The following is a 54,313-nucleotide window of genomic DNA, read 5'->3' on the forward strand; positions in this document are numbered from 1 at the left end:
CTCGAAGCGGGGGAAGACGTCTTTGGCGTAGCCGGTGAGGAGGTGCCCGTAGTGCGGCAGGCCGTTGGCGAACGGCGGGCCGTCGTAGAAGACCCACTCCGGCGCTCCCTCGCGCTGCCGGATCGACTCCTTAAAGGTGTCGTCCGCCTTCCAGTACGCGAGCACGCGCTCCTCGATCTCGGGGAAGCGCGGCGACGGGGACACGCCCCGGCCGAACGCGGAGCCCTCGGCGGGCTCGGCTCCGTGCGGGGTGGGCGGGGTCAGGGGGTAGGTCACGTGCGGTCTCCTGGCAGTGCTGCTGGTCTGCACGAGGACGGCCCGCCCGGATCTCAGACCCCGGGCCGGGTCGCGGTACCACCTCGCTTGGACCGGTCGGCCGGTCGCTCCCGGAGGAGTGCCCGCTGACGCGTTCCCACTCGATCGGCTGTCACGGGCCGCACCCGTCCGGGTCTACTGGGCGCAGGCCGGAGCCGGCGCCGTTCTTCCGGAGACTCACCGGTGATGGCCGGGTCGAAGTCGTCCGGCGCTATCCTAGCGCGTCGGGGGAAGCGGAGCAGGAGCGGGTCATGGTGCGAGGAGTGCAGCGCGGTCGGCCCCGCGCGTCGTCGCGGTCCATGCTCGAGGACGCCGCTCTGGACCTCTTCGTCGAGCAGAGCTACGCGGGCACGACGATCGAGCAGATCGCCCAGCGCGCGGGCGTCTCGCGCAACACCTTCTTCAACTACTTCGAGTCCAAGAGCGACGTCTTCTGGGTCCTGGTCGACGACCGGCTGGCCGAGCTCCCGGAGGCGCTGGCCGAGACGGCGGCCGGGGCGCCGGTGATGGACGCGCTCGGCGACGCGCTGCTCGCGATCGGCTCCGGCTTCGGACCCGCGACGGTGCCGTGGGTGCTCACCCAGTCCGAGATGATCGGCAGCGTCCACGAGCTGCAGGCGTCGGCCCTCGGCCGCCTCGCTCGGCAGGCGGCCGTGATCGCCCGCTTCGTGGAGGAGCGGAGCGCGCGCCCGCTGCCGTCGCACCTCTCCCGCGCCATCGCCTACGCGAGCGTCGGAGCCGCGGTGGCGGCCGTGCAGGCCTGGGCCGCGGCGGGCCCCACCCGCGGCGAGCTCGTGCCCTACCTCGACGAGGCGCTCGCGCCCGTCCGCGCCGGCTTCGCCCCCGTCGTCGACTGACCCGGCTCCCGCCGCTCCGGTAGAATCGTCGCGGCCGGCGGGCGACTCGCCCCGGAGCCCCCATCCAGGCACCATCACCACCGACACGGTGCCGCCCATAGCGAACCGGAGCATCATGACCCTCGCCGACCGCCTCCCCGCGAAGCCCGCCCTCGAGGGCCTGGAGGGCACGTGGGGCCTCCGCTGGCAGACCGACGGGACCTACCGGTTCGACCGCACCGGCCTCACCCGCGCCGACGTCTACTCGATCGACACCCCGCCGCCCACCGCGTCCGGGTCGCTGCACATCGGGCACGTCTTCTCCTACACGCACACCGACGTCGTCGCGCGGTTCCAGCGGATGCGCGGCAAGAGCGTCTTCTACCCGATGGGCTGGGACGACAACGGCCTGCCCACCGAGCGCCGCGTGCAGAACTACTACGGTGTGCGCTGCGACCCGACGCTCCCCTACGAGCCCGGCTTCACGCCTCCGTTCGAGGGCGGCGACAACAAGAGCAGCAAGGCCGCCGACCAGAAGCCGATCTCGCGCCGCAACTTCGTCGAGCTGTGCGAGCGCCTCACCGTCGAGGACGAGAAGCAGTTCGAGGACGTCTGGCGGGCCCTCGGCCTGTCCGTCGACTGGTCGCAGAGCTACCGGACCATCGGCGACGAGTCGCAGGCCGCCTCGCAGCGCGCCTTCCTCCGCAACCTCGCCCGCGGCGAGGCCTACCAGGCGCAGGCCCCGACGCTCTGGGACATCACCTTCCGGACCGCCGTCGCCCAGGCGGAGCTCGAGGACAAGGACCAGCCCGGCGCCTACCACCGCCTCGGCTTCCACCGCGACGGCGGCGAGGACGTCTTCATCGAGACGACCCGTCCCGAGCTGCTGCCGGCCTGCGTCGCCCTCGTCGCGCACCCCGACGACGAGCGCTACCAGGCGCTGTTCGGCACCACCGTCCGCACGCCGCTCTTCGACGTCGAGGTCCCGGTTCTCGCGCACCACCTCGCGCAGAAGGACAAGGGCTCGGGCATCGCGATGATCTGCACCTTCGGCGACGTCACGGACGTGGTCTGGTGGCGCGAGCTCGACCTGCCCAACCGCGCGATCATCGGCTTCGACGGCCGCCTGATCTCGGAGGCTCCCGCCGCGATCACGAGCGACGCGGGCCGCGCCGCCTACGAGCAGCTCGCCGGCAAGACCGTCTTCTCCGCGAAGCAGGCCGTCGTGGCGCTGCTGAAGGAGTCCGGCGAGATGGTCGGCGACCCGCGCCCCATCACGCACCAGGTCAAGTTCTTCGAGAAGGGCGACAAGCCGCTCGAGATCGTGTCGACCCGCCAGTGGTACATCGGCAACGGCGCTCGCGACGCGGTGCTCAAGGAGCGCCTGCTGGAGCTCGGCCGCGACGTGCGCTTCGTGCCGGAGTTCATGCGCGTCCGCTACGAGAACTGGGTGAACGGCCTCTCCGGCGACTGGCTGATCTCGCGCCAGCGCTTCTTCGGCGTGCCGATCCCGGTGTGGTACCCGCTCGACGGCGACGGCAACCCCGTCTTCGACTCCCCGATCGTGCCGGACGAGGCGGCGCTGCCGGTGGATCCCTCCAGCGACCCGGCCCCCGGCTACACGGAGGACCAGCGCGGAGCGGCGGGCGGCTTCCAGGGCGAGCTCGACGTGATGGACACCTGGGCGACCTCCTCGCTGACCCCGCAGCTCGCGGGCGGCTGGGAGCGGGACGACGAGCTCTGGCAGCTGGTCGCTCCCTACGACCTGCGCCCGCAGGGCCAGGACATCATCCGCACCTGGCTCTTCTCGACCCTCCTGCGCTCGCAGCTCGAGGACGGCCGCGCCCCGTGGAGCACGGCGACCGTCTCCGGCTTCATCGTCGACCCCGACCGCAAGAAGATGTCGAAGTCGAAGGGCAACGTGGTCACTCCCGCCGCGATGCTCGAGCAGCACGGCTCGGACGCGGTCCGCTACTGGGCCGCCTCCTCGCGCCTGGGCACTGACGCGGCCTTCGACCCGCAGAACCCGACGCAGATCAAGATCGGCCGCCGACTGGCGATCAAGATCCTCAACGCGGCGAAGTTCATCCACGGCTTCCCTCTCGCCGAGGGCGCCGAGGTCACCGACCCTCTCGACCTCAGCATGCTGGCCACCCTCGACGCCGTGGTCGCCGACGCGACGACGGCGCTCGAGAACTACGACCACGCCCGCGCCCTCGAGACGACGGAGGCGTTCTTCTGGACGTTCTGCGACGACTACCTGGAGCTGGTGAAGGAGCGCGCGTACAGCGAGGACGGCGCGTCCGCCGCGGCCGCCCTGCACCGGGCGCTCGACGTCCTCCAGCGCCTCTTCGCGCCGTTCCTGCCGTTCGCGACGGAGGAGACCTGGTCATGGTCGCACGACGACTCGGTGCACCTGCGCCCCTGGCCGGCCGTCGAGGGCCTGGCCGGCGACCCCGCCGTCCTGGCCGCGGCGAGCTCCGTCCTCACGGCCATCCGGCGCGCGAAGACCGATGCGAAGGCCTCGCAGAAGACGCCGGTCCGCTCCGCCCTGGTGACGGCGCCCACCGAGCTCGTCGCGTCTCTCCGACTCGCCGCGGGAGACCTCGCGGCCGTCGGCAGGATCGCGACGCTCGACTTCGCCGAGGGCGACGCCCTCGCGGTCGGCATCGAGCTCGAGACCGAGGCGTAGCGCCGCTCCCGGGGGGCGGGAACCGTCCCGCCTCCCTCCCCACCGTCGAGAGGACCCCTCCCATGCAGCTCGGAACCCGCTGGTCGGTCGGCCAGGTGCCGCCGCAGACCCTCCCCGAGATCGTCGTCACCGCCATCGGCGACGTCGAGGGCGAGCTCGCCGCGGCCGGCACGGCGACCGCCGACTGGCGCTGGACGCTCACCTGGCTCGAGGGCAGGCCCGTCCTCGAACTCGACGACGGCACGACGATCACCTACCGTCCCGACGAGGACGCTGCCCACATCACGCAGCCGCAGGGCCGCGTGGAGGGCGAGGACGACGACGACTGGGGCTGACGCCCCTTCGCGGCGCGGTCCCCGATCCCGGTGAGCGCGCGCGTCCTGCGATCCTGAGCGGAGCCCTCTCCTGCGCTCGAGCTCTAGGCTCGCAGGATGAGCGCTCCCGATCCAGTCGCCGTCCTGCTCGAGCCGAGCGGACTCCCCCACGGGCTCCCCGACTTCGCCGCCGTCGACCCCGAGGCCTACCGCCCGGCGTTCCTCGAGGCCCTCCGCCGGCACCGCGCCGAGATCGACGCGATCGCCGGCGCCTCCGAGCCGCCGACCGTCGAGAACACCCTCGTCGCCCTCGAGCGGGCGGGCCGCGAGCTGCGCCGGGTGAGCGCCGTCTTCTTCACCGTCGCCGCCTCCGACCGCACTCCGCTCACCGACGCTCTGGAGGCCGAGCTCGCTCCGCTGCTCTCGGCCCACAGCGATGCGATCAGCCTCCACCCGCGCCTGTTCGCCCGGCTCCGCGCTCTCGCCGAGCAGTCGACGAACCTCGACCTCGACGCCGAGACGGCCTACCTCCTCGAACGGAGGATCACCGGGTTCGAGCGCTCCGGTGCGCTCCTCGACGACGCGGGGAAGGCACGGCTCGGCGAGCTGAACGAGCAGCTGTCGACCCTGACCACGCGCTTCGAGAAGGACCTGCTCGCCGAGTCGAACGACCGGGCCGTCCTCCTCGACGACGTCGCCGGCCTCGACGGGCTCGACGAGTCCGACGTCTCGGCCGCCGCGCGCGCCGCCGCCGACCGCGGCGTCGACGGCTGGCTGATCACCCTGCCCCTCTACTCCGGCCACCCCTGGCTCGCGCGTCTGCGCGACCGCGGCGTCCGCGAGCGCGTCCTGCGCGCCTCTGTCGGCCGCGGTGCGGAAGGCGGGCCGCACGACACCACCGCGACCCTGCAGCAGATCGTCGCGCTGCGGGCCGAGCGCGCAACTCTGCTGGGCGCGGCCTCGCATGCCGAGTTCGTGATCTCGGGCCAGACCGCGGGCTCGCCGGAGCGCGTCCTGTCGCTGCTGCGCGAGCTCGCCGCTCCCGCCGCCCGGAACGCGAGGATCGAGCTCGAGCGGATGCAGGCCTCCGCCGACGCCGAGCACGACGCCGCCGGAGCGCCGCGCTTCACGATCGAGGCGTGGGATCGCGCCTACTACGAGGAGCGCGTGCGGTCGGAGAGCTACTCCGTCGACTCCAGCGCACTGCGTCCCTTCTTCGAGCTGGAGCGGGTGCTCCGGCACGGCGTGTTCGCCGCCGCCACCGGTCTCTACGGCGTCCGCTTCTCGGAGCGGAGCGACCTGGCCGGCTACAGCGAGCACGTCCGCGTGTTCGAGGTGCACGAGGAGGACGGGACGCCGCTGGGCCTGTTCCTGCTCGATCCCTTCACCCGCGACTCGAAGCGCGGCGGGGCGTGGATGAACTCCCTGTCCAGCCGAACCTCGCTGCTCGGCGACTCCGCCGTCGTCGTGAACAACCTGAACCTGTCGGCTCCGGGCGCGGGCGAGCCCGCCCTTCTCAGCCTCGACGAGGTGGAGACGCTCTTCCACGAGTTCGGGCACGCCCTGCACGGCCTGTTCGCGAGCACGCGGTATCCGCGCTTCGCCGGTACCGCGGTGTTCCGGGACTTCGTCGAGTTCCCGAGCCAGGTGAACGAGACGTGGGTGCGCCGCCCCGGGCTCCTCGCCGAGTACGCCCGCCACGTCGAGACCGGCGAGGCCCTGCCCGCGGGGACCGTCGAGCGCCTCGAGGCGTCCGCGCTGTGGGGCGAGGGCTTCGCGACGAGCGAGTACCTGGCGTCCGCCCTGCTCGACCTCGCCTGGCACTCCCTGCCGGCCCCGGTCGAGCCGCGCGACGCGGCCGCCTTCGAGCGCGACGTGCTCGACGGCGCGGGCCTCCTCCTTCCCGCCGTGCCGCCCCGCTACCGCAGCACGTACTTCGCGCACGTCTTCTCCGGCGGCTACTCCGCGGGCTACTACTCCTACATCTGGAGCGAGATCCTTGACGCGGACACGGTCGAGTGGTTCGAGGAGAACGGCGGCCTCGACCGCTCGGCGGGCGAGCGCTTCCGCCGCGGGGTGCTCGAGCTCGGCGGCTCCCGCGATCCGCTCGAGGCGTTCCGCGCATTCCGCGGGCGGGATGCGCGGACCGAGCCGCTGCTCGCGCGCCGCGGCCTCCTCTAGCGGCGCCGGGGGACGAGCCAGGCGAGGAGGACGAGTCCCACGACCAGGCCCCAGAACGCCGAGCCGATCCCCGCGATGGTCGTGCCGGAGGCGGTGACCAGGAGCGTCGCCGCCGCCGGCAGCCGCAGCCGCGCGTCCTCCACAGCGGCCTGCACCGCCGACACGAACACCCCCAGCAGCGCCAGACCGGCGACCGCCTCAATCAGCAGCGGGCTCGCGGAGGACACCAGCGCGGCGGCCGCTCCGGCGAACACGCCCAGCACGAGGTAGGAGACGCCCGCCGAGACCGAGGCGACCCAGCGCTGCTCCGGCCGCGGCGAGGCTTCGGGACCCGCGGTCAGCGCGGCGCTGAGCGCAGCGTAATTGATCGGCACTCCGCCGAAGACCGCCGAGACCCCGGAGAGAGCGCCGGTCGAGACGATCCCGGGACGCGAGTGGGCCGCGAAGCCGAAGCTCGACAGCACCGCGATGCCCGGGATGTTCTGTCCCGCCATGGTGACCACGTAGAGCGGCAGGCCGATCCCGACCATCGCTCCGATCTCGAACACCGGCGCGACGAACTGCGGCACGGGGAGCAGCGGTGCACCGGCGAGTGCCGCGCCGTCCGTCACGACCAGCAGCACGATCGCCAGAGCGATCGCGGCCGGCACCGCCCAGCGGGGCAGGAGCCGCAGGAGCAGCAGCCAGAGCAGGATCACCGGCAGCGCGAGCGCGGGGATCTCGACCGCCGCGCGCACCGGCGCCAGGACGAGCGGGAACAGGATGCCCGCGAGCATGGCGTTCGCGAGCGGCCGCGGGATGCGCGCGACGAGCCTCCCGAGCGCCGGCCACAGCCCGGTGACCACCAGCAGAGCGGAGGCGACCAGGAACGCTCCGACCGCGCGGTCGAAGCCGCCGGGGAGCGTCGCGGTCGCGGCCAGCAGGGCGGCGCCCGGCGTGCTCCAGGCGAAGGTCATCGGCACGCGGTAGCGGATGCTCAGCGCGATGCAGAGGACTCCCTGCAGCACGCAGACGGCGAGGAGGCCCGAGGCCGCCTGTGCGTCCGTCGCGCCCACCGCGACCACCCCGGCGAGCACGATCGCGAACGAGCTCGAGAAGCCGGTCAGGGCGGCGACGATCCCGGCGAGCAGCGGCTGGACGATGGCGGAGCCTCCCGGGGGATCGACCGGCACCGAGGCGACCGGACGCGCCGTCGGCACGCTCCGCCAGGTTAGGGAAGCGGCAGCGCCTCGCCCGACGATCCGCCGGGCCAATCGCGGTGAACTGGCAGAGCGGGGCGGGGAGCGACTAGGCGCTCTTCTCCTGGCGACGGGGAGCGTGGGGGACGATCGTCGGAGCCGCGTTGTCGAGCACCGCGGCGCGGGTGACGACGACGCGCGCCACCTCGTCCGAGGAGGGCACCTCGAACATGATCGGGCCGAGCACCTCCTCGAGGATCGCGCGCAGCCCGCGGGCGCCGGTCTGACGGAGGACCGCCAGGTCCGCGATGGCCTCGAGAGCGCCCCGGTCGAACTCGAGCTCGACGCCGTCGATCTCGAACATCCGCTGGTACTGCTTCACGAGCGCGTTGCGCGGCTCGGTGAGGATCTGCATGAGCGCGACCTGGTCGAGCTGCGTGACCGTCGTGACGACGGGGAGGCGCCCGATGAACTCGGGGATCAGCCCGAACTTGTGCAGGTCCTCCGGGAGGACCTCGCTGAAGATGTTGATCTCGTCTTCCTTGTTGTGCAGCGGGGCGCCGAAGCCGATGCCGCGCTTGCCCGCCCGCGACGAGATGATGTCCTCCAGTCCGGCGAAGGCGCCGGCGACGATGAAGAGGACGTTCGTCGTGTCGATCTGGATGAACTCCTGGTGCGGGTGCTTCCGCCCGCCCTGCGGGGGCACGGAGGCGACGGTGCCCTCGAGGATCTTGAGCAGCGCCTGCTGCACTCCCTCGCCCGAGACGTCGCGCGTGATCGAGGGGTTCTCGGCCTTCCGCGCGATCTTGTCGACCTCGTCGATGTAGATGATGCCGGTCTCGGCGCGCTTGACGTCGTAGTCGGCGGCCTGGATGAGCTTGAGGAGGATGTTCTCGACGTCCTCGCCGACGTAGCCCGCCTCGGTGAGGGCCGTGGCGTCCGCGACGGCGAAGGGCACGTTGAGGCGCTTCGCGAGGGTCTGGGCGAGGTAGGTCTTCCCGCAGCCCGTGGGGCCGATGAGCAGGATGTTGCTCTTGGCGATCTCGACCTCGTCGTGGATCGCGTCGGCGGCGGTGATGGTGTTGCGGGCGCGCACGCGCTTGTAGTGGTTGTACACGGCGACGGCGAGGGCCTTCTTGGCCTGCTCCTGCCCGATCACGTACTCCTCGAGGAAGCCGAAGATCTCCTTCGGCTTCGGGAGGTCGAACTCGTGGCTCGTCTCCTCGCTCGACTCGGAGAGGCGCTCCTCGATGATCTCGTTGCAGAGCTCGACGCACTCGTCGCAGATGTAGACGCCCGGTCCCGCGATGAGCTGCTGGACCTGCTTCTGGCTCTTGCCGCAGAAGGAGCACTTCAGCAGGTCGGCGCTTTCGCCAATACGTGCCACGGGGATGCCCCACTTCCTTGTCGTGCGTCTGTCGTGCGTCGGTCGGTCGTGCAACGGAGCGCGGAGCTCCGGCCGGTGCGAGCGGGACGAGCCCCCTGACACTGCTCCGAGCCTAGCCGCTGAGCCGCGAGGGCTCGGCAGGCGGGCCGGATTCGCCGTGCCTTGCGCCTCGTGTGGCGCTTTGCTACGGCGACGGAGGACGCAGAGAGGGGCCGGGCGGCGGATCACTCCGCCACCCGGCCCCTCCTGGACGCCCTACGCCGTGAGAGCCGGGAGGCTCTTGCGGCTGGTGAGCACCTGGTCGATCAGCCCGTACTCGAGCGCGTCGCTCGCACCGAGGATCTTGTCGCGGTCGATGTCCTTCTTGACCTGCTCGATCGAGCGGTTCGAGTGGTGCGACAGCGTCTCCTCGAGCCACTCGCGCATGCGCATGATCTCGGCGGCCTGGATCTCGATGTCCGAGGCCTGGCCCCCGCCCTGCTGCACGGCGGGCTGGTGGATAAGGATGCGCGCGTTCGGCAGTGCGAGGCGCTTGCCGGGCGTTCCCGCGGCGGTGAGCACGGCGGCGGCCGAGGCGGCCTGGCCGAGCACGACCGTCTGGATGTGCGGGCGGATGTACTGCATCGTGTCGTAGATCGCCGTCATCGCGGTGAAGGATCCACCGGGCGAGTTGATGTACATGACGATGTCGCGGTCCGGGTCCTGGCTCTCGAGCACGAGGAGCTGGGCCATGATGTCGTCCGCGGAGGCGTCGTCGACCTGGACGCCGAGGAAGATGATGCGGTCCTCGAAGAGCTTGGCGTACGGGTCCTGGCGCTTGTAGCCGTAGGCCGTGCGCTCCTCGAACGTGGGGAGGATGTAGCGCGAGGACGGTGCGGCTCCGGAGCCGAACGCCGTTCCGCCGAAGGTGGGTGTGGTCATTGTCTGTTCCTGATCTCTCGGCGCGTTCGCTGGACTACTCGTCGATGGCGGTTCCGCCACCGCCGGCCACGTCGGTCGCCGACGAGCGGATGTGGTCGACGAAGCCGTAGGCGAGGGCCTCCTCGGCGCTGAACCAGCGGTCGCGGTCGCCGTCCTCGTTGACCTGCTCGACGGTCTTGCCGGTCGCCTTGGCGGTGATCTCGGCGAGGCGCTTCTTCATGTCGAGGATGAGCTGCGCCTGGGTCTGGATGTCGGAGGCCGTGCCGCCGAAGCCGCCGTGCGGCTGGTGGAGGAGCACCCGCGCGTTCGGGGTGATGTAGCGCTTGCCCTGGGTTCCGGCGGTGAGGAGCAGCTGGCCCATGGAGGCCGCCATCCCGATGCCCACGGTCACGATGTCGTTCGGGACGAACTGCATCGTGTCGTAGATCGCCATGCCCGCGGTGATGGAGCCGCCGGGCGAGTTGATGTAGAGGTAGATGTCCCGCTCGGAGTCCTCGGCTGCCAGGAGCAGGAGCTTCGCGGCGATCTCGTTCGCGTTCTCGTCGCGCACCTCGGAACCGAGCCAGATGATCCGGTCCTTGAGCAGGCGGTCGAAAACACTGTTGGGCATAACCATGTCGGCCATGTATTGCTCCGTTTCAGTTGTCGCTTCGGAGGCGAATCTATCGGACGCCGCCAGGCCGATCCGGCCGTGTTCGCCCGGGGCGGAGCGGGAGTCGCCCGTGTTCGCCCGGGGCGGACCGGAGCCCCGCAACGAGAGGAGCCGCCCTCCGACGGATCGGGGGGCGGCTCCTGACGTGCTCGCGGGGACTACTCCGCGGCCGGGGTCTCCTCGGCGGGAGCGGCGGCCTTCTTCTTGGCCGGCGCGCGCTTCTTCTTGGGGGCCGGGGCGGGCTCCTCCTCGGCGGCGGGCTCCTCGGCGGCGGGCTCCTCAGCGACGGGCTCGGCGGGGACCTCGGCGTCGGCGGCGGCCTGAGCCTCCTCCGCGACCTCGGTCTCGTCCGAGGCGACGGCCTCGTCGGAGGCCTCGACGGCCTCGTCGTCACCGGGGACCGCGGTGAACGCGGTCAGGTCGACGGCGTTGCCCTCGGTGTCGGTGACCTTCGCCTTGCCGAGGACGATCGCGAGCGCCTTGTTGCGGGCGACCTCGCCGACCATCTGGCCGATCTGGTTGTTCTCGGACAGGATCTTGATGAACTCGTTCGGCTCCATGCCGTACTGCGCCGCACCCTGGATGAGGTACTGCGTGAGCTCGTCCTGGCTGACCTGGACCTTCTCCTGCTCGACGACGTGGTCGAGGAGGATCTGGGTCTTGAAGGTCTTCTCGCTGGCCTCCTTGACCTCGGCGCGGTGCTCGTCGTCCTCGAGGCGGTTCTCGCCCTCGAGGTGGCGGTGCACCTCGTCCTCGACGAGACCGGCGGGCACGGGGACCTCGACGAGGGCGAGCAGCGCCTCGACGAGCTTCTCGCGGGCCTCGCCGCCCTGGCCGAAGGTCTTCTGCTGAGCGGCCTGCTCCTTGAGCGACTCGCGCAGCTCGGCGATGGTGTCGAACTCGCTGGCGATCTGCGCGAATTCGTCGTCGGCCTCGGGGAGCTCGCGCTCCTTGACGGCGGTGAGCGCGACGGCGATCTCGGCCTGCTCGCCGGCGTGGTCGCCGCCGAGCAGCGGAGCGGTGAACGTGGTGCTCTCGCCCGCGGTGAGCGAGTCGAGCGCCTCGTCGATGCCCTCGATCAGCTCGCCCGAGCCGAGCTCGTAGGAGATGGCGTTGGCGGTGTCGACCTCGACGCCGTCGATGGAGGCGACCAGGTCGATCTGCGCGAAGTCGCCGGTCTTCGCCGGGCGGTCCACGGTGACCAGGGTGCCGAAGCGGCTGCGGAGCTTGTCCAGCTCGGCGTCGACGTCGGCGTCGGTGACCTCGGCCGCCTCGACGGTGAGCTCGATGCCGTCGTAGTCCGGGACGGTGATCTCGGGGCGCACGTCGACCTCGATGGCGAGCTCGAGGTCGCCGGTGAAGTCCTTGTCGCTCGGCCAGGCGACGATGTCGGCCTGCGGGCGGCCCAGGGGGCGGACCTCGGTCTCGCGGACGGCCTCGCGGTAGAAGCCGTCGAGGCCCTCGTTGACCGCGTGCTCGAGCACTGCGGCCTTGCCGACGCGCTGGTCGACGATGGCGGGCGGGACCTTGCCCTTGCGGAAGCCGGGGACGTTGATCTGCTCGGCGATGTGGCCGTAGGCGTGCGTGATGCTGGGGCCGAGCTCGTCCGGGGTGACCGAAATCGCGAGCTTCACGCGGGTCGGGCTCAGCTGTTCTACCGTGGTCTTCACGTGAGGGGATCTCCTGTGCTGGTTGGTGTCGGCGCCGGATGACGGTCGTCACGGGTCGATGTCGTCACGATGAGTACTCGTGGTCGGGGCGACAGGATTCGAACCTGCGACCTCCCGCTCCCAAAGCGGGCGCTCTAGCCAAGCTGAGCTACGCCCCGGATGCGCGGGCCTGGGCACCGTGCGTGAGACTCTCGTCGAGCCGTCCCCGCACGTGCGCTTGCGCGACACGCCGAAATGGCCTTCGCAAGTGTACTGCACCGCGGCAGCGGCGACCGGAACCGCGCGGCGGAGGAGGACCGGGGTGTCCACGGTGCACGCGCGATGTACTACGCTGTCCTGGTGCCCGGTCGAGAGACCCGGTCGCACCGGTTCGCGGACGTCAGACCGGCGATCCGGGGCTGTAGCTTAGTGGTAAAGCCTCTGTCTTCCAAACAGATGATGCGAGTTCGATTCTCGTCAGCCCCTCTCCTCTCGAAGAGCCCCGGATGTCCGGGGCTCTTCGTCGTTCCGAGGCGTTCCGGGCGTGCTCAGCCGACCGCGCCGCGGTGCTCCTCCGTCAGGGCGAGGTACGAGGCGGCGTTCCGGCGGATGCCCTCGCGCTCCTCCTCCGTCAGCTCCCGCCGGACCCTCCCGGGGACGCCCGCCACCAGCGAGCCCGGCGGGACGACCGTCCCCTCGAGGACGACGGCGCCCGCGGCGACCAGCGAGCCGGTGCCGACGACGGCCCCGTTCAGGACGGTCGCGCTCATGCCGACCAGCACGTCGTCCTCGAGGGTGCAGCCGTGCAGCACGGCGTTGTGCCCGACCGAGACTCCGGCGCCGATGACCGCGTCGTAGTCGGCGTCGACGTGGACGACGACGCCGTCCTGGAGGTTGCTGCCGGCTCCGAGCTCGATCCGCGCGTGCTCGGCGCGCAGGACGGCGCCGTACCAGACGCTCGCCCGCTCCCCCAGGCGCACGGAGCCGATCACGGTGGCGCCCGGAGCGACCCACGCGGTGTCGGCGATCTCCGGGGCGCGTCCCCCGGTCAGGGCGAGGACGCGGGCGCCCTCCGCAGGACTCGACGGCATCGGGTTCTCCTCTTCTCCGGTGGTCAGCGCCCGGCGCGCAGGAAGGCGAGGACCGCCAGCACCCGCCGGTGGTCGGAGCCCGAGTCCTCGAGCCCGAGCTTCTGGAAGATCGCGGTCACGTTCTTCTCCACGGCGCCCACGCCGACGAAGAGAGCGGAGGCGATGCCCGCGTTCGTGCGCCCCTGGGCCATCTGCTCCAGCACCTCCCGCTCCCGCGGGGTCAGCGAGGCGAGCGGGTCGCGGTTGCGCTGCAGGAGCGAGGCGACGACCTGCGGGTCGAGGACGGTTCCGCCCGCCGCGACGCGCTCGACGGCGTCGCGCAGCTCCTCCACGGAGGCGACCCGGTCCTTCAAGAGGTAGCCGAGTCCGCCGTCGCCGGAGCCGAGCAGCTCCTGCGCGTAGGTGACCTCGACGTACTGGCTGAGCAGGAGGACCGACACCTGCGGGTAGCGCCGGCGGATCTCCAGCGCCGCGCGGACGCCCTCGTCGCGGAAGGTCGGCGGCATCCGGACGTCGAGCACGGCGACGTCGACGCCGACCGGGTCCCGCGCCAGATCGGCGAGCAGGGCGTCCGCGTCCCCGAAGGCGCCGACGGTGGCGAACCCCGCGTCCTCGAAGAGGCGGACCAGGCCCTCGCGCAGGAGGACCGAGTCCTCGGCGATGGCGACGCGGATCACGGGCACGCCCTCAGGATAGGGCGGCCGGGCGGTAGGGGACGTGCACCCCGACCGTGGTCGGCCCGCCGACCGGCGACTCCACGCTCAGGATCCCGCGCAGGCCCCGGACGCGCCCGCCGACCCCCTCGAGACCGTGACCGGCGACCGGCGACGCCCCGCCGACTCCGTCGTCGACCACCCAGGCGTCGAGCCAGCGCTCCCCCGGAGTGCCGGAGTCGCGGGTGTCGAGATGCACCCGCACCGATCGGGCACCGGAGTGCTTAGAGACGTTGGCGAGCAGCTCGGCGACGACGAAGTAGACGCTGCGCTCGACCTCGGGCGGCACGTCCGCCACGGGGTGCTCGGTGAGGACCTCGACCGGCACCGGGCTGAGCTCGGCGAGCGAGTGCACCGCCGCCTCGAAGCCCCGGTCCTGCAGGATCGGCGGCGCCACTCCGCGGGAGAGGGCGCGCAGCTCGTCGAGCGCGGCGCGCACGTGCTCGCGAGCCTCGTCGACCAGGCGGGCGGCAGACTCCGGGTCGGCGGCGAGTCGGTTGCGGGCCGAGGCCAGGTCCATCTGGACCCGGATCAGGCGCTGCTGCGGGCCGTCGTGGATGTCGCGCTCGAGCCGGCGCAGCGCGCGGTCCTCGGCGGCGACGGCTGCGCCGCGGGAGGCGCTCAGCTCGGCGACCTCGCGCTGGAGCGCCTCCGACTCCCACGGGCCGAGTAGGAGACGGTCGACCAGCCAGTGCAGGAGGGAGAGACCGCGGGTGGCGAACGGCAGGGTCGAGACGAAGAGGACGGTCGTGGCGACTGTCGCCGCGGCGACCAGTCCCGCCGGAGGCTGCGGGGCGCCCAGCAGAGCAGCTCCGTTCTCCGCCAGCAGGCGGGCCGGACCGGGGGCCCCCGTGAGCGCGGCGGCCACCGTGCCCGGGCCCGCCCAGGTCCACAGCGCCAGGAGCAATCCTGACAGCAGCGCGAGCACCGGAGCCACGACGAGCGTGTGCAGGAGAGCGAGCCAGTAGTGCCCGTCGATCACCGGACCGTAGAGGGCGAAGGTCGACGGAGTGACGGAGGAAGGCGGTCGCCGCCACTGCGGCCGGGGGACGGCGGGCCGTCCGGCCAGCACGTCGAGGCCGACGGCGGCCCGCGAGAAGAAGCGCGCCGTGTAGAGGGCGGCGGGCAGGAACACCAGGCCGATCAGGACTCCGACGAGCCCGAGCGCGACGGCCAGCGCGACGCCGGCGCAGAAGGCGCCGAGGAGCGCGACCGGGATCGCGGCCACCAGCGCGAGCACCTCCCGAGGCAGTCCGCGCCAGAGCCGGAGGTAGGCGCGCGAGGCCTCGCCGAGGGCCGTCGATGCTCCGCTCATCCGCGCCTCCTGTCCGCTCCCGCCGCCGCCGCGACCCGGTCGAGCGTACCGGCGGCACGGCTCCGGGCACCCGGGGGGAAGCCCCCGTGACGCCCCTCGGCGACAGAGGTGAGCCTGTCCTTCACCGGACTGAGCCGAGCCTGCGCTTCCTTGCAGCGCCGAGGGATCTGCGTACTGTTGACGATCAGTCACCCCCTCTCGAAAGGACCAGACGATGTCCACCACGTCCGTCACGTCGCTCACCTCGTCGAACCCGGATGTCGCATCCGGAGTCGCCCAGTTCCTCAGCCCCGTCGTCGTCGAGATGACCGCGCTCGCCGTCAACGGCAAGCAGGCGCACTGGCACGTCCGCGGCGCCAACTTCATCGGCGTCCACGAGCTGCTCGACGCGATCGTCGGCCGCGCCATCGAGTGGGCCGACCTCGCCGCGGAGCGCGTCGTCGCCCTCGGCCTCCCGGTCGACGCCCGCATCCAGACCGTCGCCTCGGCGACGCAGTCCGAACCCCTCACCCCCGGCTTCCAGCGCTCCGAGAACGCGATCGTCGAGATCATCCGCCAGATGGACGTCGCCATCGCGACCGTCAACACGGCGATCGCCGAGCTCGCCGAGATCGACGCGAGCAGCCAGGACGTCGCGATCGAGATCGGCCGCGGCCTCGAGAAGGACCGCTGGTTCCTCTTCGCCCACGTCAGCGAGAGCTGAGCACCACGCCTCGACCGGCCCGCCGATCCTCGGATCCCGCGGGCCGTCGTCGTTCCCGGGCCCGTCCGCGCGATCCGGAGCGGCCGGTGTCGCGACGGGCGCGGGTCAGCCGCCGTGCGTGAAGCGGCCCGCCAGGAGGGTCGCGGCGACCGGCATGGATCGGAGGGCTCCCGCGTCGGCGGCGAGCGGATCGCGGTCGACCACCACGAGATCGGCGGGATCGCCGGCCGCGGGCGTGAGCCGGCGCACCCGGGTCGAGGCGACGATCGCCTCCTCGACGCTCACCCGCTGCTCCGGATGCCAGGGCTCGTCGCCGGGCATCGCCCGCGCGACCGCGGCGGAGATCGCGACCCACGGGTCGAGCGGAGCGACCGGAGCGTCCGAGCCGAGCACCACGCGGGCCCCGGAGTCGAGCAGCGAGCGCAGCGGGAACGCCCGGCCGGTGCGTCCCGGCCAGTACCGCTCCGCCACCTCGCGGTCGTCGAGCGCGTGCGCGGGCTGCACTCCGGCCTCCACGCCGAGCGCGGCGAACCGCGGAAGGTCGGTCTCCGCGAGCAGCTGAGCGTGCTCGATGCGGCCCCCGCCGACCCGGCCGAGCGCGTCCAGAGCCAGCGTCGCCGCGGCGTCTCCGATCGCGTGCACGGTGGAGCGGATGCCCCCGGCGGCCGCGCGGCCGAGCAGCTCGTCCAGCTCAGCGGGCTCCACGGTGAGGACGCCGTAGCCGTCGTGGTCGGCGTAGGGGTGGGCGCAGTAGGCGGTCCTCGTGTTGAGGGAGCCGTCGATCAGGACCTTGAGCGGGCCCATCCGCAGCAGGCCGTCACCGCCGTCGAGCTCGTCGCCCGTGCGCAGTCCTTCCGCGAGGGCGCGTTGGAGGTGGTCGCGGTAGACGCCGGTGTCGACGCGGAGAGAGCGTGTTCCGCCGTCGACGCGACGGGGCCAGTCCCCCGCGTTCCAGCGCATCTCGAGGTCGACGACGCCGACCACCCCGCGAGCCGCAGCCCGCCGGGCCGCCGCGTCGGCGAGCGCGTCGAGCTCGTCGTCGCCGAGGGCTCCGAGTGCGGTGACGAGCTCGAAGCAGGCGTCCTCGCGCAGCAGCTCGGGCTCGGGAGCGACGGCGTAGCGCCGGTACGCGGCGGAGTTCAGCCAGGCGCAGTGCAGGTCGCCGCTGATCAGCACGACGGGCCGTTCCGGAGAGACCTCGTCCAGGAGCGCGGTCGTGGGCGGCTCCGGCCAGAGGCCGTCGCGGAAGCCGAAGCCGATCAGCGTGCCGGTACCGGACTCCTCCGCCAGGCGACGTCGGACCGCGTCCGCCGTCCCGCGGGCCGAGTCCGCCGACGAGACGTCCAGGCGCGGGGCCGTCATCGCCCACTGGGAGAAGTGGACGTGCTCGTCCCAGAGGCCGGGGAGCACCCAGCGCCCGTCGAGGTCGCGCACCTCGTCGCCCGGGGCGGCGGCGGCGTCCGGTCCGACCGCTTCCACGCGGCCGTCGCGCAGGAGCACGGCACCGGGTCGGGACGAGCCGAGGAGGCGGGCGCCCCGGAGCAGGAGACCGCCGGTCATCGGGCGGCCTCGCGGAGCGCGGGGCGGACGGCTCGGCGGGCGCGGGACCGGGCAGGCGTCTCTCCACCGGCGCTCACGACTGGCACACCGGGCACCAGTAGAGCTTGCGCGCGCCGATCTCCTCGAGCAGCACGTTCGTGCCGCAGACCCGGCAGGGCAGGCCCTCGCGCTTGTAGACGTAGTTGCGCTCGGCGCGGCTGCGGACGGCTTTCGAGCGCTCGGTCTTCGTCAGGCCGCGGCGCGTGATCATCATCCCGGTCCGGATGCCGTCCTCGAGCAGGTCCGCCCAGTCCCGCCACAGCTCCTGTGCGAGCTCCAGCGGCACCTGCTTGCCGGGAGTGTGCGGGTCGAGGCCGGCGCGGTAGAGCAGCTCCGCCCGGTAGATGTTGCCGATGCCGCTGACCACGGACTGGTCCATCAGCACCAGCCCGACCGGCGTCGCCGTCCTGCGGAGCCGGTTCACGAAGCGGTCGCGCGCCTCGCCGGAGTCGTCGTCGGCCGGATCCGGACCGAGGCGGGCGAGGAGGGCCTCCACCTGGGCGGGGTCCATCACCTCGCAGGCGGTGGGGCCGCGCAGGTCGGCGACCGTCTCCTCCGTCATGATGCGCACGCGCACCGCGCCCACGGGCGGCGGCGGGAACTCGTCGAGATCGGAGTCGGTCTCGTGCTCCGTCTCGGAGAGGCGCACGGCGCGGCGGCGCCGGGGAGCGCCGATGCTGCTGCCGGCCTTCCCGTCCGGGAACAGCGGCGAGACGTGCCCGAGGAAGTCCCACGCGCCGTAGAGGCCGAGGTGGACGTGCAGCGTCAGGTCGCCCTCGAAGCGCAGCAGCAGGTGCTTGCCGACGGCCGTGGACTCGAGGACCTCGCGCCCGTCGAGGAGCGCGGCTCCCTCGGTGAAGCGGCCCTGGGGGCTGCTGGTCGCGACGCGGTGCCCGACGACGTCGCGCTCGAACTGCAGGGCGATCCGGTGGACGGAGTGCCCCTCGGGCACTCAGCGCTCCTTCGCGGCGGAGTCGACGACCCAGCCGGCGATGTCGCCGGTGGCCTCGTACTCGGCGAGCTGCGCGATGCGGCGCACGTGCCGCTCCTCGAAGGTGAAGGGCTCGGCGACGAACGCGTCGATGAAGCCGGTGGCCTCCTCGACGGAGTGCTGGCGGGCCCCGATCGAGATGACGTTCGCGTCGTTGTGCTGGCGGGCCAGCACGGCGGTGCTCAGGTTCCAGACGAGCGCCGCGCGCACGCCCGCGACCTTGTTCGCCGCGATCTGCTCGCCGTTGCCCGAGCCGCCGAAGACGACGCCGAGGGCCTCGACCCCCGCCTCCTGATCGCGGACGACCGCGGCGGCGGCGTTGACGCAGAAGGACGGGTAGTCGTCCAGCGGGTCGTAGGACGTGGGGCCGTGGTCGATCACGTCGTGACCGGCGGCGCCGAGGTGCTCGATCAGGTGACGGCTGAAGTCCAGCCCTGCGTGGTCCGTGGCGATGTGGATGCGCACGAGAGAACTCCTCCGGAAGAGCCGTCTGGGGCCCGCGGTGCCCGGGCCGGGAGCCAGAGTACCGCGGGTCGGCTCAGTCGAACTGCGGGTCGCGGGTCCGCGAGCGCTTGAGCTCGAAGAAGCCGTCGAAGGAGGCGGCGGCGACGATGCCGTCCCAGAGGGTCAGCGCCTGCTCGCCCCTCGGGATCGGCGAGATGACGGGGCCGAAGAAGGCGACGTCGCCGATCGCGATGACCGGGGTGCCGACGTCCTGGCCGACCCGCTCGATCCCGTCGAAGTGGGAGGCGCGCATCGGCTCGTCGTACTCGTCCGAGTCGGCGTGGGCGGCGAGCTCCGCGGGCAGGCCGAGCTCGGCGAGCGACTCGGCGATCACCGCGTCGACGTCGGTGCGCCCGCCCGGGTGGATCCGGGTGCCGAGCGCGTCGTAGAGAGGCTTCACGTGCTCGCGGCCCTCGCGCTCGGCGACGGCGGCGACCAGGCGCGTGTAGCGCAGCGCGCGCGGGAGGAAGGCGCGGTACGAGTCGTCCACGTCCTTGTCCTCGTTGAGGACGGCGAGGCTCATGATGTGCCACTGCACGTCGAGGTCGCGCGCGGGGGTCACCTCGTCCACGAATCGCGAGGTCATCCAGGCCCACGGGCAGGAGGGGTCGAACCAGAAGTCCACAGAGGTCATGGGGACACGCTACGCCGCTCGCCGGGGCCGCGTCCGCGCTCCCCGGCGGCTCCGCAGGATCGGCGCCACGGGGCTCCACGGCGGGTCCCGGCAGCTCTAGGGTGGATCGGCGGCGCCCGCACCCCGGCGCCCGCGGCAGCGCCCGAGACGAACGGATGGAGCACCCCCGTGCCAGGAGACAACCTCACCCGGAGCGAGGCGCAGGAGCGCGCCTCGCTGATCCAGGTCCACGACTACGACATCGCCCTCGACCTGACCCGGGGAGCCGAGACCTTCCTCAGCACGACCACGGTGCGCTTCTCCGCCACCGAGGGCGCCTCGAGCTTCATCGACGCCGTCACGGGCACGGTCCACTCCGTCACCCTCAACGGCGCGGAGCTCGACCCCGCCGACGTCGCCGACGGCGTCCGCATCCGCCTCGACGCCCTGGCCGCGGACAACGAGCTCACCGTCGTCGCCGACGCGCTCTACACCAACACGGGCGAGGGCCTGCACCGCTTCGTCGACCCCGTCGACGGCGAGGTGTACCTGTACTCGCAGTTCGAGGTGCCCGACTCCCGCCGCGTCTTCGCGGTGTTCGAGCAGCCGGACCTCAAGGCCGAGTTCCGCTTCACCGTCACCGCGCCCGCGCAGTGGCAGGTCGTGTCGAACCAGCCCACTCCCGAGCCGGTCCCGGCGGGCGAGGGGATCGCGACCTGGAGCTTCGAGCCCACCCCGCGCATCTCCTCCTACATCACGGCCCTCGTCGCCGGACCCTACGTGGTCGAGACCGACTCGCTCGTCTCCTCCGACGGCCGGACCATCCCGCTGGGGGTCTTCGCCCGGGCCTCGCTCGCGCCCTTCCTCGACGCCGACTACGTGTTCGAGAAGACGAAGCAGGGCTTCGCCTTCTACGAGGAGAAGTTCGGCGTCCCGTACCCGTTCGCGAAGTACGACCAGCTGTTCGTCCCCGAGTTCAACGCCGGCGCGATGGAGAACGCGGGAGCGGTGACCTTCACCGAGACCTACGTGTTCCGCTCGAAGGTGACGGATGCGATCAAGGAGCGCCGGGTCGTCACGATCCTCCACGAGCTCGCCCACATGTGGTTCGGCGACCTGGTCACGATGAAGTGGTGGAACGACCTCTGGCTCAACGAGTCGTTCGCCGAGTACGCCTCCACCCTCGCCACCGCGGAGGCGACGGAGTGGACCGAGGCGTGGACCACCTTCGCCGCAATGGAGAAGAGCTGGGCCTACCGCCAGGACCAGCTGCCCTCGACCCACCCGATCGTCGCGACGATCAACGACCTCGAGGACGTCCAGGTCAACTTCGACGGCATCACGTACGCCAAGGGCGCCTCGGTGCTCAAGCAGCTCGTCGCGTGGGTCGGCGAGAAGGAGTTCCTCGCCGGCGTCCACGAGTACTTCGTCAAGCACGCCTTCTCGAACACGGAGCTGCGCGACCTGCTGGTCGAGCTGGAGGCCACCAGCGGGCGCGACCTCACCGAGTGGTCGGCGCAGTGGCTCGAGACGGCCGGCGTGAACACGCTCCGCCCCGAGATCGCGGTCGACGAGAGCGGAGCGATCGCGTCCTTCGCGATCCTGCAGACCGCGGTCGAGGAGTACCCGACGATCCGCCCGCACCGCCTGGCGATCGGCCTGTACGACTTCAAGGGCGAGCGCCTCGTCCGCGTCGAGCGCCTCGAGCTGGACGTCGACGGGGAGCGCACCGAGGTGCCCGAGCTGATCGGCCGCACCCGTCCGGCGCTCGTGCTGCTCAACGACGACGACCTCGCCTACGCGAAGGTCCGCCTCGACGACGCCTCGCTCGCCGTGGCCGTCGAGCACCTCGCGAGCATCGACAGCCCCCTGGCCCGCTCGCTGGTCTGGGGCTCGGTCTGGGACTCGACCCGCGACGCCGAGTCGGCGCCGCGCGACTTCGTCCGCCTCGTCCTGGGCAACGTCGCGACCGAGACCGAGTCGACGACCCTGCGGACGGTGCTCAATCAGCTCGTCGCCACCGCCACCCAGTACGTCGCTCCGGAGTACCGGGCCGAGGTCGTCGAGGAGGCGGGCGATCAGCTGTGGACGCTCGCGCAGAGCGCCGAGCCGGGCAGCGACGCGCAGTTCCAGTTCGTGAAGTTCTTCGCCGCGATCGCGTCCACCCCGGCGCACCTCGAGGCCGTGCAGGCGCTGCTCGACGGCTCCACCGCCCTCGGCGGCCTCGACATCGACACCGACCTCGGCTGGGAACTGCTGATCGCTCTCGTCGCCGGCGGGCGGGCCGGTGCGGACGACATCGACGCGGCGCTCGCCTCGGACAACACGGCGACCGGCCAGCAGTCGGCCGCGCACGCCCGTGCCGCACTGCCGACCGCGGAGGCGAAGCGCGCGGCGTGGGACTCCGTCACGGCCGACGACTCGGCACCGAACACGATCGTCCGCTCGACGGGCCTGGGCTTCCAGCGCGCCGCCGACCCGCGCCTGCTCGACGCGATGGTCCCGGTCTACTTCGACGCCCTCCGCACCCTCTGGGAGTCGAAGAGCTACAAGATCGCCGAGTACCTGGTCGTCGGCTTCTACCCGGCCGCCACGCCCTCGCAGGAGATCGTCGACGCCACCCGCGCCTGGCTCGACGCGAACCCGGAGGTCCCGGCGCTGCGCCGACTCGTGATCGAGAACCTGGCCGGCGTGGAGCGTGCGCTCCGCGCCCAGGAGCGCGACACCCGGGGCTGACAGTGAGCCGCCCGGTCCCCCGGCGCTCGGCGCTGCGGGACCGGGCGGCTCTCCCCGCTCCCGGCGCCTACCGCTGCGGGACCGAGCGGCGCTCCGGCCCGTCGTAGGCGGACAGCGGCCGGATGAGCGCGTTCGCGCCCCGCTGCTCGATCACGTGGGCCGTCCAGCCCACCACCCGCGCGGCGACGAACAGCGGAGTGAAGATCCCGGTGTCGAAGCCCATCAGCCGGTAGGCGGGGCCGGACGGGTAGTCGAGGTTCGGCAGGATGCCCGTCCGCTCGGCCATCGCCGCGGCCAGAGCGTCGTACAGCTCCATCATCTCGCCGGCCCCCTCGTGCTCGGCGAGCCGCCGGAGAGCGGCGTCCATGGTCGGCACCCGCGAGTCGCCCGACTTGTAGACCCGGTGGCCGAACCCCATGACCTTCCGGCGCTGCCCGAGAGCCTCGGCGAGCCACTCGCGGGACCGCCGGTCCGCCTCCGGTCCGGTGCCGACCTCGTCGAGCACGTGCAGCACGGCCTCGTTCGCCCCGCCGTGGAGCGGTCCCTTGAGCGCTCCCACGGCGGCGGTCACGGCGGAGTGGACGTCCGACAGCGTCGACGTCACGACGCGGGCCGTGAAGGTCGAGGCGTTGAAGGAGTGCTCGGCGTAGAGCACCAGCGAGACGCGCAACGCGTCGACGACGACCGGCTCCGGCACCTCGCCGAAGGTCGTCCAGAGGAAGTTCTCGGAGTAGTCGAGGTCGTCGCGCGGCTCGATCGGCTCGAGGCCGCGCAGGCGGCGCTGGGCGTAGGCGACGATCGCCGGCAGTGCCGCCCAGAGCCGCACGGAGCGCTCCAGCACGGCCTCGGCAGCGTCGGCGTCCGGATCCTCCTCGAGCGCGCCCAGGACGCTCACCGCCGTCCGCACCACGTCCATCGGGTGCGCCGACAGCGGCAGCAGGTCGATCACGGTCCGCACTTCGGGGGCCAGGGCGCGGTGGGCCCGCTCCACGGCGGCCAGCCCGGCCGCCTCCTCCGCAGTGGGGAGCTCGCCGTGCCAGAGCAGCCAGGCCACGTCCTCGAACGAGGTCCCCGCCGCGAGCTCCTGCACGGGGTAGCCGCGGTAGAGCAGCGAGTTCGACGCCGGGTCGACCTTCGAGACGGCCGTCGTGTCGACGACGACCCCCACGAGTCCCTTGCGGATGTCCTGATCGGTCGTGCTCATCCTTCGCTCCTTCGCGAGAGGCGGGCGGCGGCGCCGGGGAGCGCCGCCGGTTCGTGCGGGTCGGCGCGCTCAGGCGCCGTAGTGGTCGGCGAGCGAGAAGTCGAAGACGCCCTCGTCGAAGCGGCTGTACGAGGCGTAGTCGAGGAGCTCGTAGAGCTCGGCGCGCGTCTGCATGCCCGGGACCTCCGAGCGGAGCGACCCCTCCGCCTTGAGGGCGTCGAGCGCCCGCATCGCGGCGCCCATCGCGATCCGGAGCAGCGAGACCGGGTGGATCACGACGTTCACGCCGACGTCGGCGAGCTGCTGCGCGGTGAACAGCTCGCTCTTGCCGAACTCGGTCATGTTGGCGAGGATCGGCACGTCGATCGCGGCGCGCACGGCCTCGAACTCGGACAGGTCGCGCATCGCCTCGGGGAACACTGCGTCGGCTCCGGCGTCGACGAGGCGCTTGGCGCGGTCGATCGCGGCCGGCAGGCCGTCGAGGGCGCGGATGTCGGTGCGGGCCATGATCACCAGGTCGGAGTCGCGGCGCGCGTCGACGGCCGCCGCGATCCTCCGCACCGAGGTCGCCTCGTCGACGACCGCCTTGCCGTCGAGGTGCCCGCAGCGCTTGGGGTTCACCTGGTCCTCGATGTGCAGCCCCGCGACTCCGGCGTCCTCGAGCATCTGCACCGTGCGCGCGACGTTCAGCGGCTCACCGAAGCCGGTGTCCGCGTCGACGAGGACCGGCAGGTCGGTCAGGCGCGCGATCTGCTGCGAGCGGCCGGCCACCTCGCTGAGCGTGGTGAGCCCGATGTCCGGCAGCCCCAGCTCGGCCGAGAGCACGGCGCCCGAGACGTAGATCCCGTCGAAGCCCTTCGCCTCGATGAGGCGCGCGGAGAGCGGAGTGAACGCGCCGGGCAGCTGCAGCAGCTCGCCCGAGGCGAGGCGCTCGCGGAAGAGGCGGCGCTTCTCGGCGGGAGTCCGGGTGGAGTGGAGCATCGGGCGTCCTTCCCAGGGCGGTGTCCGGGTCCGAGCGGACCCGCCTCGAATCTATACGCGCGCGGGGCTCGTGCACCCGTCTCGGAGGGAGGCGTCCCGTAGCCTGGAGCGGTCATGCTGCTTCTTCAGACCTCCACCCCGGACCCTGTCGCCGCCACCGTCTCCTTCTTCGAGTCCGAGCCCTTCTGGAAGGTGGTCGCGATCCTCGGGATCGTGCTGGGCGCGCTGCTGGTGCGCGTCATCGCCCACTTCGTGATCGGCCGCGTCGTCGATCAGATCGTGTCGGGAGTGAAGCGCCGCCAGCGCGTCGAGGACACCCAGTCGATCGCCGCATCGCCGCTCGCGGCCGTGCGGGTGGTGCAGCGCACGCGCACGCTCGGGTCGATCCTCAACAACCTGAGCTCGATCCTGATCGTCGTCATCGCCCTGGTCATGGTCGTGACGACGATCGACAAGGACCTCATCGGCTCCTTCGCCCTGCTAACGGCCGCCCTCGGCGCGGGCCTCGGCTTCGGCGCGCAGAACATCGTCAAGGACGTCCTGAACGGGCTGTTCATGGTCGCGGAGGACCAGCTCGGGGTCGGCGACGTCGTCGACACCGGGCAGGCGACGGGCGTGGTCGAGTCGGTCGGCGTCCGGGTGACGCAGATCCGCGATGTCAACGGCACCCTCTGGTTCGTCCGCAACGGCGAGATCGTCCGGGTCGGGAACATGTCGCAGGGCTGGTCGCGCGTCATCGTCGATCTGGCCGTGCCTTACGAGACGGACCTCGAGCAGGTGCAGTCCACGGTCCTCGCGACCGCGAACGAGCTGGCGGCGAGCAGTCGCTGGCGGGCCCGGATCATCGACAAGCCCGAGCTCTGGGGCCTGGAGTCCATCGCCGACGACGCCCTGGTCATCCGGGTCGTGGTCAAGACCCGCACCACCGCCAAGGACGACGTCGCCCGCGAGCTGCGCCTGCGCCTGAAGAAGTCGCTCGACGCGCTCGACGTGAAGCTCCCCTCGCTGGCCACCGTCGTCCTCGAAGGCTTCGAGGGGGCGACGAGCGTCGGAGGCGCCAAGCCGCCGCGGACCACGCCCTCGCCCACGATCAGCACCGAGCACGGCAAGCCCGTGCGGCTCCCCCGCGCGCTGCGGCGCGGGAGCGGGACGCCGCCCTTGGACGGCGGCGGCACCTCCGGCCCGACGGGAGCGCGCTCGTGAGCGGCCTGCAGATCGGCGGCACGCCTCCGCTGCGCAGCTTCTGGGAGCACATCGGCGGCCGGCCGACGTTCGAGCGACTGGTCCGCCGCTTCTACGAGGGCGTCCGCGAGGACGAGGTCCTCTGGCCGATGTACCCCGAGCACGACCTCGAGGGCGCGATCCAGCGGCTGACCGGCTTCCTCGAGCAGTACTGGGGCGGGCCGGGCACCTACAGCGAGGAGCGCGGCCACCCGCGCCTGCGGATGCGGCACCAGCCCTTCCGGATCAACCCCGAGGCCCGCGACCACTGGCTCCAGCACATGCGGACGGCCGTCGACGATCTCGAGCTCGCTCCGGCCGACGACGCCCTGCTCTGGGACTACCTGGAGCGCGCCGCCCACGCGATGGTGAACACCTTCGAGGAGTAGCCGCTCAGCCCGGGGTGCGGACCAGCACGTGTCCGCGCCGTGAGGTGAGGCGGCGCCAGGCGCCGCTCTCGAGCAGGGCGACCGGGTCGTCGGCGCCGAGGAACCCGAGCGCGAAGAGGGCGAACGCCGCTCCCGCCGGGACGTCCTCGAGGCCGTCGAGCGGGCGGCCCCAGACGCTCGACCGCACGCGGCCGACGATCTGCTCGCCCGTCTCGGAGCCGACGGCCGCCGCGATCTCGTCGATCCCCTCGCGCGCGACGCGCTCCAGGAAGCCCGGGTCCACGGGCTCGCGCCGGGTCCAGCCGCCGCGGGGCGGGGAGACGCCCGCCCAGGGTCCCGCCGTCGCGTCGTCGCCGTCGGGCAGCACGACCGGCTTTCCGTCCGCTCCGCCCGGCTCCCACTGCAGGCGGGCGAGGCGGTCCGACAGCGCACGGATCGGCATGACCCGGTCGAAACCGGCGGGCTCGTCGAGCGCGAAGACGCGCAGGCCCAGCACGGTCGCGGAGCGGTCGAGCAGACCGCGGGGCTGGAGGATCGGCGTGTAGGCGGCCAGCACGTGGTCGTCGGCGAGGAGCCGGACCGCACCGTCCTCGACCCGGGCCGAACGGCCGAGGAAGACGCGCAGATCCGACAGGCTGGGCGGATCCGCCAGGGAGAAGGACGAACTCATCGCGTCGATAAACTTACCCGAGGCCGCTCGCCCCACCGCCCGACACCCCGGAGGTACCGTGCCCGATCCCCTGTCCTCGTTCCTCACCGCGCTCGACCTGACGGACACCGGCGCCCGCACCAGCGAGGACATCTCGACGGGTCCCTCGCAGTGGATGCCCGAGGGGCGGGTCTTCGGCGGCCAGGTCCTCGCGCAGTCGCTCATCGCGGCCGGTCGCACCGTCGAGGGGCGCTCCGTGCACTCGATGCACGGGTACTTCCTCCGCCCCGGGGACGTCTCCCTGCCGATCACGTTCTCGGTCGACCGGATCCACGACGGCCGCTCCTTCTGCACGCGGCGGACGCAGGCCTACCAGAACGGACGCCCCATCCTCTCGATGATCGCCTCGTTCCAGACCGAGGACGAGGGTCTCGACCACCAGGCGCCGATGCCGGAGGGGATCCCCGACCCGGAGTCGCTGCCGAGCACCGCTGAGATCCTCGCGGGGATCGACCACCCGGTCGGCAGCTTCTGGGCCACGCAGCGCCCCTTCGACGTGCGGCACGTCGAGCAGCCGGTGTACCTCCGGGCCGACCCCGAGCGGGTCGCGCACCAGAGCGTGTGGATGCGCTCGCTCGGATCGCTGCCGGACGATCCGATGCTGCACCGCGCCGCCCTCGCCTACGCGAGCGACTACACGATCCTCGAATCCACGCTCCGCCGGCACGGTGCGGCGTGGACGACGCCCGGCCTGCGGATCGCGAGCCTCGACCACGCGATGTGGTGGCACCGCCCCGCGCGCGTGGACCAGTGGCTCCTCTACGTGCAGGAGGCGCCGAGCGCGTCCGGCGGACGCGGACTCTCGCTCGGGCGCATCTACACGCAGGAGGGCGTGCTCGTGGCGAGCGTCGCCCAGGAGGGCATGGTCCGCGTCCCCCTGGGCTGAGCTCAGCCCCGCTTCGAGAAGGTGATGGGCTCCTCGACGTAGGGGCCCCACGCCTCGCGGAGCTCCTCCGGGATGCGCTGGGGCCTGCCCGTCGCGGCGGTGACCAGCACCAGAGTGGTGGCCGCCTTCGTGAAGAGCACCCGCGGGACGACGCCGGCGGGCGAGTAGAGCTCGTAGCAGACCTCGAGGCTCGCCCCGCCGATCCGCCCGATCCACAGCTCCACGTCGATCGGCGCGCGCATGTACGGGATCGGCGCGAGGTACTCGATCTCCTGCCGGGCGATGAGGCTGATCGACTCGGCACCCGGCCGTGCGTCGAGCACCGCCGTCGCCATCCCGCCGGGCTGCGGCGAGTCCGGCTTCCAGAACGCCTGAATGCGCGCCTCCTCGAGCAGGCGCAGCATCTCGGCGTTGTTCACGTGCGCGTAGGCGTCGAAGTCCGACCAGCGCAGCGGGATGGCGACGTGCAGGCGCATCAGTCGCGGGTGAGCTTGCGGTACGCGGAGCGGTGCGGCTTCGCCGCGTCCGGGCCGAGGCGCTCGATCTTGTTCTCCTCGTACGCCTCGAAGTTGCCCTCGAACCAGTACCAGTTGGCCGGATCCTCCTCGGTGCCCTCGTAGGCGAGTATGTGGGTCGCGATCCGGTCGAGGAACCACCGGTCGTGCGTGATGACCACGGCGCAGCCCGGGAACTCGAGGAGCGCGTTCTCGAGGCTGCCCAGGGTCTCGACGTCCAGGTCGTTGGTGGGCTCGTCGAGCAGGAGCAGGTTGCCGCCCTGCTTGAGCGTCAGCGCGAGGTTGAGGCGGTTCCGCTCGCCGCCGGAGAGGACGCCGGCCTTCTTCTGCTGGTCCGGGCCCTTGAAGCCGAACTGCGAGACGTAGGCGCGGGAGGGGATCTCGGTCTTCCCGACGGTGATGTAGTCGTGCCCGTCGGAGACGACCTCCCACAGGTTCTTCTGCGGATCGATGCCGCCGCGGCTCTGGTCGACGTAGGAGATGTCGACCGTCTCGCCGATCTTCAGGTCGCCCGAGTCGAGCGGCTCGAAGCCGACGATCGTCTTGAAGAGCGTGGTCTTGCCGACGCCGTTCGGGCCGATGACGCCGACGATGCCGTTGCGGGGCAGCGTGAAGCTGAGGTCGTCGATGAGGACGCGCTCGCCGAACTGCTTGTGCAGCTTCTTCGCGTCGATGACCTGGGAGCCCAGACGGGGGCCCACTGGGATGACGATCTCCTCGAAGTCGAGCACGCGCGTCTTCTCGGCCTCGGCCGCCATCTCCTCGTAGCGCGCCAGGCGCGCCTTCGACTTGGCCTGACGGCCCTTGGCGTTGCTGCGCACCCAGTCGAGCTCGGTGGTGAGCCGTTTGGCGAGCTTGGCGTCCTTCTTGCCCTGGACCTCCAGGCGGGCGCTCTTCTTCTCGAGGTACGTGGAGTAGTTGCCCTCGTAGGGGTAGAGGTGTCCGCGGTCGACCTCGGCGATCCACTCCGCGACGTTGTCGAGGAAGTACCGGTCGTGGGTGACGGCGAGCACGGCGCCGGGGTACTTCGAGAGGAACTGCTCGAGCCAGAGCACGCTCTCGGCGTCGAGGTGGTTGGTGGGCTCGTCGAGCAGCAGCAGGTCGGGCTTCTGCAGGAGGAGCTTGGTGAGCGCCACGCGGCGCTTCTCGCCACCCGAGAGGTTGGTGACGAGGGAGTCCCCCGGCGGGGTGCGCAGCGCGTCCATCGCCTGCTCCAGCTGCGAATCCAGGTCCCAGGCGTCGGCGGCGTCGATCGCCTCCTGCAGGGTCCCCATCTCGGCGAGGAGGCTGTCGAAGTCGGCGTCCGGGTCGGCCATCGCGAGGGAGATCTCGTTGAAGCGGTCGATCTTGCCCTTGATCTCGCCCACGCCCTCCTGGACGTTCTCGAGGACCGTCTTGGTCTCGTCGAGCTCGGGCTCCTGCATCAGGATGCCGACGGTGTAGCCCGGGCTGAGCCGCGCCTCGCCGTTGCTCGGCGTGTCCAGCCCCGCCATGATCTTCAGGATCGTCGACTTGCCGGCGCCGTTCGGCCCCACAACGCCGATCTTCGCTCCCGGCAGGAACGACATGGTGACGTCGTCCAGGATCAGCTTGTCGCCGACCGCCTTCCGCGCGCGCACCATCGAGTAGATGTATTCAGCCATGCCCAGTCCTCAAGTCCGTCGGTCTGCGCGGAGTCGGGTCGCCCGCCGGTCCCTGCTCCGCGCGGAGGCGCTGACGGAGGCTCGGACCGGGGCGGGACGCCGGGCCCCGGCCGACGCGGAGCGCAGGCCGCGGGACCGTCCGCACCAGTCGAGGATAACGGGAACTCGCCGGTCCGCGTCGGAGGGAGCGTCTCAACGCGGACCGCCCTCCGCTCCGGCCGGGCCGGTGGGGAGGGCGGATCGCGTCAGCGGCCGACGGTGCGGATCAGCTGCAGGGCGTCAGGCGCTCCACCGCCTCGGACAGCGTGTCCGTGCTGCCGAGCAGGATCACCTGCGTCGCCTTGGACGCGGAGATGTCGGCGAGGACCGCCCGGGGCACGCAGGTGGGCTGGACCGCGAAGAGCGGGCTCCCGGTGTAGCCCGCCGCCGTGGCTCCGGCCAGGGCGTCGGGGAACTTCTCACCGGTCGCGAGGTAGACGGTCGTCGCCGAGGTGAAGGCCGCCTTGTTCAGCTTCTCCGAGGTGTCGTACCGGTCGGTCCCGCCGATGCGGGTGATCACCGGGCCCGTGATCGAGCGCTCGATGCCGGCGCTGACCGAGAGCGAGGAGCCCGCGATGGTCAGCGTCCTGATCTTGAGGCCGCTGATGATCTGCTGGGTGAGGGGGTCCACCGTGGAGCCGGTTCCGTTGGTCAGCACCACCGGAGCGTCCTTCGCGCCGGCCGCGGCGCTGGCGCTCAGAGCGTCGGGGAACTTCTCGCCCGTCGCCAGCCAGGCCCTCGAGGAGCCGGCGGGGAAGGCGTACTGGAGGATCTTCTTCGACGTGTCGTAGCGGTCGACTCCGCCGAGGCGCGTGATGTTCCTGTTCGTCGCGTACCCGGCCAGGTCGCTGTAGACCTGGCTGCCGACGCTGAGCTCGGAGCCGACGACGACGATCTTCGCGGGCTTGAGACGCGTCAGCTCGGTGCGGACGACCTGGCTCATCGAGTCGCGGTCGACCAGGAGCAGCGGCCCGCCCGCCTTGGCCGCGGCGGGTCCGGCGCTGAGCGCGTCCGGGAAGTTCTGCCCGGTGGCGACGTAGACGACTGGGACGTTCGCCGGGAAGGTGCGCTTGGACACCTCGACCGCGGTGCCCTGACGGTCGGTGCCCGAGATGCGCGAGACGACCGGCGAGCCGGCGGGCGGGGCCGTCGGCGTGGCGGTCGGCGTGGGCGTGACCGGAGGAGTGGTCGGAGTCGGCGTGACCGGCGGGGTGGTCGCGGTGGCCGTCGGGGTCGGCGTGACCGGCGGGGTGGTGGCTCCGCCTCCCGTCACACGGACCGCGGCGTCCGACGTGATGGTCGCTCCGCGGGGCTGGTCCACCCTGCCGTTGCTGACGCCGGTGACCTGGACGAGGCTGTTGACGCGGTCCTTGTAGGCGTCGTAGGCGCTCGAGGGGATCGTGACGGTGACCTTGGACTGGTCGCTGTCCGCACTCACCTGGGCGGGGATCCGCTCGGTCCTGCTCGGACCGACGTAGGCGGCGAGACCCTGGAGGTCGTAGAAGCCGGGCTGGCTCGTCTCGAGGACGACGGTGTCGCCGCCCTTGACCTCCGGTAGTTCGGCGGCGCTGCTGTACGCGAAGTAGGCGGCGCTGCGCTGCAACGTCTGCGCGGTTCCGCTGAGATCGACCCTGCCGACGCCGCCGCTGCCGGAGGCTCCGGCGACGGAGAGGGTGGCCGATGTGGTCAGCTCGTAGCCGCTGTCGACCGGCTGGCCGATCGGCTCCCGGGGGGTCTTGACGGGCTGCTTCTGCGCCGTGATCTGGAGAGCGACGGTCCCACCGCCGAAGGAGGCGAGGGGCTGCTTCAGCTCGATGCGGAAAGAGCGGCTACCAGAGGCGAGGTTCACCGTCCCGGCGAGGTCGTAGTCGCCTATCGCCCAGTTGTAGGTCGTGAACGCCGGATACGTGCCCGTCGGCCGAGCGGAATCGGACAGCGTGACGTCGAGCCCGGTGACGTCGCCCGCGACCGGGGCGACCTGGGCTGCCGAGAACGTCTCGGTAGTCGACCAGTTGTAGGGGCTGACCAGCGCGGTCATGCGGCTCTCTGCGGCGGCGGCCGCTCCGGCTCCGGTCGTCACTCCCAGGACGACGGCCGCTGTGCTCGCGACCGCGATGGCGGTGCGCATCCACCTCGCTCGCGTCGGCGTCTGCGGACGGGATGTGGTCATGGCGAGTTCCCCCTCGTCGTGGTCCTCGTGCCGAGCGCTCCCGTCGGCACGTCCGTCCCGGTACCCCCGCTGGGGCACACGTGTCGGCCAGGGCAGCCTAACCGTGCGGAGCGGACTCCCGGGGAGGGCAGGCCGGCGTCGATCGCCCCTCCACCGACGGTCCCAGCCGGAGGAGACGGCGCCGATCCTCCTCTCCGCACCGCTCGCAGTGGTCCCCCGGCGGTGCGGGACGGTTTCCCCGCTCTCTCGCGATCGGGAGGCGTGGAGGCATGTCGAGGATCCCTTCCTCCTTCTCGACCCCGACCGGGGCACATGACGGGGCGTCTCGTCTCGAGCGTCGCCGGGTCAGCCGTCGATCGGGACGGTCCGGCCGACCAGGCAGGCGCCGGTCGCGATCGGTGCCGCGATCACCGCCCGCACCCCGCCGCTCTTCGGGCCGTACTGGCCGATGAGGCACGACTCACCGAGCTTGACGGACACCTGCACCGAGTCCGCGTCGAGTCCGACCGAGGTCTCGTCGGCCGTCAGCTGCATCGACTCGCGGGAGAACCCCGCCGCGACGAGCGCGTCGACCACACTGGAGCCGCTCACCTCCGGATCGGGCTCGGCCGCCGCGCGAAGGGTCTGCTCGAACACGGGGAGGTTCTGCTCCGTCGTCCCGCCCGGCACGAAGGCGACGGGTGCGGTGGACTCCGCCGGTGCCGGCGCCTCGGCCGCGGAGGAGGACACCACGGGGTCCGGCGCCGACGGCGACGTGCAGCCGGAGAGGCAGACGGCGAGACCGCCGAGCACGAGCGCGATGCGGGCCGCTCGGTTCCGTGTCACGCCCGGCTCCTCCCGACCGGGACGGCTCTCGCTCCGGTCCCCCGGATCAGAACGGGGTGTCCCCGGATCCTACCGAGAGACCGGGAGCGCCTCCGCCGACGCCCGCCGCTATCGGCGGCTCGGGCGCGGCATCACCGCGGTCATGGCCCGACGCGCCCCAGTCCCCCGCCGCGGCGCCCTCGCGCGGCGCCTCCTCGCTCCACGCGGGCTCGGCGGCGGGGGCGGGAGCAGAGGCGCGCCCGACGGTCTTCGTGAAGCTGCTGGTCCCCCAGGCGAGGTCGTGCCCGATGCCCTCGGCCGTGAGGACCACATCGGTGCCGGCCTTGCCTCCCGCCTCCCAGGCCCTCACCCCGAGCCGCCCGGTGACGAGGATCCGGTCGCCGCGCGACAGGGAGGACAGCGCATTGCCGGCCAGGCCGTTGAACGCGGTGACGGTGTACCAGTTGGTCGAGACGTCGACCCAGCGCTGCTCCGAGCGGTCGTAGCGCCGCTGCGTCGAGGCGAGCCGGAAGCTGGTCATCGCGGTGCCGCTGGAGGTGTCGATGCTCCGCGGCTCGGTGCCGATGGTCCCGATGACGGTCAGCGTGTCGGTCATGGTCGTGTCCTCTCTACTCCTGCCCCGCCACGGCTGCGACGGGCACGGCGCCCGGGCGGAGGGGGCTGGTACCGCTCGGGCGCCGCAGGGCCAGTGTCGCGACGAAGGGCCCGCCTCCGAGGTGGAGGCGGGCCCTTCTGGGGAGAGGACGAGCGGATCGTCCCCTGTGGAGGAGCGTTACGACGCCGTGATGTACCTCGAGTAGGACTTGCGGATCTTGTTCACCTTGGGCAGTGCGACCGCCATGCAGTAGCCCTGGCCCGGGTTCTTCGCGAAGAAGTCCTGGTGGTAGTCCTCGGCGGGGTAGTAGACGCCCAGCGGCGAGATCTCGGTGACGATCGGGCCGTCCCACCACTCGGACGCACGGTCGCGCGCGGTCTCGAACAGCTCCTTCTCCTCGTCGGAGGAGTAGAACATCGCCGAGCGGTACTGCGTGCCGACGTCGTTGCCCTGGCGGTTCAGCTGTCGCGGGTCGTGCAGGGTGAAGAAGACGTCGAGGACGACCTGCTCGGGGATGACCTCGGGGTCGAAGGTGACGGCGACGGCCTCGGCGTGGCCGGTGCGCCCGGAGCAGACGTCCTCGTAGTCGGGCTCGGTCGTGCGGCCGCCGGTGTAGCCGGAGACGACGTCGGTCACGCCGTCGAGGACGCGGTAGACGGCGTCCAGACACCAGAAGCATCCTCCGGCGAGTACGAATGTGCGCATTGCGTGTGACTCACTTCCTGTCGCGTCGACGCGTCCGGGGTGCCGGAGGCGTCAGTCGGTCCAACACGCTCACCGCCCCCTGCATTCCGCGGATCCGCCCCCTGCAATAGAGTCGCGCCGTGAGCTACGACGCCGCCCCCGCCCGCTACGACCGCATGGACTACCGACGCACCGGACGGAGCGGCCTGCTGCTGCCCGCCCTGTCGCTGGGCCTGTGGCACAACTTCGGATCCGACCGCTCCCTCGACACGCAGCGCGCGATCCTCCGCCGCGCGTTCGACCTGGGCGTCACCCACTTCGACCTCGCGAACAACTACGGACCGCCCTACGGCGCCGCCGAGACGGCCTTCGGCCGCATCCTCGCGGAGGACCTCCGCCCGTACCGCGACGAGATCGTCATCTCGTCCAAGGCCGGATACGACATGTGGCCCGGCCCGTACGGGGACGGCGGCTCGCGCAAGTACCTGCTCTCCTCGCTCGACCAGAGCCTGCAGCGGATCGGCGTCGACTACGTGGACGTCTTCTACTCGCACCGGCCGGACCCGGAGACTCCGATCGAGGAGACCATGGGCGCTCTCGTCTCGGCGGTGGAGTCGGGCAAGGCGCTCTACGCCGGCATCTCGAACTACTCGCCCGAGCAGACCCGGGCCGCGCAGGCGGCACTGGCGGGCAGCGGAGTGCCGCTCCTCCTGCACCAGCCCCGCTACTCGCTCTTCGACCGCGGACCCGAGGACGGCCTCTTCCCCGTGCTCGACGAGCTCGGCACCGGCTGCATCGTCTTCTCGCCGCTGGCGCAGGGGCTCCTGACGGACCGCTACCTCGACGGCACCGTGCCGGAGGGGTCCCGTGCGGCGACGTCGCGCTTCCTCTCCTCCGACCGGATCGACGAGGCCTACCTCACGCGGGCCCGCGGTCTGAACGCGATCGCGCAGCAGCGCGGCCAGTCGCTGGCCCAGCTCGCCCTGAGCTGGGTGCTCCGGGTGCCCACCGTCACGAGCGCCATCATCGGAGCGTCGAGCGTCGCGCAGCTCGAGCAGAACGTCGCCGCGCTGGACGCCGGCCCCCTCTCGCAGGAGGAGATCGACGCGATCGAGGAGTTCGCTGTGCACGGCACGACCCTGCGCTGACGCCCCGGCGGGGATGTCGGTGGTCGGCCGTAGTCTGCGACAGCACTCGGCCGGTGGGTGCTCCGAGACTCGAGCAGGAGGAACCGATGTCCCTGTCCACGCTGCACGCCACCCGCACCCCGCCGACGCTCACCCGGGTCAACGCCCGGCTGTGGCGCGTGAGCACCGGCTCGGGCGCCGTGGTCGGTCACATCGAGCTGGTCGAGGATCCGCTCGGCGAGCGGTACCGCGCCCGGCTGCTACGGGCGGGCATGCCCGCCGGCGCCGAGCTCGGCGAGTTCTGGAGCGTCGACGACGCGATCGAGGTCTTCCGCGTCGCCTGACGCGCCGATCCGCCCGGTCGGCGGCGTGCCGACCGGGCCGCGGCGACCGCCCCGGATAGCGTTCGCCCCATGCAGTGGTGGAACGAGTTCATGTCCTGGATCCGCACGAGCGACGGGCACCAGGCGGTCTTCACGGCCGCTGTGGTCCTGCTGGCCGTGGTGGTCGGAGCGATCGTGATCGCCTCCGTCTTCCGAGCGTCCATCGCGCGCCTCATCCGTCAGCAGGATCACGAGCGGAAGAACGCGGTCATCGCGACGCTCGTTGACGCCGCGGTCGACGCCTCGGCCTGGAACGTCCTCAGCAGCCCGGAGCGCGTCCTCAGCGACCGCGCGTCCGCGCAGGCCGAGACGCACCTGCGCCTCCTGCCCGTCAAGGGCTCCGGCGTCGCGGCCAACTGGGCCGCTCACGAGCTCGCCGAGCTGAAGCACACGTCGAGCACCGGCGGCTACCAGACGCAGGCGAGCGTGGGCGAGTTCCGCGACCGCCTCGTGCAGTGGCGGGACAAGCCCGGGCGCGCCCGGAAGGCCTTCCTCGCCGACCTCGAGCGCTGGCGCTTCTCGGAGACGGGTCGAGACCGCTCCGCCGAGTCCGCTCCGTCGTCCGATCGGGCCGCGAGCACCGCCGAGGCCGCTCCCCAGCGCACCGCTCCCCCGGCCGCCGCACCGACCGCCGTCGCACCGGTCGTCGTCGGCGCGGGCTCCGCCTCCGGCTCTGCAGCCCCGCAGACGCCCACGATCGTCCTCCCCGCGTCGGCCGGGGACGCCTCGCAGGAGGAGACCCGCCGCCTGCTCGCCGACGTCGACCGCCTGGAGGTGCCGTCGCGCGAGCGTCCCGTGGAGGAGCTGCCGCCCGTCGACCCGCAGCGCTCGGCTCCTGCCGCCGAGCCGCAGCCGGACGCGGAGCACGACGCGACGCCGTCGGCTCCGGCCGACGGAGACCGAGACGACGTGCCGGCCGACGACGAGGCGGTCGTCCGGGCGGACGAGGCCCGGTTCGAGCGGTCCGCCTCGGACGACGACCGAGGCCAGGAGCGCAGCTCGGTCTGAGTGCTCCCGACCACGAGAAGAAGGCCCCGATCGCGAGTGCGATCGGGGCCTTCTCCGTGGTGCGGGCGGTGCGTGTACTGACTAGCTGTGTGCATCACGTGCACGGGCGACTCGGCCGACCAGTACGGCGAGGGGCGCCGCGACGATCGTCCACGCGACGGCGATTCCACCGAGGATGGCGAGGAGCAGCATGGTCGTACCTCCGTTCGTTACGTCGTTGTAATTCCGGACACCCCAAGACTAGGTGCCTGAATGGCACTCAAACGACTTCGGGTGGGAAACACGCCGGTGTTGCCTCCGATTTGCCGGTGTGTTACTGGTGCAGCGACCGCGAGTCCTCGTCCGAGGGTCACCGGAGCGGAGGAAAACCCCGTGGGTGCCGGGCGTCACTCCTCGGAGGAGCGCAGCGCAGCCCGAGGAGAGGCCGCGACGCGGTCGAAGGACGAGCGCGAGGCGTCGTCGACGATCCCCAGGCCACCGGGGACAAGTCCTGAGACCGCGACCGGAGCGCTCCCGATCCGATGGTGCCCCCGGCAGGAATCGAACCTGCGACCAAGAGATTAGAAGGCTCCTGCTCTATCCGCTGAGCTACGGGGGCGGACTCGGACCACGATACCGAAGCGCAGGGGCCGCGCCCGCCGGGGCCTAGGCGCCCCGGACGAGTCCCAGCACTCCCACGACCAGGGAGACCACGGCGAGAGCGAGCGACACGCCGATGAGGACCGTGTGCACGCGGAGGAAGGTCGTCGCGCGGCCGTCCGCGTCGCGCGCCCGCGGGTCCTTGCGGACGCGGCGGAGGAAGGGCGGCCAGACGATCGCGTTCCACACGGCGTTGACGATGAGGAGGCAGCAGGCGAGCGTGATCACGAGGGACCAGTGTAGGACGAGCGGGACGGCCGGACCGGGTGTCGGCGGCCGCCGATAGACTGCCCCGCATGAGTAGCGCCCCCGACCGTCTTGTCTGGATCGACTGCGAGATGACGGGGCTCGACCTCTCCGTCGACGAGCTCGTCGAGATCGCCGTCGTCGTCACCGACTTCGAGCTGAACCCGCTCGACGAGGGGCTCTCCCTCGTCATCCGGCCCGACGCGACCGCGCTCGAGAACATGGGCGACTTCGTCCGGTCGATGCACGAGACCTCCGGGCTGCTGGTCGAGATCCCCTCCGGCGTCAGCGTCGCGGAGGCCGAGTACGAGGTGCTGGAGTACGTGCTGAAGCACGTCCCGGCGGAGCAGCAGGCCCCCCTCGCCGGCAACTCGATCGGCACCGACCGCGCCTTCCTCGCGAAGTTCATGCCGCGTCTCGACGGCCACCTGCACTACCGCAACGTCGACGTCAGCACGATCAAGGAGCTGGCACGGCGCTGGTTCCCGCGCATCTACTTCAACGCGCCCAAGAAGCACGGCGGACACCGCGCTCTCGCCGACATCCTCGAGAGCATCCGCGAGCTGCAGTACTACCGCCGTGCCGTGTTCGTGGAGCAGCCGGGGCCGAGCACGGCCGAGGTGCAGGCCGTGTCGGCCGCCGTCGTGGACGAGTTCGCCTCGCGGATGTAGTACTCTCGTACAGTTGCTTCGGCGGGTCACCCCGCCGGAACACGCTCCTGGTGGGTATAGCTCAGTTGGCAGAGCGCCTGGTTGTGGTCTAGGAGGTCGCGGGTTCGAGCCCCGTTACTCACCCCAGTGGCTGTGCATGCAGCGGAAGAGGCCCGGAGTTCCGACTCCGGGCCTCTTCGCACATCCGGCGACCGGCAGCGATCGCCGACGCAGAGAGGTCCCGGATGCTCGAGCTGGACGAGGACGCCTTCGAAGCCCTGGTGATCTCCGAGCTCGACGCGCTCCCGGACGACATGGTCGACGGGCTCGACAACGTCGTGTTCGTCGTGGAGGACCGGCCCGAGGACGGGACCCTGGATCTGCTCGGCTACTACGACGGCGTCGCCCTCACCGAGCGCGAGCGCTACGGCTTCGGCGAGATGCCCGACCGCATCGTGCTGTTCCGCGAGCCGCACCTCGCCGCGTGCGACGATCTGGACGCGCTGCGCGACGAGATCCACGTCACGCTCGTCCACGAGATCGCCCACTTCTACGGCATCGACGACGACCGGCTGCACGAGCTCGGCTGGGCCTGATCACCGCCGAGGGCGAGCCTCCCACCGGCATCCGCGCGTCGCCGCGCTCGGAGGGGACCCCTCAGCCGCGCACCGCTCCCCCGCCGCCCGTGTCCAGCACGAGGTCGGCGTTCTCCCGGGGCCGCTCCCGAGCGCAGTAGGAGCGGAAGTCGCGGTCCCAGGCGTCCCAGTGCGGAGCGAAGAGCTCGCCGTCGCGCTCGAGCGCGCGCACGCGCCGCACCTCGTCGTCGGCCTCGAGCCAGACCACCAGATCGGCGTGGCGGCGCGCGGCGGCGCCGGCCGATCCGCAGCCCTCGAGCACGAGAAGCGGCTCGCGGACAACGCGGCGCCCGGCCGTCGTCCCCGCGGCCCAGTTCCAGGGCCGCCAGTGCGCCGCGAGGCCGAGGCCGTGGGGGCGGACGAGCGTCCCGGCCGTCTCCCGCGACGCCCGGTCCAGGCCCGTCCAGCCGGGGTAGAGGTCGTCCATCCGCACGAGCGCGACCGACGGTGCCGCCGGCGCGAGACGGAGCTGCTCGACCAGCGCGCGCGCGAACGTCGACTTGCCGGAGCCGCTCGGTCCGTCCAGCAGCACCGTCCGACGACGCCGCGCGATCACGGAGCGGGCGAGGTCGCCCGCCGTGTGATCCGTCAGCGGCAGGATCCGCTCAGCCATGCAGGACGAAGCTCCAGGAGCCGGTGACGACGGCGGCGGTCACGGCGACGGCAGCGATCAGCACTCCGCCCGCGAGCAGCAGGAGGTCGCCGGCTCCGAGGCGCGACTGCCGCGCCCAGGTGCGCGGGACGCCGGAGCCGAAGCCCTTCGCCTCCATCGCCGTCGCGAGCCTGCTCCCCCGCCGGATGGCCAGCACGAGCAGCGAGAACGTGCGGGCCGCGAGGCTGCGGAGCGCCTCGACGGGCCCGCGGCCGTCGGCGACCCCGCGGGCGCGGCGGGCCATCGACAGGGTGCGCCAGTCGTCGACGAGCAGACCGACGAGCCGCATGCCGGCGAGAGCGCCGAGCACGAAGCGCGAGGGCAGTCGCAGGATCTGCGCGAGGCCGTCCGCCAGGTCGGTCGGGTCGGTGGTGGCGATGAGGACCACGCTCGGCAGTCCGATCGCCAGGACGCGCAGCGCGATGGCCAGCCCGAGGGCGACGGATCCCTCCGTGACCGAGACGATGAGGAACTCCGCGTAGACGGCGCCGCTGTCACGCCCGTAGAGGACAGTCGAGAGGCCGGCGAGCGGAGCCGCGATCCAGACGGGAGCCGTCCGCCGCACGAGCTCACCCGCCCGGAGCCCCGCGAAGGGCAGAACCAGCAGCTCGAGCGCCAGCGCCGTCGCCGCGGAGACCGCATCGACCGTGAGGAGGAGCGCGAACGCGATGACCAGGCTGGCGAGGAGCTTGGCGACCGGGTTGGCCCGGGCGATCCGGCTGCGCGCGGGAACGGAGTCGAGGAGCGTCATCCCGACACCGCCTCGCGGGCGCCGAGGGTGACGGCCGAGTCGGCGAGGGCGGCGACCAGCGCCTCGTCGTGGGTGACGGCGAGCACCGCCGTGCCCGCGTCGCGCTGCTCGGCGAGGAGGTCGACGAGCACCTCCCAGGTCAGGCGGTCCTGCCCGAACGTCGGCTCGTCGAGGACGAGCACGGACGGCGACCGGGTGAGGGCGGACGCGACGGCCAGGCGCCGCTTCTCGCCTCCGGAGAGGGTGAACGGGTTGGCGTCGGCGAGGTGCGCGAGGCCGAGGCGCTCCAGGAGCTCCTCCGCCCGATGCCGCTCCGCCTCGTCCCGGGCGCCCAGCGCGAGCTCGGCGCGCACGCGAGCGGTGAGGAACTGGTGCTCCGGCTCCTGGAACACCATCGCGATCCGTCCGGCGAGCTGAGCCGAGGTCCAGCGGATCGGCTCGGGGCCCGCACCGGCGCGGAGCGACTCGGAGGCGGTCACCCGCCCCGCGACCGGCGGCAGGAGACCGGCCAGCGTGAGCGCGAGGGTCGACTTCCCCGCGCCGTTGGGTCCCAGCACGGCCGTGGCCCGCGCGGAGTCGACGGCGAGCTCGAGCCCCGAGGCCACGATGGTCGAGCGGCGGCGCCCGAGGACGGGCCGGCCGATGGCGAGGTCGTGCGCGCTCAGGGCGGCGGGCGAGGGCAGCACGCTCGCCCCGCGCCGGGCGGGGGTGTCACCGGGCAGCCAGACGCCGGAGGCGCGGAGCACGTCGTGCGTTCGATCGAGGACCTCGACCGGAGCGCCGTCCGCGACGACCGCGCCGTCCCGCCCGAGCACCACGACCCGGTCGACGAGGCCGACCCACACGTCGACCCGGTGCTCGACGACGATCAGCGTCGCCCCCGTGCGGGCGGCCGTGCGCTCCACCGCCGCCCGCACCTCGCGCACGCCGTCCGGATCGAGGTTGGCGGTGGGCTCGTCGAGGAGCAGGAGCCGCGGACGCATGGCGAGCACACCCGCCAGGGCGAGCCTCTGCTTCTGCCCGCCCGAGAGCGCCGTGGTGGAGTGGTCCAGCGGCACGTCGAGCCCGACGTCGCCGAGCGCCTCCCGCACTCGCGCGGGGATCTCCTCGCGCGGCACGCCGAGGTTCTCGCAGGCGAACGCGACGTCGTCGCCGACCCGCGCCAGGACCGCCTGGGTGTCCGGATCCTGCAGCACGAGCCCCGCGACACCGCGCCGGGTGAGCGGCGCCGCTCCGTCGATCTCGAGCTCGCCGGCCGCGGAGCCGTCCTCCTCCCCGCCGAGGACGCCGGCCAGGGCGTGCAGCAGCGTGCTCTTGCCCGCACCGGAGGGGCCGAGGAGCAGCACGCGCTCCCCCGGCTCCAGCGCGAGATCGAGGCCGGAGAGGGCGTCGCGTGACCGTCCCGCATGCCGCCAGCTCCAGCCCCGCGCCCGGACGGAGGCGCCGCTCATCGAGCGCCCGCGCCGGCTCCCTCGACCGTCCGGCCCTCGCGCCCGGAGGCGAAGCGGTCCAGCGCTCCCGAGGCCGCGAGCCCCCGCACCGCGAACCAGGACAGCAGCCCGGCCAGGAGCGCGCCCGAGACGATCGAGCAGGCGACGTAGACGGTCTTGAAGAGCGCGTCGTTGACGGCGTAGTACGACAGCAGGTCGTTGATCGCGAGGGCCAGCCCGGCACCGGCACCGGCCAGCATCGCGACGAGCGGACGGCCGCTGCGGTAGAGGAAGAGCGCCAGGACGATCTCCGCGCCGAGTCCCTGCACGAGTCCGGAGATCAGCACGGTGAAGCCCCACTGGGTGCCGATCAGAGCCGACACGGCCGCGGCGACCAGCTCGGTGTAGAGCGCGGCTCCGGGCTTGCGGATGATCAGGCCGCCGAGGACGCCGGCGAAGAGCCAGCCGCCCCCGAGGAGCCCGCCGAGCCCGGGCAGGAACTCGAAGGCGAGGCCGAGGACGTTCGTCGCCAGGCCCCAGGCCCAGAAGACGATCCCGCTCGCGACGGCGACGACGCTCGCCACCACGATGTCGACGACCCGCCAGCGCAGATCGCGCCGGGCCGGGGCGGAGGAGGTGAGGTTCTGCGTGTTCGTGTTCTGCGCGTTCGTGTTCTGCGCGTTCGTGTTCTGCGCGTTCGTGTTCTGCGCGTTCGTGTTCTGCGCGTTCGTGTTCTGCGCGTTCGTGTTCTGCACTGACGTGCCCTTTCGTGGAAGCGAATGGAGGGCACGGGTTGGTAAGAGGAGATCGAAACGTTCCTTCGCTGGCATGACCCAGATCAGGTTCGACGGTCGAAGGCTGCTGCCTTCCTCTCAGCCCGGTGCACCGGACTCCCGTGTTCGTCGGCAATCATAGACGTCATGTCGTGGTCGGTGGTCGTCGTCCTGGCCGTGCTGCTGATCCTCCTGCTGCAGGCCCTGCTCTGGCAGCGCCGTGCCCGGATCCGCCGTGAGCTGCTCAGCTACGGCACGCGGGTGCCGGCGCGCGTCGTCGGGCCGGATCCGGCACGCGGCGATCGCGATTCGGCACGGGATCTGGGCCGGCTCCTGGTCGTCTACCGGACCGCCGAGGGTGTGGAGAAGCGCGCGCAGAAGTACCCGCTGAAGCGGGGGGACGCGTGGATGGCCGGAGAGCCCGCCGCGGTGATCTACGACCCCCGCCGGCCGGACGACGTCGAGCGTCTGATCGTCGGCTTCGGCCGGACGAAGAAGAAGTGGTACCCCGCGCGCCAGCAGCGCGCCAGCTGACGCGGGGCCGCTCCGGCTACTTCTTGAGGGCGCGGATGATGCGCGCGAGGGCCTTGCCGGTCACCCAGACGAAGGGGATGCCGACGGCGAGGACCGAGATCACGTTCGGCTGGAACCGCAGGCCGAGGTCGTCCTTGATGTAGGCGCCGATCGGGATGACCGTGGCGCCGCCGCCCCCGCCGCCGCCCTCCTGGCCGTCCTCGGAGCCGCTGCCTCCGCCGAAGCCGAACCAGCGGAGGGCGACGGGGACGAGCGAGACGCCGTCGACGGTGACGGGCTCGCCGTAGATCGTCGCGGTACCCGCGGTGGTGACGGTGTCGGCCAGGGAGACTGCGATGTTGGGCATGGTGCGACGGTACTCCGCGGCTCTCCGCGGCGACAAGCGGCCCGCCGGGGCGCACAGGACTCGTCCATGGACCTCCGGGGACCTGCTGCCATGATCGACGGATGTCCGCCCGCACCCGCCGCCGCCGCCCCGTGCGCTCGGCCGCGGTGGCGGTCGCGAGCCTCGTGCTCGCAGCCTTCCTCGCCTTCCACCGTGCGCTGCCCGATCCGATCGGCTGGCTGTCGGTCCTCGAGGTCGGGATCCCCTGGACGGGGCTCCTCGTGCTGCTCCTCATCGCGGCCGCGGCGGCCCTCCGGTCGCGCCGGACGGCGGCCGCGGTCACCGTGCTGGCGATGGTCTACGGCGTGCTGGTGCTGCCGGTCGCACTGCCGGCGCCGGCCGTGCGCTCCGGCTCGTTCACCGTCGTCAGCCAGAACATCGAGACGAGCGGCGACGCCGGCGGGCTCGCCGCCTCGCTCGCCGCCCGCGGCCCCGACGTGATCGCGCTGCAGGAGCTCGACGGAGACGCTGTGGACGCGGTCGACGCCGAGCTGGCCGACGAGTACCCGTACTCGTCCGTCTCGAGCACCGTCGGCGTCTGGAGCCGGACCGAGCTGACCGACGAGGAGCCGCTCGACCTCGGTCTCGGCTGGGAGCGCGCGCTCGCCGTCGACGTCGACACGCCGGTCGGCAGCGCGCGCCTGTTCGTGGTGCACCTGGCCTCGTTCCGGCCGGGCGACCACGAGGAGCGGGACACCATGCTCTCGAACCTCGCCACCGCTCTCCGAGACGACGAGTCGGAGCGGACACTGGTCATCGGCGATTTCAACACGCCGACGGACGACCACCTGTTCGCTCCGGTGCTGGCGGAGGCGGGCCTCGTCCGCACGGGCGGAGTCGGCTTCCCGGCGACCTGGCCGTCCCTGCTGCCGCTCGTCTCGCTCGACCACGCGCTCGCCGACGGCGTCAGCGCCGCGACCGTCGCGGTCCTGCCGCCGAACGGCTCCGACCACCGCCCGATCAGTCTGACGATCGGTTCCGCGTAGCGAGCGTGTCGCTGAGGTCGATCCCCTTGGCCGACTCGGGAGCCGACCGGGACAGGAGCGAGGCGGGACGCACGGCCCCGGAGCCGAAGCGGGCGGCCACGCCGTCGACCGCGAGCTCCGCGTCGCGCCAGTCGTCGGAGTCGCTCCACAGGGAGAACGCGACGTCGTCGCCCTCGACCAGCTGCTCGCCGCGCACGCCGATCAGCCGCACGGGCCGCCGCATCGGGTTGGCCGCCTCGAGGAGCGCGGAGGAGGCCTCGTAGAGGACCCGCGCCACGTCCGTCGCCTCGACGAGCGTGCGGGAGCGGGTGAGGGTGCTGAAGTCGCCGAAGCGCACCTTCACCGCGACGGTGCGGCAGCGCACTCCCGAGCGGCGCATCCGCACGGCGACCTTGTCGCAGAGCCGCAGCAGCTCACGACGGACGAGCTCGGGGTCGGCCACGTCGTCGGCGAACGTGATCTCGTGTCCGGCGCTCTTCTCGATCTGGCGGGTGTCGACCGGCCGCGGATCCACCCCGTTCGCCAGGGCGTGCAGGCGCCTCCCGGTCGCCTCGCCGAGGGCGGACACCAGCGACGGCAGCGGGGTGGTCGCGACGTCGGCGACGGTGCGCAGACCGCGGCGCAGAAGCGCCTCCTCCGTGCTTGCGCCGACTCCCCACAGCGCGCTCACGGGCAGCGGATCGAGGAACTCGCGGACGCCGTCGGCGGGGACGACCAGCAGACCGTCGGGCTTGGAGCGGCCGGAGGCGAGCTTGGCGACGAACTTGGTGCTGGCGATCCCGACCGAGCAGGTCAGCCCGAGCTCGGCGTGCACCCGGCGGCGGATCTCGGTGCCGATCGCGAACGGCGAGCCCGAGATGCGGCGGGCACCCGCGACGTCGAGGAACGCCTCGTCGATGCTCAGACGCTCGACCAGCGGCGTGAAGGAGTCGAAGATCGCCATGACGCGGCGAGAGGCCTCGCGGTAGCGCTCCATGTGCGGCTCGAGGACCACGGCCTGCGGGCAGCGGCGGAGGGCGACCGCCATGGGCATCGCCGAGTTGACGCCGTAGCGGCGCGCCTCGTAGGTCGCCGCTGTGACGACGGAGCGCGCTCCGTGGTGGCCCACGATGACCGGCCTCCCGCGCAGATCCGGTCGGTCGAGCAGCTCGACGGAGGCGAAGAACGCGTCCATGTCGATGTGCATGATGCTCGCGCGCGGATCGTCGAAGGGCTCGGTCGTGACCTGCCGCCCCGTGCCGTCCTGCTTGCTCACGCGGTGCCGTCCTGCTCGCTCACGCCGTGCCGTCCTGCCTGCTCACGCCGCTCCGTCCTGCTCGACCACACCTCCGGACATGATCGCACCCGCCACCGACATCGGCTTCCCGGCCGCTGCGCCCGGGCCGGCCGGGAATGAGCGCCGACCACTCGCGGTTGACCCGAGCACCACGACGCTCCGGAGAGACCATGACGCACGAGCAGCCCGACTCCCCCACCGCCACCGAGACCGGCCCCGGCGCCGAGATGAGCCGCTGGCTCGATCTGCAGGACCGCGCCCACCGCGCCTTCGAGCTCCGGCTGAGCGCCGTCGAGGACTGGTCGGCCCCCACGCCCGACACCGAGTGGGACACGCGCGCTCTGGTGCTGCACGTCGTCCGCGAGCAGCAGCGCGCGCACACGCTCCTCTCGGGGGGCGACGAGTCGGCGCTGCGCCTCGAGTCCGTCGCCACCGATCTGAGGAGCGAGTGGCGTCGCGTGACCGACCGCCTGCGCGACGCTGTCCGCACCGTCGACCCGGCGGCGACCGTGCAGCTGGGGCGCGACACCGTCAGCGCCGTCGAGCTGCTGCAGGAGCAGACGGCCGATGTGACCGTCCACGCCTGGGACCTCGCCCGCGCGACCGGCAGCGACGAGCGGCTGGACGAGGAGCTCGTCGCAGCGGTCTGGGAGCTCTTCGCACCCCAGGAGGAGACCCTGCGCGCGAGCGGCCTCTACGCCGCGCCCGTGCCGGTCGACGACGCCGCCTCCCCCCAGAGCCGCCTGCTCGCCATCACCGGACGCGACGACCGCCTCGCCGCCTGACTGCCCGGTGCCCGAACGCCGTCAAGGCCTGGGGGCGCCCAGGGACGCCGCGGCAGGATGGAGGGGACCACGAACACGGGGCGACCCGCCCCGACGAGGAGAGGAACGTCCATGACACGCATCGCCGTCATCGGAGCCCACGGCAAGGTGGGGCAGCAGATCCTGCACCTGCTCTACGACGCCGGCCACGAGTCGGTCGGAGTGATCCGCAACCCCGATCACGCCGAGGACATCGTCCGGCTGGGCGGCGAGCCGCTCGTGCACGACCTCGAGGACACGACGCCCGAGGCCTTCGCCGAGGCGCTGGGCCACGTCGACGGCATGGTCTTCACCGCCGGAGCCGGACCCGACTCGGGCCCGGAGCGCAAGCGCACCGTCGACCTGGGGGCGTCCGTCCTCAGCCAGAAGGCCGCCGCGATCGTCGGGGTCCAGCACTTCGTGCAGGTCAGCGCGATCGGTGTGGACGAGCCGCTCCCCGAGGACACGGAGGAGGGCTGGAAGGCCTACGTCGAGGCCAAGCGCGACGCCGACGCGGCACTGCGCGACTCCGGCCTCGACTACACGATCCTCCGCCCGGGCGGGCTGACGGACGACGAGGGCACCGGCACGATCACGCTCGGCACCTCCGTGGAGAAGGGGAGCATCCCGCGAGCGGACGTCGCCGCGACGGTGATCGCCGCCCTGGCGCAGCCGACCTCCATCGCGAAGACGTGGGAGATCGTCTCCGGTCCCACCCCGATCGAGGACGCGGTGGCTCAGGGAGCCTGAGCCCCGGCACCTCCTCCTAGAGTGGGGCGGGTGAGCACCCACCCGCCCCGCCCCTGGATCCGCAGCTACGCGCCCGGCGTGCCGACGGAGCTCGAGCCCCCGACCGGCTCGCTCGTCGACATCGTCACCGAGTCGGCCGAGCGCTATCCCCACCAGGTCGCGCTCGAGTTCTTCGGCCGTTCGACCAGCTACTCCCAGCTCGCCGACGAGGTGGAGCGGGCCGCCGAGGGCCTCCGCCGCCTGGGCGTCCGCGCGGGCGATCCGGTCGCCCTCGTGCTCCCGAACTGCCCGCAGCACGTCGTCGCCTTCTACGCCGTCCTCCGGCTCGGCGCCGTGGTGGTCGAGCACAACCCGCTCTACACCCCGCGCGAGCTGCGCCACCAGTTCGAGGACCACGGTGCTCGTGTCGCGATCGCCTGGAACCGCGTCGTGCCGACGGTGCAGGACCTCCCGGCCGACCTCGGCGTCGAGACCGTCGTCGCCGTCGACCTCACCCGCGCGATGCCCGCCTCGATGCGCGCAGCCCTCCGCCTGCCGCTGAAGAAGGCCCGGGAGTCGCGCGCCGCGCTGACCGGGCCGGTCCGCGGCGCGATCGAGTGGGAGTCGCTGCTGAGGCGACGGATCGACCCGGCGCACCCGCGCCCGGTCGCGGAGGACCTCGCCGTCATCCAGTACACGAGCGGGACGACCGGCACGCCCAAGGGCGCCGAGCTGACCCACGCGAACCTGACGGCGAACGCCGCCCAGTCGCGCGCCTGGGTGCCGACGGTCCGCCGCGGCGACTGCGTGGTCTACGCGGTGCTCCCCATGTTCCACGCCTACGGGCTGACGCTCTGCCTCACCTTCGCGATGAGCATGGGCGCGCGCCTGGTGCTGTTCCCGAAGTTCGACCCGGAGCTGGTGCTGAAGGTCGTCAAGAAGCACCCCGCCACCTTCCTCCCGGCCGTTCCGCCGATCGCGGAGCGCCTGGCGCGCAGCGCGCAGCAGCGGGGCGTCTCCCTCCGCGGCATCGAGATCGCCATCTCGGGTGCGATGCCGCTCGACCCGGCGCTGGTCGAGTCGTTCGAGGCGCTGACCGGAGGCACGCTCGTCGAGGGCTACGGCCTCTCGGAGACCTCTCCGGTCCTGATGGCCAATCCGGTCGGTCCGACGCGACGCGCCGGGACGGTCGGGCTCCCGCTTCCCGGCACCGACGTGCGGATCGTCGATCCCGAGGATCCCGACACGGAGGTGGCGACCGGCGAGCAGGGCGAGCTGGTCGTGCGCGGTCCGCAGGTGTTCCGGGGCTACCACCGCAAGCCCGACGAGACGGCGGCGACCTTCACCGGTGACGGCTGGTTCCGCACCGGCGATATCGCGACGATCGACGAGGACGGCTTCGTGCGCATCGTCGACCGGATCAAGGAGCTCGTGATCACGGGCGGCTTCAACGTCTCGCCGTCCGAGGTGGAGGAGGTGCTGCTCCGCCTGCCCGAGATCAAGGAGGTGGCGGTGGTCGGCCTGCCCGATCCGCGCAGCGGCGAGTCCGTGGCGGCGGCGGTCGTCCTGGAGCCGGGCGCGCAACTCGACGTCGCAGCCGCCCGCAAGGCCGTCCGGGAGGCGCTGACCCCCTACAAGGTGCCCAAGCGGATCACCGTCGTCGACGAGCTGCCGCGGAGCATGATCGGCAAGGTCCTCCGCCGCCAGGTGAAGGCGATGCTGACCGACGAGGACTAGCCCGGAACGAGCAAGGGCCCCCGACCACTGTCCGTGATCGGGGGCCCTCTGCAACGGGGCTAGAAGCCGAAGTCGCCGCCTCCGAAGTCGCCGCCCCCGCCGAAGTCGCCTCCGCCACCGAAGTCGCCGCCGCCGGAGTCGCCCCAGCCGCCGCCGTCTCCGGCGTCCGCACCGGAGGCGTCCGCACCTCCCGCATCCGCTCCACCGTCGGCCGAGGCGTCTCCCCCGCCGTCACCGCCGGCGTAGTCGCCTGCCCCGTCGGGGAGGAACGCGCCCGCGATGGCCGAGCCGATCGCGAACCCGGCGATCGTGCCGAGCATCGAGGAGGCGAGGACGCCGCCGAAGCCCATGCCTCCGCCGCCGGAGAAGCGCCGCTCCATGAATCCGGGCTGGCGCAGCTCGCTCCGCGTGGCGGACTGGGCGAGCGTGCGGGGGTCGTCGTCCTTCGGCGCGTCGCCGACAGGGGCCCCCTCGCTGAGCTCTCGGAAGACCTGCTGACGTTGCTCCGGGGTCAGCTGCTCGAAGGCCTCGCGGTGCACCTGCTCGATCGCCTCGGGCGGCGCGGTGCGGAGGAGGTAGCGGTAGCGCTCGATGGCACGCTCATCGTCGGTGCGCGGAGACGTCGCCGGAGGGGAGCCGTACTCGGGCCTGCGGTCCGCGGCCTGCGGCGGCGCGTACGTCGAGCGGCGTGCGCTCTCAGGCTGCTCGTCGCGGCCCAGCAGTCGGTCCAGGAATCCCATGATCTCCTCCTCGGCGCCCGACGGACGCACACCGCCACCGTAGGCCTCTCACCGCTCCGGGTGCTGAGCGTTCTCTCAGAGGCTGCTCGGAGCGGGGGCCTCGGTCATTTCTGCTTCGGGATGACCACCCACATCACGAGGTAGGCGATGATCTGCGGCCCCGGGAGGAGGCACGAGAGCACGAACAGGAGACGCACCACGAAGGGGCTCCAGCCGAATCGGCGGGCGAGACCGGCACAGACGCCGGCGATGATCCTGCCCCGACGGGGGCGCACGAGAGTAGCCATGACTCCACTCTGGCGCAGGGCGCCTGAGCGGGGCATCCGGGAAACCCCCTAGGTCTGCGCGGGAGTCCCGTCGAGCTCCTCGGGCCGGAACGCTCCGACCGAGCGGGCGAAGGCGGCCGCGCGCTCGGCGTCGGCCTCCGGCCAGACCACGTGGAACCGCTCGAAGACCACGTCGCCGAGGCGGCCCGGTGAGACGCGGGCGAAGTAGCGGCGGTGGCCGTCGAGCCAGGAGGCGCGCGTGCGGTCCCCCTCGCCCTCGACCCAGGCGAACGCGTCGTCGACGGAGTCGAGCGGACCGGTCCGCACCTCGTCCGTCACGAGGACGACACGCGCCGCTCCCGCGCCGTCGCAGACGATCCAGTGGTCGCCCGCGACGGGCGCCCCCTCCTCCGCGAGGGACGCCGTGGCCGTCTTCACTCCGCGCCGCACGAGACCCAGCAGCTCGTCCGCCATCGCCGTGCTGTCGCCGAACGCCTCGACCGGCGGGAGCGCCTCGTCGACTCCCGGATGCGCGGAGCGGTACTCCGCCCAGAGGAGCGCCGCCGAGGCGGCGTCGGTGTCGGGGAGGGCCGTGCGCTCCGGCGCGACGGGCACGAGCGCCACGATGTTCGCCCCGGCCAGAGAGGCGGGATCGTCGGGGTGGTTGTCGGGCGTGGTGACCGTGTCGAAGGGCCAGTGCTGCTGGAGCCAGCGGCGCGCGTAGGCGTCGAGCTCCTCCTCGAGCCGCGAGCCCCGGACGGCGGGGACGACCCACCAGGAGGCCTCGGCGGAGTCGCCGCCGCCGGGCCGGACGCTCAGAGCGCCCAGCGCCTCGGTGCGGTCCGGGCCGACGAGCAGGAACGCGTGCGCTCTGCCCGCACGCGACTCCTCCTCGAGGCGCAGGAGACCCCGCACGTCATCGCCGAGGGACGCCGACGGCAGGGCGGCCGGATCGTCCCCGCGGAGGAGAGCCGCGAGCCACGGTCTCTGCTCGCCGATCACCGCGTGCAGGAGGTCCGCGTCGCTGGAGACGAGAGGACGCAGGAGGGCGCCCGCCGGCAGCTCGAGCCGCGCGGGAAGGGGCGCGTCGCCGGTTCCACCGCTCATGACCGCACCTCCCCGCGCACCGGCTCAGCCGGCCGCGCGCTCCAGGACGAGCTCGCGGACGCGGGCGGCGTCGGCCTGCCCCTTCATGGCCTTCATCACGGCACCGATCACGGCACCGGCGGCCTGCACCTTGCCGTCGCGGATCTTCGCGAGCACGTCGGGCTGCGAGGCCAGTGCCGCGTCGATCGCCTCGATGAGCGCTCCGTCGTCCGAGACGACCGCGAGTCCACGGGTGTCGACGACCTCCTGCGGGGTGCCCTCTCCGGCGATGACGCCCTGGAGGACCTCCCGGGCGAGGCGGTCGGTCAGCGTGCCGCTCTCGATCAGACCGGCGAGCTCGGCGACCTGGGCCGGGGTGACCAGGGAGGCCGGGTCCTCGCCCGCCGCGTTCGCGAGGCGCGCGATCTCCCCGGTCCACCACTTGCGGGCCGCCTGCGGAGCGGCTCCCGCGGAGACGGTCTCGGTGATCTCGACCAGCAGGCCGCTGTTGGCGACGTCCTGGAACTCGAGGTCGGTGAAGCCCCACTCCTGCTTGAGGCGGCGACGGCGGTCGGCAGGCTTCTCGGGGAGCGCGGCGCGCAGCTCCTCGATCAACTCCGGGCTCGGCACGACCGGGAGCAGGTCGGGCTCCGGGAAGTAGCGGTAGTCGTCGGCGTCGCTCTTGGGCCGGCCCGCGGAGGTGCGGCCGGTGTCCTCGTGCCAGTGGCGCGTCTCCTGCGTGATCGTGCCGCCCGCGGCGAGGATCGCCGCCTGGCGCTGGATCTCGTAGCGGACGGCGCGCTCGACCGAGCGGAGCGAGTTGACGTTCTTGGTCTCGGTGCGGGTGCCGAGCTTCTCCTGGCCGATCGGGCGGAGCGAGACGTTCGCGTCGCAGCGCAGGTTGCCGCGCTCCATCTTGGCGTCCGAGATGCCGAGCGCCAGCACGATGTCGCGGATCGTCGCGACGTAGGCCTTCGCGTACTCAGGCGCGCTCTTCCCCGCGCCGTAGATGGGCTTCGTGACGATCTCGACGAGCGGGACCCCCGCGCGGTTGTAGTCCACGAGCGAGTACTCGGCGCCCTGGATGCGGCCGGTGGCGCCGCCGACGTGCGTGAGCTTGCCGGCGTCCTCCTCCATGTGCGCGCGCTCGATCGGGATCTGCACGAGCGAGCCGTCGGCCAACTCGATCTCGACCGAGCCCTCGAAGGCGATCGGCTCGTCGAACTGCGAGATCTGGTAGTTCTTCGCCAGATCCGGATAGAAGTAGTTCTTGCGCGCGAAGCGGCTGGACGGGGCGATCGAGCAGCCCAGGGCGAGGCCGAGGCTGATCGAGTAGCGGACGGCCTGCTCGTTCACGACCGGCAGCGAGCCCGGGAGGCCGAGGTCGACCGGGGTCACGTTCGTGTTGGGCTCGGACCCGAACTCGTTCGGCGCGTCCGAGAACATCTTGGTCTTCGTGTTGAGCTCGACGTGCACCTCGAAGCCGAGCACCGGCTCGAAGGTCTCGAAGACCTCGTCGTAGTCCATCAGCTCGGGAGCGGACGTGTGCGCGGAGGCCATCAGACGGCACCTTCCTCGGTCGCGGAGAGCACGGAGTGGGTCAGGTCGGGGGCCTGCGCGAGGAGCGGGCGGCCCCACTTCTCCTCGAGCAGCGCCTCGAGCGCGGCGCCCACGGTGTAGAGGCGCACGTCCTCCCGGGCGGGAGCGAGGAACTGGATGCCGACGGGCAGCCCGTCCTCGTCGGCGAGGCCGGCGGGGACGGAGATGCCGGGGATGCCGGCCAGGTTCGCCGGGATGGTCGCGACGTCGCCGCGGTACATCGCCAGCGGGTCGTCGAGCTTCTCGCCGAGGCGGTAGGCGGTCGTCGGCGCCGTCGGCGAGGCGATCACGTCGACGTTGGCGAAGGCCGCGTCGAAGTCCCGCTGCACCAGGGTCCGGACCTTCTGCGCGCTGCCGTAGTAGGCGTCGTAGTAGCCGGCCGAGAGCGCGTAGGTGCCGAGGATGATCCGGCGCTTGACCTCGGGGCCGAAGCCCTGCTCGCGGGTCGCGGACATGACCTGCTCGACCGTGCCGCCGCCCTCCGGCGTGACGCGGAGGCCGAACCGGACCGAGTCGAACTTGGCGAGGTTGCTGGAGGCCTCCGCGGGGAGGATCAGGTAGTAGGCGGCGACCGCGTGCTCGACGCTCGGGAGGCTCACCTCGACGACCTCGGCTCCGGCGCCCTGCAGGATCTCGAGCGCCTCGTGGAAGCGCGCCAGCACGCCGGGCTGGAAGCCCTCGCCGCCGTCGAGCTCCTTGACCACGCCGATCCGGAGGCCCGTCACGTCGGCGCGGCGCACCGCGTCGGCGAAGGAGGGCCAGGAGTCGCGCAGCGACGTCGAGTCGCGCGGGTCGTGGCCCGCGATGACGTCGTGCAGCAGCGCGGAGTCGAGGACCGTCCGGGAGACGGGGCCGATCTGGTCGAGGCTCGAGGCGAGCGCGATCGCTCCGTAGCGGGACACGCCGCCGTAGGTCGGCTTCACGCCGACGGTGCCGGTCACGTGCGCGGGCTGGCGGATCGATCCCCCGGTGTCCGAGCCGAGAGCCAGGGGCGCCTCGTAGCTCGCGACGGCCGCGGCGGATCCGCCGCCGGAGCCGCCGGGGATGCGGTCGAGGTCCCACGGGTTGTGGGTGGGGCCGTAGGCGCTGCGCTCGGTGGTCGAGCCCATCGCGAACTCGTCCATGTTGGTCTTGCCGATCGGGACCAGCCCGGCCTCGCGGACCTTGCGCATGACGGTCGCGTCGTAGGGCGGGCGCCAGCCCTCGAGGATGCGGGAGCCGCTCGTGGTCGGCATGTCGTTCGTGACGATGACGTCCTTGACCGCGAGAGGCACTCCGGCGAGGGGGTGCAGCGACTCGCCGTCGGCCCGCCGGCGGTCGATCGCCTCGGCGGACGCGACCGCGCCCTCGCGCGCGACGTGGAGGAAGGCGTGGACCGCTCCGTCGACCGCATCGATGCGCTCGAGGTGGGCGCGGGTGGCCTCGACCGAGGAGACCGAGCCGTCGGCCAGCTTCTCGGAGAGGGCGGACGCGCTGAGGCGGACGAGCTCGTCGCCGTGCGCGCTCACTGCTCCTCCCCCAGGATCGCGGAGACCTGGAAGCGGCTGCCGTCGTGCTCGGGCGCGCCGGAGAGGGCCTGCTCGAGCGTGAGGGTCTCGCCGACCACGTCGGGCCGGAAGACGTTCTC

General features: G+C 72.3%; 54 protein-coding genes, 4 tRNA genes and 1 riboswitch (2 of these 59 running past the window's edge). Of the genes, 21 read left to right on the top strand and 37 right to left on the bottom strand.

The window, feature by feature from the left end; all coding sequences use genetic code 11:
* On the bottom strand, positions 1-276 hold the 5' portion of the coding sequence (gene ileS / locus C5C59_RS05915; protein ID WP_374953889.1) for an isoleucine--tRNA ligase. Its footprint begins 3,054 nt before the window's first position; the window shows 276 of its 3,330 coding nt (coding positions 1-276); the start codon lies at positions 274-276; its stop codon lies beyond the left edge, outside the window.
* 290 nt (positions 277-566) lie between these two features.
* Here ileS and C5C59_RS05920 point away from each other — a divergent pair, with 290 nt between their 5' ends.
* From C5C59_RS05920 to C5C59_RS05935, 4 genes are all read left to right on the top strand, one after another.
* A complete protein-coding gene (locus C5C59_RS05920; RefSeq protein WP_104239720.1) occupies positions 567-1,172 on the top strand; it encodes a TetR/AcrR family transcriptional regulator in 606 nt (201 codons plus the stop codon).
* A 115-nt stretch (positions 1,173-1,287) separates the two neighbouring features.
* Positions 1,288-3,843, top strand: coding sequence for a valine--tRNA ligase (gene valS, locus C5C59_RS05925; protein ID WP_104251242.1), 2,556 nt, complete (start codon positions 1,288-1,290; stop codon positions 3,841-3,843).
* A 62-nt stretch (positions 3,844-3,905) separates the two neighbouring features.
* The gene (locus C5C59_RS05930) at positions 3,906-4,178 is read left to right on the top strand and encodes a hypothetical protein (RefSeq protein ID WP_104238562.1); all 273 of its coding nucleotides are present in this window, start codon (positions 3,906-3,908) and stop codon (positions 4,176-4,178) included.
* A 96-nt stretch (positions 4,179-4,274) separates the two neighbouring features.
* Positions 4,275-6,338 carry a M3 family metallopeptidase gene (locus C5C59_RS05935; protein WP_104238561.1) on the top strand — a complete coding sequence of 688 codons (2,064 nt, stop codon included), beginning with the start codon at positions 4,275-4,277 and terminating at the stop codon, positions 6,336-6,338.
* Here C5C59_RS05935 and C5C59_RS05940 read toward each other — a convergent pair.
* The 6 genes from C5C59_RS05940 to C5C59_RS05965 all read right to left on the bottom strand — a co-directional run bounded on the left by C5C59_RS05940 (position 6,335) and on the right by C5C59_RS05965 (position 12,304).
* On the bottom strand, positions 6,335-7,537 hold the full coding sequence (locus tag C5C59_RS05940; RefSeq protein ID WP_258062616.1) for a benzoate/H(+) symporter BenE family transporter: 1,203 nt from the start codon (positions 7,535-7,537) through the stop codon (positions 6,335-6,337). The two genes, C5C59_RS05935 and C5C59_RS05940, sit on opposite strands and share 4 nt — an antisense overlap.
* 88 nt (positions 7,538-7,625) lie before the next feature.
* Positions 7,626-8,903 (bottom strand): ATP-dependent Clp protease ATP-binding subunit ClpX, encoded by a 1,278-nt coding sequence (gene clpX, locus C5C59_RS05945; protein WP_104223693.1) that lies wholly within the window; start codon positions 8,901-8,903, stop codon positions 7,626-7,628.
* Between the two features lie 255 nt (positions 8,904-9,158).
* Positions 9,159-9,824 carry an ATP-dependent Clp protease proteolytic subunit gene (locus C5C59_RS05950; RefSeq protein WP_068253282.1) on the bottom strand — a complete coding sequence of 222 codons (666 nt, stop codon included), beginning with the start codon at positions 9,822-9,824 and terminating at the stop codon, positions 9,159-9,161.
* Between the two features lie 34 nt (positions 9,825-9,858).
* A complete protein-coding gene (locus tag C5C59_RS05955; RefSeq protein WP_097165884.1) occupies positions 9,859-10,449 on the bottom strand; it encodes an ATP-dependent Clp protease proteolytic subunit in 591 nt (196 codons plus the stop codon).
* A 185-nt stretch (positions 10,450-10,634) separates the two neighbouring features.
* On the bottom strand, positions 10,635-12,146 hold the full coding sequence (gene tig / locus C5C59_RS05960; RefSeq protein ID WP_104238560.1) for a trigger factor: 1,512 nt from the start codon (positions 12,144-12,146) through the stop codon (positions 10,635-10,637).
* 80 nt (positions 12,147-12,226) lie between these two features.
* Positions 12,227-12,304 (bottom strand) — tRNA-Pro (locus C5C59_RS05965).
* 236 nt (positions 12,305-12,540) lie between these two features.
* On the opposite strand from C5C59_RS05965, the gene C5C59_RS05970 reads away from it, so the two are divergent.
* Positions 12,541-12,611, top strand: a tRNA-Gly gene (locus C5C59_RS05970).
* A 62-nt stretch (positions 12,612-12,673) separates the two neighbouring features.
* Here the strand turns inward: C5C59_RS05970 and C5C59_RS05975 are convergent.
* Genes C5C59_RS05975 through C5C59_RS05985 form a run of 3 tightly spaced genes read right to left on the bottom strand, consistent with a single transcriptional unit; the run spans position 12,674 to position 15,244 of the window.
* The gene (locus C5C59_RS05975) at positions 12,674-13,216 is read right to left on the bottom strand and encodes a gamma carbonic anhydrase family protein (protein ID WP_104238559.1); all 543 of its coding nucleotides are present in this window, start codon (positions 13,214-13,216) and stop codon (positions 12,674-12,676) included.
* A 23-nt stretch (positions 13,217-13,239) separates the two neighbouring features.
* Positions 13,240-13,899 (bottom strand): response regulator transcription factor, encoded by a 660-nt coding sequence (locus C5C59_RS05980; RefSeq protein WP_104238558.1) that lies wholly within the window; start codon positions 13,897-13,899, stop codon positions 13,240-13,242.
* 4 nt (positions 13,900-13,903) lie between these two features.
* On the bottom strand, positions 13,904-15,244 hold the full coding sequence (locus C5C59_RS05985) for a histidine kinase (RefSeq protein WP_104238557.1): 1,341 nt from the start codon (positions 15,242-15,244) through the stop codon (positions 13,904-13,906).
* A 214-nt stretch (positions 15,245-15,458) separates the two neighbouring features.
* On the opposite strand from C5C59_RS05985, the gene C5C59_RS05990 reads away from it, so the two are divergent.
* Positions 15,459-15,947 carry a Dps family protein gene (locus C5C59_RS05990; RefSeq protein WP_104226731.1) on the top strand — a complete coding sequence of 163 codons (489 nt, stop codon included), beginning with the start codon at positions 15,459-15,461 and terminating at the stop codon, positions 15,945-15,947.
* Between the two features lie 105 nt (positions 15,948-16,052).
* Here C5C59_RS05990 and C5C59_RS05995 read toward each other — a convergent pair whose 3' ends face one another.
* The 4 genes from C5C59_RS05995 to C5C59_RS06010 all read right to left on the bottom strand — a co-directional run bounded on the left by C5C59_RS05995 (position 16,053) and on the right by C5C59_RS06010 (position 19,675).
* Positions 16,053-17,507 carry an amidohydrolase gene (locus C5C59_RS05995; protein ID WP_104238556.1) on the bottom strand — a complete coding sequence of 485 codons (1,455 nt, stop codon included), beginning with the start codon at positions 17,505-17,507 and terminating at the stop codon, positions 16,053-16,055.
* Positions 17,508-17,580: 73 nt separating this feature from the next.
* Positions 17,581-18,498, bottom strand: a complete 918-nt coding sequence (locus C5C59_RS06000) for an Fpg/Nei family DNA glycosylase (protein ID WP_104238555.1) — start codon at positions 18,496-18,498, stop codon at positions 17,581-17,583.
* A complete protein-coding gene (locus tag C5C59_RS06005; protein ID WP_104238554.1) occupies positions 18,499-19,002 on the bottom strand; it encodes a ribose-5-phosphate isomerase in 504 nt (167 codons plus the stop codon).
* 73 nt (positions 19,003-19,075) lie between these two features.
* The gene (locus tag C5C59_RS06010) at positions 19,076-19,675 is read right to left on the bottom strand and encodes a DsbA family protein (RefSeq protein ID WP_104223701.1); all 600 of its coding nucleotides are present in this window, start codon (positions 19,673-19,675) and stop codon (positions 19,076-19,078) included.
* A gap of 168 nt (positions 19,676-19,843) precedes the next feature.
* On the opposite strand from C5C59_RS06010, the gene pepN reads away from it, so the two are divergent.
* A complete protein-coding gene (gene pepN, locus C5C59_RS06015; RefSeq protein ID WP_104238553.1) occupies positions 19,844-22,390 on the top strand; it encodes an aminopeptidase N in 2,547 nt (848 codons plus the stop codon).
* Positions 22,391-22,457: 67 nt separating this feature from the next.
* Here the strand turns inward: pepN and C5C59_RS06020 are convergent, their stop codons facing one another.
* Positions 22,458-23,594 carry a bifunctional 2-methylcitrate synthase/citrate synthase gene (locus tag C5C59_RS06020; protein ID WP_104238552.1) on the bottom strand — a complete coding sequence of 379 codons (1,137 nt, stop codon included), beginning with the start codon at positions 23,592-23,594 and terminating at the stop codon, positions 22,458-22,460.
* Positions 23,595-23,663: 69 nt separating this feature from the next.
* Complete coding sequence (prpB, locus tag C5C59_RS06025; protein ID WP_104223704.1) at positions 23,664-24,575, bottom strand: methylisocitrate lyase; 912 nt, start codon at positions 24,573-24,575, stop codon at positions 23,664-23,666.
* Between the two features lie 114 nt (positions 24,576-24,689).
* Here prpB and C5C59_RS06030 point away from each other — a divergent pair, with 114 nt between their 5' ends.
* Positions 24,690-25,778, top strand: coding sequence for a mechanosensitive ion channel family protein (locus tag C5C59_RS06030; RefSeq protein ID WP_104238551.1), 1,089 nt, complete (start codon positions 24,690-24,692; stop codon positions 25,776-25,778).
* Positions 25,775-26,185 carry a globin gene (locus C5C59_RS06035; protein WP_279630823.1) on the top strand — a complete coding sequence of 137 codons (411 nt, stop codon included), beginning with the start codon at positions 25,775-25,777 and terminating at the stop codon, positions 26,183-26,185. Before C5C59_RS06030 ends, C5C59_RS06035 begins: the two co-directional genes overlap by 4 nt.
* Before the next feature lie 4 nt (positions 26,186-26,189).
* Here C5C59_RS06035 and C5C59_RS06040 read toward each other — a convergent pair whose 3' ends face one another.
* Positions 26,190-26,855 (bottom strand): hypothetical protein, encoded by a 666-nt coding sequence (locus tag C5C59_RS06040; protein ID WP_104238550.1) that lies wholly within the window; start codon positions 26,853-26,855, stop codon positions 26,190-26,192.
* Positions 26,856-26,913: 58 nt separating this feature from the next.
* Between C5C59_RS06040 and C5C59_RS06045 the strand changes: the two genes are divergently transcribed.
* Entirely contained in the window at positions 26,914-27,780 is an 867-nt protein-coding gene (locus C5C59_RS06045) for an acyl-CoA thioesterase II (RefSeq protein WP_258062617.1), read from the top strand.
* Positions 27,781-27,782: 2 nt separating this feature from the next.
* On the opposite strand, the gene C5C59_RS06050 is transcribed toward C5C59_RS06045, so the two are convergent.
* The 6 genes from C5C59_RS06050 to msrA form a co-directional block, all read right to left on the bottom strand.
* Positions 27,783-28,256, bottom strand: a complete 474-nt coding sequence (locus tag C5C59_RS06050; protein ID WP_104223707.1) for a thioesterase family protein — start codon at positions 28,254-28,256, stop codon at positions 27,783-27,785.
* Positions 28,256-29,938, bottom strand: a complete 1,683-nt coding sequence (gene ettA, locus C5C59_RS06055) for an energy-dependent translational throttle protein EttA (protein ID WP_104223708.1) — start codon at positions 29,936-29,938, stop codon at positions 28,256-28,258. The genes C5C59_RS06050 and ettA overlap by 1 nt, the downstream gene beginning before the upstream one ends.
* 265 nt (positions 29,939-30,203) lie before the next feature.
* Positions 30,204-32,147: a cell wall-binding repeat-containing protein gene (locus C5C59_RS06060; RefSeq protein WP_104238549.1), complete on the bottom strand. Its 1,944-nt coding sequence runs from the start codon at positions 32,145-32,147 to the stop codon at positions 30,204-30,206.
* 345 nt (positions 32,148-32,492) lie between these two features.
* Positions 32,493-32,972, bottom strand: a complete 480-nt coding sequence (locus C5C59_RS06065) for a DUF6993 domain-containing protein (RefSeq protein ID WP_104238548.1) — start codon at positions 32,970-32,972, stop codon at positions 32,493-32,495.
* 46 nt (positions 32,973-33,018) lie between these two features.
* A complete protein-coding gene (locus C5C59_RS06070; protein WP_104238547.1) occupies positions 33,019-33,567 on the bottom strand; it encodes a single-stranded DNA-binding protein in 549 nt (182 codons plus the stop codon).
* A gap of 177 nt (positions 33,568-33,744) precedes the next feature.
* On the bottom strand, positions 33,745-34,272 hold the full coding sequence (msrA, locus tag C5C59_RS06080; RefSeq protein ID WP_104223713.1) for a peptide-methionine (S)-S-oxide reductase MsrA: 528 nt from the start codon (positions 34,270-34,272) through the stop codon (positions 33,745-33,747).
* Positions 34,273-34,391: 119 nt separating this feature from the next.
* Between msrA and C5C59_RS06085 the strand changes: the two genes are divergently transcribed.
* The 3 genes from C5C59_RS06085 to C5C59_RS06095 all read left to right on the top strand — a co-directional run bounded on the left by C5C59_RS06085 (position 34,392) and on the right by C5C59_RS06095 (position 36,769).
* Positions 34,392-35,399, top strand: a complete 1,008-nt coding sequence (locus C5C59_RS06085; protein ID WP_104223714.1) for an aldo/keto reductase — start codon at positions 34,392-34,394, stop codon at positions 35,397-35,399.
* Between the two features lie 86 nt (positions 35,400-35,485).
* Complete coding sequence (locus tag C5C59_RS06090) at positions 35,486-35,722, top strand: hypothetical protein (RefSeq protein ID WP_104223715.1); 237 nt, start codon at positions 35,486-35,488, stop codon at positions 35,720-35,722.
* A gap of 69 nt (positions 35,723-35,791) precedes the next feature.
* Positions 35,792-36,769: a hypothetical protein gene (locus C5C59_RS06095; RefSeq protein WP_104238546.1), complete on the top strand. Its 978-nt coding sequence runs from the start codon at positions 35,792-35,794 to the stop codon at positions 36,767-36,769.
* A gap of 522 nt (positions 36,770-37,291) precedes the next feature.
* Here the strand turns inward: C5C59_RS06095 and C5C59_RS06100 are convergent.
* Positions 37,292-37,367: transfer RNA gene (locus tag C5C59_RS06100), tRNA-Arg, on the bottom strand.
* A 47-nt stretch (positions 37,368-37,414) separates the two neighbouring features.
* The gene (locus tag C5C59_RS06105; RefSeq protein ID WP_104223717.1) at positions 37,415-37,636 is read right to left on the bottom strand and encodes an SCO4848 family membrane protein; all 222 of its coding nucleotides are present in this window, start codon (positions 37,634-37,636) and stop codon (positions 37,415-37,417) included.
* 68 nt (positions 37,637-37,704) lie between these two features.
* Here C5C59_RS06105 and orn point away from each other — a divergent pair, with 68 nt between their 5' ends.
* The 3 genes from orn to C5C59_RS06120 all read left to right on the top strand — a co-directional run bounded on the left by orn (position 37,705) and on the right by C5C59_RS06120 (position 38,900).
* A complete protein-coding gene (gene orn / locus C5C59_RS06110; RefSeq protein ID WP_104223718.1) occupies positions 37,705-38,325 on the top strand; it encodes an oligoribonuclease in 621 nt (206 codons plus the stop codon).
* 50 nt (positions 38,326-38,375) lie between these two features.
* Positions 38,376-38,451 (top strand) — tRNA-His (locus C5C59_RS06115).
* 98 nt (positions 38,452-38,549) lie between these two features.
* Positions 38,550-38,900, top strand: coding sequence for a metallopeptidase family protein (locus C5C59_RS06120; RefSeq protein WP_104223719.1), 351 nt, complete (start codon positions 38,550-38,552; stop codon positions 38,898-38,900).
* Between the two features lie 61 nt (positions 38,901-38,961).
* On the opposite strand, the gene C5C59_RS06125 is transcribed toward C5C59_RS06120, so the two are convergent.
* Genes C5C59_RS06125 through C5C59_RS06140 form a run of 4 tightly spaced genes read right to left on the bottom strand, consistent with a single transcriptional unit; the run spans position 38,962 to position 42,383 of the window.
* Positions 38,962-39,552, bottom strand: a complete 591-nt coding sequence (locus C5C59_RS06125; RefSeq protein ID WP_219812448.1) for an ATP-binding protein — start codon at positions 39,550-39,552, stop codon at positions 38,962-38,964.
* Positions 39,545-40,342: an energy-coupling factor transporter transmembrane protein EcfT gene (locus tag C5C59_RS06130; protein ID WP_104223720.1), complete on the bottom strand. Its 798-nt coding sequence runs from the start codon at positions 40,340-40,342 to the stop codon at positions 39,545-39,547. The genes C5C59_RS06125 and C5C59_RS06130 overlap by 8 nt, the downstream gene beginning before the upstream one ends.
* Entirely contained in the window at positions 40,339-41,793 is a 1,455-nt protein-coding gene (locus tag C5C59_RS06135) for an ABC transporter ATP-binding protein (protein WP_104238545.1), read from the bottom strand. The genes C5C59_RS06130 and C5C59_RS06135 overlap by 4 nt, the downstream gene beginning before the upstream one ends.
* Positions 41,790-42,383 (bottom strand): ECF transporter S component, encoded by a 594-nt coding sequence (locus C5C59_RS06140; protein WP_104238565.1) that lies wholly within the window; start codon positions 42,381-42,383, stop codon positions 41,790-41,792. The genes C5C59_RS06135 and C5C59_RS06140 overlap by 4 nt, the downstream gene beginning before the upstream one ends.
* A gap of 187 nt (positions 42,384-42,570) precedes the next feature.
* A riboswitch (TPP riboswitch) is annotated at positions 42,571-42,678 on the bottom strand.
* Between the two features lie 14 nt (positions 42,679-42,692).
* On the opposite strand from C5C59_RS06140, the gene C5C59_RS06145 reads away from it, so the two are divergent.
* Positions 42,693-43,079 carry a DUF3592 domain-containing protein gene (locus C5C59_RS06145; protein ID WP_104238544.1) on the top strand — a complete coding sequence of 129 codons (387 nt, stop codon included), beginning with the start codon at positions 42,693-42,695 and terminating at the stop codon, positions 43,077-43,079.
* Between the two features lie 16 nt (positions 43,080-43,095).
* Here the strand turns inward: C5C59_RS06145 and C5C59_RS06150 are convergent, their stop codons facing one another.
* On the bottom strand, positions 43,096-43,425 hold the full coding sequence (locus tag C5C59_RS06150) for a hypothetical protein (RefSeq protein ID WP_104223724.1): 330 nt from the start codon (positions 43,423-43,425) through the stop codon (positions 43,096-43,098).
* A 101-nt stretch (positions 43,426-43,526) separates the two neighbouring features.
* Here C5C59_RS06150 and C5C59_RS06155 point away from each other — a divergent pair, with 101 nt between their 5' ends.
* Complete coding sequence (locus C5C59_RS06155) at positions 43,527-44,450, top strand: endonuclease/exonuclease/phosphatase family protein (RefSeq protein ID WP_104238543.1); 924 nt, start codon at positions 43,527-43,529, stop codon at positions 44,448-44,450.
* Here the strand turns inward: C5C59_RS06155 and dinB are convergent.
* Complete coding sequence (gene dinB, locus C5C59_RS06160) at positions 44,425-45,705, bottom strand: DNA polymerase IV (protein WP_104226745.1); 1,281 nt, start codon at positions 45,703-45,705, stop codon at positions 44,425-44,427. The genes C5C59_RS06155 and dinB overlap by 26 nt on opposite strands.
* 191 nt (positions 45,706-45,896) lie before the next feature.
* On the opposite strand from dinB, the gene C5C59_RS06165 reads away from it, so the two are divergent.
* The 3 genes from C5C59_RS06165 to C5C59_RS06175 all read left to right on the top strand — a co-directional run bounded on the left by C5C59_RS06165 (position 45,897) and on the right by C5C59_RS06175 (position 48,995).
* A complete protein-coding gene (locus tag C5C59_RS06165; RefSeq protein ID WP_258062619.1) occupies positions 45,897-46,511 on the top strand; it encodes a TIGR03086 family metal-binding protein in 615 nt (204 codons plus the stop codon).
* Positions 46,512-46,622: 111 nt separating this feature from the next.
* Positions 46,623-47,279, top strand: a complete 657-nt coding sequence (locus C5C59_RS06170; RefSeq protein WP_104223727.1) for an SDR family oxidoreductase — start codon at positions 46,623-46,625, stop codon at positions 47,277-47,279.
* A gap of 30 nt (positions 47,280-47,309) precedes the next feature.
* Complete coding sequence (locus C5C59_RS06175) at positions 47,310-48,995, top strand: long-chain-fatty-acid--CoA ligase (protein WP_104251244.1); 1,686 nt, start codon at positions 47,310-47,312, stop codon at positions 48,993-48,995.
* Positions 48,996-49,054: 59 nt separating this feature from the next.
* Here the strand turns inward: C5C59_RS06175 and C5C59_RS06180 are convergent, their stop codons facing one another.
* The 6 genes from C5C59_RS06180 to gatC form a co-directional block, all read right to left on the bottom strand.
* Positions 49,055-49,735, bottom strand: coding sequence for a hypothetical protein (locus C5C59_RS06180; RefSeq protein ID WP_104239408.1), 681 nt, complete (start codon positions 49,733-49,735; stop codon positions 49,055-49,057).
* A gap of 104 nt (positions 49,736-49,839) precedes the next feature.
* Positions 49,840-50,022 carry a PspC domain-containing protein gene (locus C5C59_RS06185; RefSeq protein ID WP_104223873.1) on the bottom strand — a complete coding sequence of 61 codons (183 nt, stop codon included), beginning with the start codon at positions 50,020-50,022 and terminating at the stop codon, positions 49,840-49,842.
* Positions 50,023-50,070: 48 nt separating this feature from the next.
* Positions 50,071-51,108, bottom strand: a complete 1,038-nt coding sequence (locus C5C59_RS17195; protein ID WP_104239400.1) for an ASCH domain-containing protein — start codon at positions 51,106-51,108, stop codon at positions 50,071-50,073.
* A 24-nt stretch (positions 51,109-51,132) separates the two neighbouring features.
* A complete protein-coding gene (gene gatB, locus C5C59_RS06195) occupies positions 51,133-52,647 on the bottom strand; it encodes an Asp-tRNA(Asn)/Glu-tRNA(Gln) amidotransferase subunit GatB (protein WP_104239401.1) in 1,515 nt (504 codons plus the stop codon).
* Complete coding sequence (gene gatA / locus C5C59_RS06200) at positions 52,647-54,194, bottom strand: Asp-tRNA(Asn)/Glu-tRNA(Gln) amidotransferase subunit GatA (RefSeq protein WP_104239402.1); 1,548 nt, start codon at positions 54,192-54,194, stop codon at positions 52,647-52,649. The genes gatB and gatA overlap by 1 nt, the downstream gene beginning before the upstream one ends.
* Positions 54,191-54,313, bottom strand: the 3' end of a protein-coding gene (gene gatC / locus C5C59_RS06205) for an Asp-tRNA(Asn)/Glu-tRNA(Gln) amidotransferase subunit GatC (RefSeq protein ID WP_104226848.1). The gene runs 177 nt beyond the window's last position; the window shows 123 of its 300 coding nt (coding positions 178-300); its start codon lies off the right edge, out of view; it ends in the stop codon at positions 54,191-54,193. Before gatC ends, gatA begins: the two co-directional genes overlap by 4 nt.

The organism is Rathayibacter sp. AY1F4 (genome assembly GCF_002931775.1).
GTDB lineage: Bacteria > Actinomycetota > Actinomycetes > Actinomycetales > Microbacteriaceae > Rathayibacter.

Excerpts from the sequence above, each read along its gene's own strand:
- C5C59_RS06030 (WP_104238551.1), top strand. The coding sequence starts at position 24,690 with ATGCTGCTTCTTCAGACCTCCACCCCGGACCCTGTCGCCGCCACCGTC.
- ettA (WP_104223708.1), bottom strand. The coding sequence starts at position 29,938 with ATGGCTGAATACATCTACTCGATGGTGCGCGCGCGGAAGGCGGTCGGC.
- valS (WP_104251242.1), top strand. The coding sequence starts at position 1,288 with ATGACCCTCGCCGACCGCCTCCCCGCGAAGCCCGCCCTCGAGGGCCTG.
- C5C59_RS06010 (WP_104223701.1), bottom strand. The coding sequence starts at position 19,675 with ATGACCTCTGTGGACTTCTGGTTCGACCCCTCCTGCCCGTGGGCCTGG.
- prpB (WP_104223704.1), bottom strand. The coding sequence starts at position 24,575 with ATGCTCCACTCCACCCGGACTCCCGCCGAGAAGCGCCGCCTCTTCCGC.
- C5C59_RS06060 (WP_104238549.1), bottom strand. The coding sequence starts at position 32,147 with ATGACCACATCCCGTCCGCAGACGCCGACGCGAGCGAGGTGGATGCGC.
- C5C59_RS06150 (WP_104223724.1), bottom strand. The coding sequence starts at position 43,425 with ATGCCCAACATCGCAGTCTCCCTGGCCGACACCGTCACCACCGCGGGT.
- C5C59_RS05985 (WP_104238557.1), bottom strand. The coding sequence starts at position 15,244 with ATGAGCGGAGCATCGACGGCCCTCGGCGAGGCCTCGCGCGCCTACCTC.
- C5C59_RS06185 (WP_104223873.1), bottom strand. The coding sequence starts at position 50,022 with ATGGCTACTCTCGTGCGCCCCCGTCGGGGCAGGATCATCGCCGGCGTC.
- C5C59_RS06180 (WP_104239408.1), bottom strand. The coding sequence starts at position 49,735 with ATGGGATTCCTGGACCGACTGCTGGGCCGCGACGAGCAGCCTGAGAGC.
- C5C59_RS06020 (WP_104238552.1), bottom strand. The coding sequence starts at position 23,594 with ATGAGCACGACCGATCAGGACATCCGCAAGGGACTCGTGGGGGTCGTC.
- C5C59_RS06155 (WP_104238543.1), top strand. The coding sequence starts at position 43,527 with ATGTCCGCCCGCACCCGCCGCCGCCGCCCCGTGCGCTCGGCCGCGGTG.
- C5C59_RS06040 (WP_104238550.1), bottom strand. The coding sequence starts at position 26,855 with ATGAGTTCGTCCTTCTCCCTGGCGGATCCGCCCAGCCTGTCGGATCTG.
- C5C59_RS06095 (WP_104238546.1), top strand. The coding sequence starts at position 35,792 with ATGCAGTGGTGGAACGAGTTCATGTCCTGGATCCGCACGAGCGACGGG.
- C5C59_RS06050 (WP_104223707.1), bottom strand. The coding sequence starts at position 28,256 with ATGCGCCTGCACGTCGCCATCCCGCTGCGCTGGTCGGACTTCGACGCC.
- C5C59_RS05975 (WP_104238559.1), bottom strand. The coding sequence starts at position 13,216 with ATGCCGTCGAGTCCTGCGGAGGGCGCCCGCGTCCTCGCCCTGACCGGG.
- C5C59_RS05935 (WP_104238561.1), top strand. The coding sequence starts at position 4,275 with ATGAGCGCTCCCGATCCAGTCGCCGTCCTGCTCGAGCCGAGCGGACTC.
- C5C59_RS17195 (WP_104239400.1), bottom strand. The coding sequence starts at position 51,108 with ATGAGCGGTGGAACCGGCGACGCGCCCCTTCCCGCGCGGCTCGAGCTG.
- C5C59_RS06135 (WP_104238545.1), bottom strand. The coding sequence starts at position 41,793 with ATGAGCGGCGCCTCCGTCCGGGCGCGGGGCTGGAGCTGGCGGCATGCG.
- C5C59_RS05930 (WP_104238562.1), top strand. The coding sequence starts at position 3,906 with ATGCAGCTCGGAACCCGCTGGTCGGTCGGCCAGGTGCCGCCGCAGACC.
- gatB (WP_104239401.1), bottom strand. The coding sequence starts at position 52,647 with ATGGCCTCCGCGCACACGTCCGCTCCCGAGCTGATGGACTACGACGAG.
- C5C59_RS05990 (WP_104226731.1), top strand. The coding sequence starts at position 15,459 with ATGTCCACCACGTCCGTCACGTCGCTCACCTCGTCGAACCCGGATGTC.
- msrA (WP_104223713.1), bottom strand. The coding sequence starts at position 34,272 with ATGCGCACATTCGTACTCGCCGGAGGATGCTTCTGGTGTCTGGACGCC.
- C5C59_RS06125 (WP_219812448.1), bottom strand. The coding sequence starts at position 39,552 with ATGGCTGAGCGGATCCTGCCGCTGACGGATCACACGGCGGGCGACCTC.
- C5C59_RS05955 (WP_097165884.1), bottom strand. The coding sequence starts at position 10,449 with ATGGCCGACATGGTTATGCCCAACAGTGTTTTCGACCGCCTGCTCAAG.
- C5C59_RS06165 (WP_258062619.1), top strand. The coding sequence starts at position 45,897 with ATGACGCACGAGCAGCCCGACTCCCCCACCGCCACCGAGACCGGCCCC.
- C5C59_RS06170 (WP_104223727.1), top strand. The coding sequence starts at position 46,623 with ATGACACGCATCGCCGTCATCGGAGCCCACGGCAAGGTGGGGCAGCAG.
- C5C59_RS06120 (WP_104223719.1), top strand. The coding sequence starts at position 38,550 with ATGCTCGAGCTGGACGAGGACGCCTTCGAAGCCCTGGTGATCTCCGAG.
- C5C59_RS05995 (WP_104238556.1), bottom strand. The coding sequence starts at position 17,507 with ATGACCGGCGGTCTCCTGCTCCGGGGCGCCCGCCTCCTCGGCTCGTCC.
- C5C59_RS06090 (WP_104223715.1), top strand. The coding sequence starts at position 35,486 with ATGTCCCTGTCCACGCTGCACGCCACCCGCACCCCGCCGACGCTCACC.
- C5C59_RS05950 (WP_068253282.1), bottom strand. The coding sequence starts at position 9,824 with ATGACCACACCCACCTTCGGCGGAACGGCGTTCGGCTCCGGAGCCGCA.
- C5C59_RS06070 (WP_104238547.1), bottom strand. The coding sequence starts at position 33,567 with ATGACCGACACGCTGACCGTCATCGGGACCATCGGCACCGAGCCGCGG.
- C5C59_RS06130 (WP_104223720.1), bottom strand. The coding sequence starts at position 40,342 with ATGACGCTCCTCGACTCCGTTCCCGCGCGCAGCCGGATCGCCCGGGCC.
- C5C59_RS05920 (WP_104239720.1), top strand. The coding sequence starts at position 567 with ATGGTGCGAGGAGTGCAGCGCGGTCGGCCCCGCGCGTCGTCGCGGTCC.
- C5C59_RS06145 (WP_104238544.1), top strand. The coding sequence starts at position 42,693 with ATGTCGTGGTCGGTGGTCGTCGTCCTGGCCGTGCTGCTGATCCTCCTG.
- orn (WP_104223718.1), top strand. The coding sequence starts at position 37,705 with ATGAGTAGCGCCCCCGACCGTCTTGTCTGGATCGACTGCGAGATGACG.